The organism is Pedococcus sp. 2YAF34, from assembly GCF_052114585.1.
GTDB lineage: Bacteria > Actinomycetota > Actinomycetes > Actinomycetales > Dermatophilaceae > Pedococcus.
This window is the reverse complement of the sequence record NZ_JBFRFA010000032.1, coordinates 1-43,026: the sequence shown is the minus strand read 5'-3', so window position 1 is coordinate 43,026 and position 43,026 is coordinate 1. Positions and strand designations below refer to the sequence as shown.

At 73.0% G+C, this 43,026-nt stretch carries 39 protein-coding genes and 2 pseudogenes; 22 read left to right on the top strand and 19 right to left on the bottom strand.

Annotated elements, in window-relative coordinates; genetic code table 11:
* The first annotated feature begins 147 nt into the window (after window positions 1-147).
* The 11 genes from AB4Z02_RS15080 to AB4Z02_RS15030 all read left to right on the top strand — a co-directional run bounded on the left by AB4Z02_RS15080 (window position 148) and on the right by AB4Z02_RS15030 (window position 12,257).
* Window positions 148-846: a VOC family protein gene (locus AB4Z02_RS15080; protein WP_441971913.1), complete on the top strand. Its 699-nt coding sequence runs from the start codon at window positions 148-150 to the stop codon at window positions 844-846.
* A 75-nt stretch (window positions 847-921) separates the two neighbouring features.
* On the top strand, window positions 922-2,313 hold the full coding sequence (locus tag AB4Z02_RS15075; protein WP_056884236.1) for a sigma 54-interacting transcriptional regulator: 1,392 nt from the start codon (window positions 922-924) through the stop codon (window positions 2,311-2,313).
* Between the two features lie 2 nt (window positions 2,314-2,315).
* Entirely contained in the window at window positions 2,316-4,358 is a 2,043-nt protein-coding gene (locus tag AB4Z02_RS15070) for a vWA domain-containing protein (RefSeq protein WP_441971911.1), read from the top strand.
* A gap of 127 nt (window positions 4,359-4,485) precedes the next feature.
* Complete coding sequence (egtD, locus tag AB4Z02_RS15065) at window positions 4,486-5,481, top strand: L-histidine N(alpha)-methyltransferase (RefSeq protein ID WP_441971909.1); 996 nt, start codon at window positions 4,486-4,488, stop codon at window positions 5,479-5,481.
* Window positions 5,466-6,599 carry a DNA glycosylase AlkZ-like family protein gene (locus tag AB4Z02_RS15060; protein ID WP_441971907.1) on the top strand — a complete coding sequence of 378 codons (1,134 nt, stop codon included), beginning with the start codon at window positions 5,466-5,468 and terminating at the stop codon, window positions 6,597-6,599. Before egtD ends, AB4Z02_RS15060 begins: the two co-directional genes overlap by 16 nt.
* Before the next feature lie 7 nt (window positions 6,600-6,606).
* Complete coding sequence (locus AB4Z02_RS15055) at window positions 6,607-7,515, top strand: DUF429 domain-containing protein (RefSeq protein ID WP_441971905.1); 909 nt, start codon at window positions 6,607-6,609, stop codon at window positions 7,513-7,515.
* A 102-nt stretch (window positions 7,516-7,617) separates the two neighbouring features.
* Window positions 7,618-8,190: a dienelactone hydrolase family protein gene (locus AB4Z02_RS15050; RefSeq protein ID WP_441971903.1), complete on the top strand. Its 573-nt coding sequence runs from the start codon at window positions 7,618-7,620 to the stop codon at window positions 8,188-8,190.
* 25 nt (window positions 8,191-8,215) lie between these two features.
* A complete protein-coding gene (locus tag AB4Z02_RS15045) occupies window positions 8,216-9,073 on the top strand; it encodes a phosphotransferase family protein (RefSeq protein ID WP_441971901.1) in 858 nt (285 codons plus the stop codon).
* A gap of 232 nt (window positions 9,074-9,305) precedes the next feature.
* Window positions 9,306-11,030, top strand: a complete 1,725-nt coding sequence (locus AB4Z02_RS15040) for a CCXG family PEP-CTERM protein (protein ID WP_441971900.1) — start codon at window positions 9,306-9,308, stop codon at window positions 11,028-11,030.
* A 388-nt stretch (window positions 11,031-11,418) separates the two neighbouring features.
* Window positions 11,419-11,736, top strand: a complete 318-nt coding sequence (locus AB4Z02_RS15035; RefSeq protein ID WP_441971898.1) for an ArsR/SmtB family transcription factor — start codon at window positions 11,419-11,421, stop codon at window positions 11,734-11,736.
* The gene (locus tag AB4Z02_RS15030) at window positions 11,733-12,257 is read left to right on the top strand and encodes an SRPBCC domain-containing protein (protein ID WP_056884230.1); all 525 of its coding nucleotides are present in this window, start codon (window positions 11,733-11,735) and stop codon (window positions 12,255-12,257) included. Before AB4Z02_RS15035 ends, AB4Z02_RS15030 begins: the two co-directional genes overlap by 4 nt.
* Before the next feature lie 110 nt (window positions 12,258-12,367).
* Here AB4Z02_RS15030 and AB4Z02_RS15025 read toward each other — a convergent pair whose 3' ends face one another.
* Complete coding sequence (locus tag AB4Z02_RS15025; protein ID WP_441971897.1) at window positions 12,368-12,982, bottom strand: hypothetical protein; 615 nt, start codon at window positions 12,980-12,982, stop codon at window positions 12,368-12,370.
* 147 nt (window positions 12,983-13,129) lie between these two features.
* Between AB4Z02_RS15025 and AB4Z02_RS15020 the strand changes: the two genes are divergently transcribed.
* On the top strand, window positions 13,130-14,026 hold the full coding sequence (locus tag AB4Z02_RS15020) for a hypothetical protein (protein ID WP_441971896.1): 897 nt from the start codon (window positions 13,130-13,132) through the stop codon (window positions 14,024-14,026).
* 150 nt (window positions 14,027-14,176) lie between these two features.
* Entirely contained in the window at window positions 14,177-14,539 is a 363-nt protein-coding gene (locus tag AB4Z02_RS15015; protein ID WP_441971916.1) for a bleomycin resistance protein, read from the top strand.
* A gap of 31 nt (window positions 14,540-14,570) precedes the next feature.
* On the opposite strand, the gene dnaB is transcribed toward AB4Z02_RS15015, so the two are convergent.
* Window positions 14,571-15,932: a replicative DNA helicase gene (gene dnaB, locus AB4Z02_RS15010; protein WP_056884446.1), complete on the bottom strand. Its 1,362-nt coding sequence runs from the start codon at window positions 15,930-15,932 to the stop codon at window positions 14,571-14,573.
* 443 nt (window positions 15,933-16,375) lie between these two features.
* Between dnaB and AB4Z02_RS15005 the strand changes: the two genes are divergently transcribed.
* Window positions 16,376-16,648, top strand: a complete 273-nt coding sequence (locus AB4Z02_RS15005; protein ID WP_056884226.1) for a DUF2277 domain-containing protein — start codon at window positions 16,376-16,378, stop codon at window positions 16,646-16,648.
* 175 nt (window positions 16,649-16,823) lie between these two features.
* Here AB4Z02_RS15005 and AB4Z02_RS15000 read toward each other — a convergent pair whose 3' ends face one another.
* Window positions 16,824-17,189, bottom strand: coding sequence for a hypothetical protein (locus AB4Z02_RS15000; protein ID WP_441971894.1), 366 nt, complete (start codon window positions 17,187-17,189; stop codon window positions 16,824-16,826).
* Between the two features lie 80 nt (window positions 17,190-17,269).
* Here AB4Z02_RS15000 and AB4Z02_RS14995 point away from each other — a divergent pair, with 80 nt between their 5' ends.
* A complete protein-coding gene (locus AB4Z02_RS14995) occupies window positions 17,270-17,959 on the top strand; it encodes a DNA alkylation repair protein (protein WP_441971892.1) in 690 nt (229 codons plus the stop codon).
* A gap of 47 nt (window positions 17,960-18,006) precedes the next feature.
* Here AB4Z02_RS14995 and AB4Z02_RS14990 read toward each other — a convergent pair whose 3' ends face one another.
* A complete protein-coding gene (locus tag AB4Z02_RS14990; RefSeq protein ID WP_056884223.1) occupies window positions 18,007-18,807 on the bottom strand; it encodes a PIG-L family deacetylase in 801 nt (266 codons plus the stop codon).
* Between the two features lie 115 nt (window positions 18,808-18,922).
* Here AB4Z02_RS14990 and AB4Z02_RS14985 point away from each other — a divergent pair, with 115 nt between their 5' ends.
* From AB4Z02_RS14985 to AB4Z02_RS14975, 3 genes are read left to right on the top strand one after another with little or no spacing between them, the layout of a single operon-like run.
* A complete protein-coding gene (locus tag AB4Z02_RS14985; RefSeq protein WP_441971891.1) occupies window positions 18,923-21,526 on the top strand; it encodes a beta-glucosidase in 2,604 nt (867 codons plus the stop codon).
* Between the two features lie 11 nt (window positions 21,527-21,537).
* Window positions 21,538-22,218 (top strand): TetR/AcrR family transcriptional regulator, encoded by a 681-nt coding sequence (locus tag AB4Z02_RS14980; protein WP_441971889.1) that lies wholly within the window; start codon window positions 21,538-21,540, stop codon window positions 22,216-22,218.
* Between the two features lie 25 nt (window positions 22,219-22,243).
* Window positions 22,244-23,596: an MATE family efflux transporter gene (locus tag AB4Z02_RS14975; protein WP_441971887.1), complete on the top strand. Its 1,353-nt coding sequence runs from the start codon at window positions 22,244-22,246 to the stop codon at window positions 23,594-23,596.
* 84 nt (window positions 23,597-23,680) lie between these two features.
* On the opposite strand, the gene AB4Z02_RS14970 is transcribed toward AB4Z02_RS14975, so the two are convergent.
* Window positions 23,681-25,204: a gamma-glutamyltransferase gene (locus tag AB4Z02_RS14970; protein ID WP_441971885.1), complete on the bottom strand. Its 1,524-nt coding sequence runs from the start codon at window positions 25,202-25,204 to the stop codon at window positions 23,681-23,683.
* A gap of 93 nt (window positions 25,205-25,297) precedes the next feature.
* Here AB4Z02_RS14970 and AB4Z02_RS14965 point away from each other — a divergent pair, with 93 nt between their 5' ends.
* On the top strand, window positions 25,298-26,026 hold the full coding sequence (locus tag AB4Z02_RS14965) for a sulfite exporter TauE/SafE family protein (protein ID WP_441971883.1): 729 nt from the start codon (window positions 25,298-25,300) through the stop codon (window positions 26,024-26,026).
* 151 nt (window positions 26,027-26,177) lie between these two features.
* On the opposite strand, the gene AB4Z02_RS14960 is transcribed toward AB4Z02_RS14965, so the two are convergent.
* The 7 genes and pseudogenes from AB4Z02_RS14960 to AB4Z02_RS14930 all read right to left on the bottom strand — a co-directional run bounded on the left by AB4Z02_RS14960 (window position 26,178) and on the right by AB4Z02_RS14930 (window position 33,575).
* Window positions 26,178-26,636, bottom strand: coding sequence for a hypothetical protein (locus tag AB4Z02_RS14960; protein WP_441971882.1), 459 nt, complete (start codon window positions 26,634-26,636; stop codon window positions 26,178-26,180).
* 277 nt (window positions 26,637-26,913) lie between these two features.
* On the bottom strand, window positions 26,914-28,884 hold the full coding sequence (gene iolD / locus AB4Z02_RS14955) for a 3D-(3,5/4)-trihydroxycyclohexane-1,2-dione acylhydrolase (decyclizing) (RefSeq protein WP_441971880.1): 1,971 nt from the start codon (window positions 28,882-28,884) through the stop codon (window positions 26,914-26,916).
* The gene (gene iolB / locus AB4Z02_RS14950) at window positions 28,881-29,804 is read right to left on the bottom strand and encodes a 5-deoxy-glucuronate isomerase (protein WP_441971878.1); all 924 of its coding nucleotides are present in this window, start codon (window positions 29,802-29,804) and stop codon (window positions 28,881-28,883) included. The genes iolD and iolB overlap by 4 nt, the downstream gene beginning before the upstream one ends.
* Window positions 29,801-30,697 (bottom strand): Cgl0159 family (beta/alpha)8-fold protein, encoded by an 897-nt coding sequence (locus AB4Z02_RS14945; RefSeq protein ID WP_441971877.1) that lies wholly within the window; start codon window positions 30,695-30,697, stop codon window positions 29,801-29,803. The genes iolB and AB4Z02_RS14945 overlap by 4 nt, the downstream gene beginning before the upstream one ends.
* On the bottom strand, window positions 30,694-31,650 hold the full coding sequence (iolC, locus tag AB4Z02_RS14940; RefSeq protein ID WP_441971914.1) for a 5-dehydro-2-deoxygluconokinase: 957 nt from the start codon (window positions 31,648-31,650) through the stop codon (window positions 30,694-30,696). The genes AB4Z02_RS14945 and iolC overlap by 4 nt, the downstream gene beginning before the upstream one ends.
* Window positions 31,651-31,842: 192 nt before the next feature.
* Window positions 31,843-32,463, bottom strand: a pseudogene (locus tag AB4Z02_RS14935) (TIM barrel protein); the annotation flags it as partial.
* A gap of 107 nt (window positions 32,464-32,570) precedes the next feature.
* Window positions 32,571-33,575, bottom strand: coding sequence for a Gfo/Idh/MocA family protein (locus AB4Z02_RS14930; RefSeq protein ID WP_441971875.1), 1,005 nt, complete (start codon window positions 33,573-33,575; stop codon window positions 32,571-32,573).
* 97 nt (window positions 33,576-33,672) lie between these two features.
* Between AB4Z02_RS14930 and AB4Z02_RS14925 the strand changes: the two genes are divergently transcribed.
* On the top strand, window positions 33,673-34,422 hold the full coding sequence (locus AB4Z02_RS14925) for a GntR family transcriptional regulator (protein ID WP_441971874.1): 750 nt from the start codon (window positions 33,673-33,675) through the stop codon (window positions 34,420-34,422).
* A 79-nt stretch (window positions 34,423-34,501) separates the two neighbouring features.
* Here AB4Z02_RS14925 and AB4Z02_RS14920 read toward each other — a convergent pair whose 3' ends face one another.
* From AB4Z02_RS14920 to AB4Z02_RS14890, 7 genes are all read right to left on the bottom strand, one after another.
* The gene (locus AB4Z02_RS14920; protein ID WP_441971872.1) at window positions 34,502-36,166 is read right to left on the bottom strand and encodes a DUF3352 domain-containing protein; all 1,665 of its coding nucleotides are present in this window, start codon (window positions 36,164-36,166) and stop codon (window positions 34,502-34,504) included.
* A gap of 132 nt (window positions 36,167-36,298) precedes the next feature.
* A complete protein-coding gene (rplI, locus tag AB4Z02_RS14915; RefSeq protein WP_056884211.1) occupies window positions 36,299-36,745 on the bottom strand; it encodes a 50S ribosomal protein L9 in 447 nt (148 codons plus the stop codon).
* A gap of 24 nt (window positions 36,746-36,769) precedes the next feature.
* Window positions 36,770-37,006, bottom strand: a complete 237-nt coding sequence (gene rpsR / locus AB4Z02_RS14910) for a 30S ribosomal protein S18 (protein ID WP_056884210.1) — start codon at window positions 37,004-37,006, stop codon at window positions 36,770-36,772.
* Window positions 37,007-37,182: 176 nt separating this feature from the next.
* The gene (locus tag AB4Z02_RS14905) at window positions 37,183-37,761 is read right to left on the bottom strand and encodes a single-stranded DNA-binding protein (RefSeq protein ID WP_056884209.1); all 579 of its coding nucleotides are present in this window, start codon (window positions 37,759-37,761) and stop codon (window positions 37,183-37,185) included.
* A 68-nt stretch (window positions 37,762-37,829) separates the two neighbouring features.
* Window positions 37,830-38,117, bottom strand: coding sequence for a 30S ribosomal protein S6 (gene rpsF, locus AB4Z02_RS14900; RefSeq protein WP_056884208.1), 288 nt, complete (start codon window positions 38,115-38,117; stop codon window positions 37,830-37,832).
* 168 nt (window positions 38,118-38,285) lie between these two features.
* A complete protein-coding gene (locus tag AB4Z02_RS14895; RefSeq protein ID WP_441971869.1) occupies window positions 38,286-39,710 on the bottom strand; it encodes a glycosyltransferase 87 family protein in 1,425 nt (474 codons plus the stop codon).
* Window positions 39,707-41,944, bottom strand: a complete 2,238-nt coding sequence (locus AB4Z02_RS14890) for a transglycosylase domain-containing protein (protein ID WP_441971868.1) — start codon at window positions 41,942-41,944, stop codon at window positions 39,707-39,709. Before AB4Z02_RS14890 ends, AB4Z02_RS14895 begins: the two co-directional genes overlap by 4 nt.
* Window positions 41,945-42,268: 324 nt before the next feature.
* Between AB4Z02_RS14890 and AB4Z02_RS14885 the strand changes: the two genes are divergently transcribed.
* Together AB4Z02_RS14885 and AB4Z02_RS14880 are read left to right on the top strand one after the other, a co-directional pair.
* Window positions 42,269-42,886, top strand: coding sequence for a helix-turn-helix transcriptional regulator (locus tag AB4Z02_RS14885; protein ID WP_441971866.1), 618 nt, complete (start codon window positions 42,269-42,271; stop codon window positions 42,884-42,886).
* A gap of 3 nt (window positions 42,887-42,889) precedes the next feature.
* Window positions 42,890-43,026: pseudogene (locus tag AB4Z02_RS14880) on the top strand (inositol-3-phosphate synthase); the annotation flags it as partial.

Genomic DNA, 43,026 nt, shown 5'->3' with positions numbered 1-43,026 from the left:
GCTTCGTGGCAGGGCGCACTTCCATGGGCTGGGTACCCGGGTGAGCCGGGTAGGCGGGTGGGCTGGTGACGCGGGTGAGGCGGGGGACGCGGGTGAGGCGGGGACGCGGGGGTGGGCGGCGGCCGCCCGCGTCCCTAGGCTGGGCCGATGGCGCTCGCCCGGTTCCAGGACCTCTGCCTCGACGTGTCCGACGAAGGGCGCCAGGCCGCGTTCTGGTCGGCCGTCCTCGGCCTCACCGCCCGCGAGGGGCGCACCGACCCCGCCGTCCTCGAGGGCGCGACACCGCAGCAGAGCCTGTGGCTCAACACCGTGCCGGAGCCCAGGACGGTCAAGCACCGGGTCCACCTCGACGTCGACACCGAGTCGGTCGAGGCGCTGGAGGCTCTCGGCGCGACCGTGCTGGTCCCGGCCACCGACGAGCAGCGCTGGACCGTGATGGCCGACCCCGAGGGGGGCGAGTTCTGCGCGTTCGTCCGCACCCCCGACCGGCTGCGGCCCTACCACCTGTACGAGGTGGTGGTCGACTGCGCGGTCCCCGAGCAGGTGGCGCGCTGGTGGGGAGAGGTGCTGGGCCTCGCGGTGGGCAGCGACACCGAGCACGACTGGTGGTGGCTGGAGGCAGGTACGGACGCGCGGTCAGCTCCCGGGCTGCCGTTCGAGAGCCTGGTGTTCGTGCCCGTCCCCGAGCCGAAGCGTGGCAAGAACCGCCTCCACTGGGACGTCCAGGCCCCCTCGGTCGACGCGCTCGTCGCGGCCGGCGCCACGGTCCTCGGCACGCAGCCGCACTGGACGGTGATGGCAGACCCCGACGGCAACGAGTTCTGCGCCTTCCCGGTCGACGAGTAGCGGTCCGCGGCCCCTTCCCCGGCCCGGCAGTGCCCACGGGTGTCGGCCGTCGGTGGCCGGACGTAGCGTGGGGCAATGACCCAGACCGAACGTCCCGGCACCCTCGGCGAGCTCGTCGCCACCGGCTACGCCCACCGCAGCGTCAAGGCCGAGATCCGCGCCAACCTGCTGGCCCGGCTGCGTTCGGGTGAGACGGCGTTCCCGGGGATCGTCGGCTTCGACGACACGGTGCTGCCCGAGCTCGAGAGCGCCCTGCTGGCCGGGCACGACCTGGTGCTCCTCGGCGAGCGCGGGCAGGGCAAGACCCGCCTGATGCGCACCCTCGGGCAGCTGCTCGACGAGTGGTCGCCGGCCGTCGCGGGCTGCGAGATCCACGACGACCCGACGGCGCCGGTCTGCACCCGCTGCCTGAGCCTCAAGGCCGACCTGGGCGACGAGCTGCCGGTGGTGTGGCGGCACCGCGACGAGCGCTACACCGAGAAGCTGGCCACGCCGGATACCAGCGTGGGTGACCTGGTCGGCGACGTCGACCCGGTCAAGGTGGCGCAGGGCCGCACCCTCGGCGACCCGGAGACCGTGCACTACGGCCTGGTCCCCCGGGCCAACCGCGGCGTCTTCGGGCTCAACGAGCTGCCCGACCTCGCCGAGCGCATCCAGGTCGCGATGTTCAACGTCCTGGAGGAGCGCGACATCCAGATCCGCGGCTACTCGCTACGCCTGCCGCTCGACGTGCTGCTCGTCGCGACGGCCAACCCCGAGGACTACACCAACCGCGGCCGCATCATCACCCCGCTCAAGGACCGCTTCGGCGCCGAGATCCGCACGCACTACCAGGAGGAGGTCTCCGACGAGGTCCGCCTGATCCAGCAGGAGGCCCAGACGGTGGCCGACGTGCCGGAGCACCTCGTCGAGGTGCTGGCCCGCTTCACCCGCGGTCTGCGCGAGTCCTCCGCGGTCGACCAGCGGTCGGGGGTGTCGGCGCGGTTCTCGATCGCGGCGGCAGAGAGCGTGAGCGCGTCCGCGCTGCGTCGCGCCGCCCGGGCCGGCGAGGCCGAGGCGGTGGCCCGCATCTGCGACGTCCCCACGGTGGTGCCGACGCTGCTCGGCAAGGTGGAGTTCGAGATGGGCGAGGAGGGTCGCGAGCGCGACGTGCTCGACCACCTCCTGCGGCTCGCGACGGCAGAGACCTTCCGGGCGCGCCTGGCCGGCCTCGACCTGTCGGGGTTCACCGAGCGGTTCGCCGAGGGCGACGTCGTCGAGACCGGCGAGCTGGTGCCCGCAGCCGACCTGCTCGCGCAGATCGGGGCGACCCCGGGCCTGTCCAAGGTCCTCGACCGGCTCGGCCACGGCGACGACGCGGGGCCCGGTCAGGTCGCAGCGGCTGTCGAGTTCGTCCTCGAGGGCCTGCACCTCACCCGGCGCCTGGACAAGGACACCGTGGCCGGCCGCACGGTCTACGGGGCCTGACCGTGCCCTCCTCGGGCGCCCACGGGCGCGGGGACGGAGGCGGGCGGGGTACCGGGCGCGGCTCGGGCCCCGGCGCCGGTCACCACGGTGACCGCTTCCGGTACGGGCCGTGGCACGGGGGTGCCGACCCGCTCGCGCCGCCGTTCGACGTGCGCTCCGCGCTCGACCAGATCGGCCGCGACGTCCTCGCCGGGGGCTCCGCCCGCGAGGCGCTGCGCGACCTGCTGAGACAGGGCGTCGACGGACGCCGTGGCCTCGACGAGCTCGCCGACCGCATCCGCCGGGCCCGCGACGCCGCCCGACGGCGCGGTGACCTGTCCGGCACCCTCGACCAGGTGCGCGCCGCCCTCGACCAGGCCCTCGCCGCGGAGCACGACACCCTCGCCGGTGAGGACACCGACGACGCCCGGCTCGCCGAGATGGACCTCGCGACCCTGCCCGACGACGTCGCCGGACAGGTCCGCGCCCTCGCCTCCCACGAGTGGCACTCCCCCGAGGCCAAGTCGATCTACGACTCGATCGCCCAGATGCTGCAGCGCGAGGTCCTCGACGCCCAGTTCGCCGGCATGGCGCGGGCACTGTCGGACCCCGACCCGGAGGCGATGGCCGCGGTCCGCGACATGCTCGCCGACCTCAACCAGCTGCTCGCCGCGCACGCCCGGGGCGAGGACACGACCGACGCGTTCCGGCAGTTCATGGACAAGCACGGCGAGATGTTCCCCGAGGACCCGCAGGACGTCGACGAGCTCATCGACGCCCTCGCCCGGCGCCAGGCCGCGGCCGCGCGGATGATGGCCTCGCTCAGCCCCGAGCAGCGCGAGCAGCTGGCCCAGCTCATGAGCGACGCGCTCGCGGACGCCGACCTCGCCTCGGAGATGGCCCAGCTCGGCGACAACCTGCGCGCGCTGCGACCCGGCCTCGACCGCGGCAGCCCCGTCGGCATGCGGCCCGGCGGTGAGCCGATGGGCTACAGCGCCGCCGTCGAGGCGGTGGCCGAGCTCGCCGACCTCGAGTCGCTCATGGAGCAGGTCGGGCAGTCCTACGCCGGGTCGAGCCTGGACGACATCGACGTCGAACGCCTCGAGCAGCACCTCGGCGCCGACGTCGCCCGCGACCTCGAGGCCCTGCGGCAGCTCGAACGCGAGCTGGAGCGACAGGGCTACCTCAGCCAGGGCGACGACGGCCTCCGCCTGACCCCTCGGGCGGTCCGGCGCCTCGGCGAGACGGCGCTGAAGAAGGTGTTCGAAGGCCTGTCCGCGCAGGGACACGGCGACCACGACGACCGCCGCAGCGGCCACGCCGACGAGCCGACCGGCCTGACCCGCCCGTGGGAGTTCGGCGACGAGCAACCCCTCGACGTGCCCCGCACGGTCGGCAACGCCCTGCGCCGCGCCGGTATCCAGCCGGGCCGGGTCAGCCTCGACGTGTCCGACTTCGAGGTGGTCGAGACCGAGCGCCGCACCACCGCCGCGGTCGCCCTGTGCGTCGACATGTCGTTCTCGATGGTCAACGAGGGTCGCTGGGGGCCGATGAAGCAGACGGCGCTGGCGCTGTCGCACCTGGTGCAGACGCGGTTCCGGCAGGACGCCCTGGAGATCATCGGGTTCAACCTGGCCGCCCGCCGCCTGACCCCCGTGCAGCTCGCCGACGCCGAGCCGGAGTGGGTACAGGGCACCAACCTCCAGCACGCGCTGATGCTGGCGACCCGGCACCTGCGCCGGCACCCGCAGGCGCAGCCGGTCGTGCTCGTGGTCACCGACGGTGAGCCGACGGCGCACCTCGGGGACGACGGCGTACCGACCTTCCGGTGGCCCACGAGCAACGCCACCCTGCGCGCGACCGTCGCCCAGGTCGACGAGCTGCGACGGTCCGGCGCCGCCCTCAACGTGTTCATGCTCGGCGAGGACCCGGGGCTGGCGCGGTTCGTCGACGCCGTCGCCCGGCGCGCGGGTGGGCGCGTCTTCACCCCGAGCGTCGACCGGCTCGGCGAGTATGTCGTCAGTGACTACCTCCAGGCGCGCCGCGGCCGACGGGCCACCGGCTGAGGGGTGGCACCACCGAGGGATCGGGGCCTGCGCGTCCTCTCGGGAGGCCGATGTCGGTGGCCGTCGGTAGCGTCGGCCCAGCACGCCGACCCGGAGACCCGGGGGCGGGACGGACGAGAGCGAGCCGATGGCCCAGCGACACCGAGACCACCTGCCCGAGGACTTCAGCGAGCGCAGCCTCGCCCAGGACGTCCGCGCCGGGCTGACCAGCAGCCCGAAGACCCTGCCGCCGAAGTGGTTCTACGACAAGGTCGGCAGCGAGCTCTACGAGGAGATCACCCGGCTCCCCGAGTACTACCCGTTCGCCGCCGAGCGCGAGATCCTCCTCGACCACGCCGCGGAGATCGTCGGTGCCGCGTCCTGCCGCCACCTCGTCGAGCTCGGGTCGGGCTCCTCCGAGAAGACCCGCGCCCTCATCGAGGCGGTGCTGGCCACGACCCCTGAAGGCGAGCAGGCCGCCTACCGCGCGATCGACGTGAGCGACAGCGCGCTGCACGCCGCCGCCGACGACCTCGCCGCCCGCTACCCGACGCTCGCCCTCGAGACGGTGCGGGCCGACTTCGAGCACGGGCTGGCGCAGGCGTTGGCTGTCGACCGGGGCGAGGTGTCCGGTGGACGGCTGGTCGTGTTCCTCGGCGGCACCATCGGCAACCAGGCACCCGACCAGCGCGCGCACTTCCTCACCACCCTGAGGTCAGCCCTTCAGCCCGGCGACGCCTTCCTGCTGGGCGCCGACCTCGTGAAGTCGCCCGACGTGCTCGTGCCGGCCTACGACGACGCCGCAGGGGTGACGGCCGCCTTCAACCTCAACGTCCTCGAGGTGGTCAACGGCCGGCTCGGGGCCGACTTCGACGCAGCGGACTTCCGCCACGTCGCCGTGTGGGACGCCGAGCACGCCTGGATCGAGATGCGCCTGGAGGCGGTGCGCGACGTGCACGTGCGCATCGCCGACCTCGACCTGGAGGTCGACTTCGCGGCGAGTGAGCAGCTGCGCACCGAGATCTCGGCCAAGTTCACCCGGGAGCGCCTTCAGGCGGAGTTCGAGCAGGCCGGCTTCGCCGCGGCCGGGTGGTGGACCGACCGCGCGAACCGGTTCAGCGTCTCCCTGTGGACCCCGGCCTGACCGCTGTGCGCCGGACCAGCAGGGAGCAGACGGCAGTGCGGGAGATCAGCCGTGCGCAGGCCCGGCGCCTCGCCGTGCGCGCGCAGCTGCTGGACCTGCCGCGACCGGGTGACCTCATCGAGGTGGTGCAGCAGCTGGGCCTCGTGCAGGTCGATCCCGCGGCACCCATCGCCCCGAGCGCCGAGCTGGTGCTCTGGAGCCGGCTCGGGTCGGCCTACCGGTCGGCCGACCTGCAGCAGGCGCTCGAGAGCCGCACCCTGGTCGAGCTCGACGGGCGGATCCGTCCCATGGACGACGTGCCCCTCCACCTGGCCGACCACGAGGCGTGGCCGCCCTGGGCCGACGCCCGCGAGTGGCTCCGGGTCAACGAGCCGTTCCGCCGCGACGTCCTCGCCAGGCTGGAGGAGCACGGCCCGTTGCTGTCCCGCGACATCCCGGACACCAGCGTCGAACCGTGGCCGTCGTCCGGCTGGACCAACAACCGCAACGTCACCCAGATGCTGGAGTTCCTCGTGAGGAAGGCCGAGGTCGCCGTCAGTGGACGCCGGGGGCGCCAGCGGCTGTTCGACCTCGCCGAGCGCGTCTACCCGGACGCCCCCGCGGTGCCTCTCGAGGAGGCCGCCCGGCAGCGGGCGGCCCGCCGCCTCGCCTCCCTCGGCATCGCCCGTGTGGGCGGCACCTCACGGCCCGGTGAGCCGGTCCACGTCGGCGAGGTGGGGGTGCCGGTGGTGGTCGACGGTGTCGCCGGGCAGTGGCGGGTGGATCCCGAAGTGCTCGAGGGCGACGACGTCGACGAGTTCCGGGGTCGCGCCGCCCTGCTGTCGCCCTACGACCGGCTCGTCTACGACCGGTCGCGGGCGCAGGAGCTGTTCGGCTTCGAGTACGTCCTCGAGGTCTACAAACCCGCCTCGCAGCGGCGCTGGGGCTACTACGCCCTGCCGATCCTCTACGGCGACCGCCTGGTGGGGAAGCTCGACGCGAAGGCAGAGCGCAAGGAGGGCGTGTTCGAGGTGTATGCCGTGCACCAGGACGTGAGGTTCACCGAGGAGATGACCGCCGCCGTGGAGGCCGAGATCGACGCGCTCGCCGACTGGCTCGGCCTCGCGAGGCTCCGGTGAGGCCGTCATGACCGGGCCCGACGACGTCCGGCGGCTCGCCGACCGGCTGGTCGCGGAGGCGACCGACCTCCGCGACCGCCTCGCCGCCGGCGACCGTGGCGCCGACGCCGCGCTGGAGCGGGTGGACAGCGCGGTCCGCGAGCTCGGTGCCGCCCTCGCCACGGTCGGCGGCCGCGCCGAAGCAGCGGTCGACGACGGTCCTGTGCCGCTGCCGCCCGTGGAGGTGACCGTCCCCGTCCTGGGTGTCGACGCGTGCAAGGCCGGCTGGGTCGGGGCGATCCTCGAACCCGGGGCGCCGCGTCCCCGGGTGGCCGTCGCCTCGTCGATCTCCGGCCTGGTGGAGTCGGTCCGGCAGTCGCTGGGCATCGAGGTCGTCGGCATCGATATCCCCATCGGCCTGCCCGACGCCAGCACCCGCGAGGCCGACGCCCTAGCGCGCAGGGCGCTGGCGGGGAAGGCGTCCTCGGTGTTCACGACCCTGACGCGCGCTGCGTACGCCGAGGCAACCCGGGCCGAGGCCGACGTCGTGAACCGCGCCCTGGCCGGGCAGGGCGTCGGGGCGCAGGCCTTCGCCCTGCGCGCGAAGATCCTCGAGGTCGACGCCTGGGTCCGCAGCCGTCCCACGGTCGGCGTGCTGGAGGTGCACCCGGAGCTGAGCTTCGCGGTTATGGCCGGGGCTCCGCTGCTCTCCGGCAAGAAGACCGACGAGGGGCGGCGCGATCGGCTCGCCGCCCTCGCTGCGGCCGGGCTCGCCTCGCCATCGGTGCTGACCGGTCCCGGGTATGCTGCCGACGACGTCCTCGACGCGTGTGCCGCGGCGTGGACGGCCGCCCGTCACGCGGCAGGTGATGCGCGGCCGCTGCCCGACCCGCCGCAGACCTGGTCCGACGGCATCCCGGCCGCGATCTGGGCCTGACGGAAGCCCGGCGGTCCGAGCCGGGAGGTTGTCACCGGTCGGGGCTAGCGTGGGCGCAGCCGGGACGCCCCCGGCCCACACCGACGAGAGGGGAAGGTCGTCATGGCCGAGGTCGTGCTGTTCCACCACGCGCAGGGGCTGACGAAGGGGGTGACGGCACTCGCCGACGAGCTCCGCAGGCGGGGCCACACGATCCACACCCCCGACCTCTATGACGGCCAGACCTTCGACTCGCTGGACGAGGGTGTCGGGCACGCCCGCGAGGTCGGCTTCGAGACCATCGGCGCCAAGGGCGTCGAGGCGGCTCAGTCCCTGCCCGCGGAGGTCGTCTACGCCGGGATCTCGCTCGGGCTCGGCCCCGCCCAGCAGCTGGCCCAGACCCGTGGCGGGGCCCGCGGGGCCATCCTGCTCTGCGGGGCGCTGCCGGTCTCCGAGTTCAGCCCGACCTGGCCCGCCGGCCTGCCGGTCCAGGTGCACGCGATGGAGCACGACCCGGAGTTCGACAACGAGTGGGACAAGCCGGCGGCCGAGGCACTGGTCGCGGAGGCCGGCGGGGAGCTGTTCCTCTACCCCGGCGACCAGCACCTGTTCATGGACTCCTCGCTGCCGGCCTACGACGCCGAGGCCACCGCGCTGCTGCTCGACAGGCTGGACGCGTTCCTGGCAGGGCTCTGACGCGAGCGGTCCTAGGGTGTCGGCCGTGCCTGCTCCCGTCGCCCTGCCCTCCGCCGATCAGCTGCACCTGCTCGACCTCTGGCTGCCCGGCGCCGAGGTGGTGCACGACCACAGCTGGGGCCAGGTCGAGCGCGCGGTGCGCGAGGTGGTGCACGCGGGCCGGCGCTACATCGTCAAGGCCGGCGGCCCTGACGACCACCACATGGCCCGGGAGATCCGGGCGCACCAGAGCTGGCTGCAGCCGTGGACCTCGCTGGGTCGGGCGCCTCTGCTGGCTTTCGCCGACCTCCCCACCCGCCTGCTCGTCACCCACCACCTGTCTGGCCGGCTCGTCCTGGGCACCGAGCACGAGCACGCCGCGGCCACCTACCGCCAGGCCGGGGAGCTGCTGGCCCTCCTGCACCGTCAGGGCGGCACCACCGACGAGGGTCACGAGGCACGGGAGAACCGCAGGACCCTCGCCTGGCTCGACTCCCCGCACCGGATCGCCGGCGACGTCGTGGCGAGACTGCGCCGACTCGTCGCCTCGTGGCCGACCCCGTCCACGACCCTCGTGCCGACCCACGGTGACTGGCAGCCGCGCAACTGGCTCGTCGACGACGACGGCGTGGTCAGCATCATCGACTTCGGCCGCGCGGCACTGCGCCCGGCCATGACCGACCTGGCCCGTCTGCAGGTGCAGCAGTTCCGTGGCCGGCCTGACCTGGAACGCGCCTTCCTCGAGGGGTACGGCGCCGACCCCCGCGAGCCCGGGGCGTGGCACCGCACGCTCCTGCGGGAGGCGGTCAGCACCGCCGCGTGGGCGCACCAGGTCGGCGACGAGGAGTTCGAAGCCCAGGGGCTGCGCATGGTGGACGACGCCCTCGCGGCCATCTCGGCCTGAGCGACGCGCGCTGGTCCGGCTCTCGTCCGGCTCGAAGGGGACCCTGCGGGCACGACCAGTCGCGGCACCCGGTACCAAACGAGGGCACCGGGACGGAGCGGTGCGCTGATACCAGCCGTTCGGCCAGCAACTCTCATCCGTTCAGCACCGGCAAAGAGGACATATCCGCAGGTCAGGGGTGGCAACGTCACAGGCACTGGTCCAGCAGGGACCGCTCACACCGGGAGGACTTGTGGCTCTACGCCGCCCACTTCGCACCGCCATCTCACGACTCGGCACCCAGCAGACGGGGCGGTGGGCAGCGCGCGCCCGACGCGCAGTCGGTGTCGCCGCCCTCGGCTCGATCGCCCTCGGCGTCGGCGCGCTCGCACCGGCCGCCATGGCCGACACCGCACCGAGCGGGACGGTCGGCAAGCTCTCGTACACCTCGCACTACTGGCCCTCGTTCGTGTCCTCGCCGTCGGCGATGGCCGACGCCTGGCAGAGCGCGTCCCGCACGGCGTACTGGGGGTACTGCAACACCGGGGTGACGCCGGTCTCCGCCGACGGGCTCTCCAACCAGGCGTACTGCGGCACCAACTCCAACATCATCTCCCACCTGGTGGTGCCTTTCACGGCCGCGACGGACGGGTCCTGGACCTTCCAGTTCGGCCCGGACGCCGGCAACGGCAGCGAGCTGCTCGTCGACGGCGTCGTCGTCGTGGGCCACTGGTACGACACCTGGGCGGGGGGCAACCTGGACAACACCTCCGCGTCCCTCTCGTACACCGCCGACCTCACTGCCGGCGCGCACACCATCGAGGTGTATGCCGCCGAGCCGTGCTGCGACGGCGCGTGGGGCGCCCGCTACCAGGCAGTCGGTGCGTCGTCCTGGACCCCGCTGCAGACGAGCCCGCCGCAGGTGAGCGTCACCGGACTGCCCGGCAGCCGCACGCTCGAGTACGGCAGCGCCGACCCGGGCTGCCTCGTCACCGACGCGTTCGACGGCACCCTCTCGCCGGCGGCCATGATCTCGGCGACCAGCGGTCCGCGTGCCGCGGACGGCCTCGGCGCCCGCACGGCGACCTGCTCCTACACCGACAGCCGCGGCCTGACCGGCTCGCAGAGCGAGCAGTACACGGTGGTCGACACCACGGCACCGGCCATCACCGGCATCCCGGCGACCCGCACCGCAGAAGCGACCTCGGCCTCCGGGGCGAGCGTCGCCTGGGACGCGCCGTCCGCCACGGACGCGGTTGACGGCACCGTGCCCGTCACCTGCACCCCGGCCGCCGGCTCGACGTTCGCCGTGGGCGCCTCGACGGTGACCTGCGCGGCCACCGACGCGGAGGGCAACACCAGCTCTGCCTCGTTCGCCGTCGAGGTCGAGGACACCACCGCACCGGCCCTGGCGACGCCCACCACGGTGGCCGCCACCGCGACCGGGTCGTCCACGCCCGTCACCTTCGACGCACCGGTCACTGCGACCGACCTCGTCGACGGGGCGGTCGTCCCCGCGTGTGTCGACGACCGTGGCACCTCGCTCACGCCGGCCGGCGGCTCGTTCCGACCGGGCTCGACCACCGTCACCTGCACCGCGACGGACGCCCACGGCAATGCCGTCTCGAAGTCCTTCACGGTCGACGTCACCTACGGCTGGTCGGGCCTGCTCGCGCCGGTCGTGGACGGCGGCTCCTACAAGCTGGGCCGCAGCATCCCCGTGAAGTTCGCCCTGACCGGGTACTCCGCGGAAGTCACCGACGGCGCAGCGCGCCTCGTACTGACCAAGCTCGCCGTCACGGGCTCGACCAAGGACGCGACCGCCACCTCGACGGCCAACCTCGGCAACGCCTTCCGCTACGGCGACGGCCAGTACATCTACAACCTGGACACCCGTCCGCTGTCGGCCGGTGCCTGGCAGCTGCAGGTCGTCCTCGGTGACGGCGTGGCCCACACGACCACCATCGTGCTGAAGTAACCACGCTCCGCCGCCCTGCGGCGGTGGAACCAGCTGGGGTCACGGCGAGAGCCGTGGCCCCAGCTGTCGTAGGCCGCCCCGGAGCTTTCGGCCCATGGGCCGCATCCCCGCCCACCGCGCCATACCCAGCCCGCAACTTTCGGCCCATGGGCCGCATCCCCGCCCACCGCGCCGTACCCGACCCCGAACTTTCGGCCCATGGGCCGCATCCCCGCCCACCGCGCCGTACCCGACCCCGAACTTTCGGCCCATGGGCCGCATCCCCGCGCCCCGCGCCGTACCCAGCCCGCAACTTTCGGCACATGGGCCGCTTTCCTCCCCACGGCCCGCGCCCCACGGCCTGTGCGTACCCTTGCGGTTACGTACCCGCCCGGCTACGTTGACTCCCATGGACTCCGTACTCCAAGCCCTGGCCGACCCGAGCCGTCGGACCGTCCTGCGCATCCTGCGCGACCACTCGGCCACGGCCGGTGAGCTGGCGGACGCCCTGCCCATCGCGCGGCCCGGGGTGTCGCGCCACCTGCGGGTGCTGCGCGAGGCCGGGCTCGTCGACGTGCGGCAGGAGGCACAGCGGCGGATCTACAGCCTGCGTCCGGAGGGCCTCGTCGAGGTCGACGAGTGGCTGGAGGACTACCGCGCGTTGTGGCAGCACCGCCTCGACGCACTGCACACCGAGATCGCACGAGGGAAGAAGGGGACGTCATGAACATCATCGGAACGACACGAGCACTGGACGGGACGCGGGGGGCCGTGCGGGTCGAGGACGTCTACGACACGGGTATCGACGACCTGTGGGCGGCCTGCACGACGCCGGAGCGGCTGGCTCGCTGGATCGCCGAGGTCGACGGCGACCTGCGCGAGGGGGGCACGGTCCACGCGACCTTCACCAGCACCTGGAGCGGGCCGGCGGTGATCGAGGCCTGCGAGGCGCCGCACCACCTCCTGCTCACGACCGAGCCGGGCACGGAGGACGAGTCGCAGCTGGAGGCATGGCTCACCGCCGAGGGCGATCGCACCCGGCTCGTGGTCGAGGAACGCGGCCTGCCGGTCGGGTCGCTGCACTTCTACGGCGCGGGGTGGCAGGTCCACCTCGAGGACCTCGGGCGCTCGCTCGCCACGGACGGCCCCGTGCACGAGGGCGGTTGGTCGGCCGAGGCTCCCGCCGCCGCCTGGAAGGCGCGGTGGACCGAGCTCACCCCCGCGTACGAGGGCGCAACCGACGACTGACGCGCCCCGAGTGCGAGCCACGGGTGCCCGGCCACCCGCGCCCGGCCACCCACGCTGGGCCACGGGTGGCCGGGCCGGCCGAACCGGGCCCAGCCCAGCCCAGCCCATGGTCAGAACCCCTGGTCGACGATCCGCCACCGGTGCCGCGCGTCCGGCCGGGCGAGGACGAAACCCCAGGGCAGACGCGTGTGGTCGGGCACGGTCAGGTCGGTTCCGCGGATGACGACCAGGTCGACGGGCACCCGGACGACCTCGGTGCCGGCCGGGAGCACCGAGTCGAGCTCGTGGTAGGCCTCCACGGGCTGCATGTCGACCTCGTCGACGACCCATGTGGCGCGGAACCTGCTCAGTGTCCCCATGCGGGCGGGGTCCAGGATCGCGTTCATGGTGCCGACGTCGTGCGCGTTCGAGGCGTCGAGGTAGGCCGCGACCACGTCCTGGGCGTTGGCGCGGGCGGACGGCACCGGGACGTGAGAGCTCGGGGCGGTGGCTAGCCCAACGGCGGCCACCGCGAGCACGAGCCCGTCGACCACCAGCCCGGTGATGAGCCAGCGCGTCGCGCGCGGCCGTGGTCCCGGCACGGACCCGGGTGCGGCCAGGCGACGGCGGACCACCAGGCCCGCGACTCCGGCGACGGCACCCAGCGCCAGGACGAAGAGGGTGAGGGCAAGCAGCAGCACCCAGAGCAGCGTGGGGGTGAGGCGCAACATCTCTGCCGGGTTCACGGGCTCCTCACCGGCCCGCGGTGCGGGCAGCCGCGACCGCCCCATGCCCCGCCCCCGAGTGCTCGATAAGGCCCCCTGCGGTGCCTGCCTGCCGGCAGTCTGGCAGGACGGTGGGGAGGGTGGAGGCGACACGGCAGAATGCGCGCCATGACCGACGACGTCCAGGCCCGCGAGGCCCGCGAGCTGCTCCTCGCCCATGCCGACCGCACGCTCACCGGTCGCGTCGAGGATCCTGCCGTGCTCGCCGCCGTCGTGGGGATCGAGCGGCTCGTCGTGGCCACGGGCTCCACCGATGCCGCCACGCTGCGGGCGGCCGTCGAGGGCCGGCTCACCGAGTTCGGGCCCGGCTCGCACGTCGCCGACCTCGTGGGGCAGGCGGAGCGGCACGTCGTCGCCGGCCTGCTGCGACGGTCGACCGGGCAGTCGATCGACGCTGCCGTGGTCAACCCGGAGGCGGGCGCCTACCCCGTGACGACCGATGCCACGCTGGTGCGCGCGGCGGTGCGGGCGGCGCAGCGCTCGTTCGACGTCATGCCCTACTACGGCATCCGGTACGGCGAGCGCGGAGCGCGGTTCGCGAGCTCGGACTCCGCGTGGCTCATCTCGCTCGCACCGCTCGACGAGGAGCAGGCAGTGCGCCAGGTGGCTTGGTTGTCCCGGGTGCTCGCGGGGCGCGGCATGCCCTCCTGGCTGATGGAGCTGCACCTCGACGAGCTGGTGGCCGAGGTCCGTGCCGCGGTCGACGACGCGGCCGTCGGCGCCCTGCCCGCCGCGGCTGCGTCGCTGACCTCGGCGCGCCGCCGGCACGTGGACGACGACCTCCTCGCCCTCGCCGACACGTGGGCGCACGAGGTCGCAGGGGGCGGTCTGCCCGTGCCCCGGACCGGCGCGCTCGTCGCCGCTGCCACCGCAGACGTGCTGCTCGGCGTGACCAGGGACGACCACGTCCTCTTCGACTGGCTCACCGATCGCGAACGGGTCAGCGCCGAGATGGCCGCCGCGCTGCACGAGGTGCGTGACCGGGTACGCCGCCGCGTCGGCTGAGCACAGCGGGAGGCTGGGTACGCGCCACCGTCCGGCGAGCCCTCCCGCCGCGCCGTCACACCCGCCCAGCGGGCACTCGGTAGGGACCTTGGGCGCTTCCTCCACCCCACCGGGCAGGGGAAGACTGTGCCCGAGAGCAAGGGAGGACACGTGGGCAACCTGGCGACCCCGAACCTGCCGTCTCGCGACTTCGACGCGACGACGGCCTTCTACGCAGCGCTGGGCTTCGAGCCCGCGTACCGCGACGAGGGCTGGATGATCCTGTCCGGGCACGACCTCACGCTGGAGTTCTTCCCGTTCGCCGGCCTCGACCCGGCGACCAGCTCCTTCAGCTGCTGCCTGCGCCTCGACGACGTCGACGCCTTCTACGCCCGGTGCCGTGGGACCGGGGTCCCCGAGGCGGACCGAGGGTGGCCGCGCCTGCACCCGCCCCGGCTCGAACCCTCAGGGCTGCGCATCGGCTACCTCGTCGACCCCGACGGGACGCTCCTGCGCCTGATCCAGAACCCGTGAGCTCAGGGTCAGCCGGCCTCGGCCGCGTTGGTCAGAAGTTCTGGGCCATGTTGGCGAACCGGGCGTAGTGACCCTGGAACGCCAGCACCATGTCCTTGGTGGGGCCGTTGCGGTGCTTGGCGACGATGACGTCGACCTCACCCTCGCGGCCCTCGAGCTTGGGCTCGCGGTGGAGCAGGATGACCATGTCGGCGTCCTGCTCGATGGAACCCGACTCACGCAGGTCGGACATGGCGGGGCGCTTGTCTGCGCGCTGCTCCGAGCCACGGTTCAGCTGGCTGATCGCGATGACCGGGACCTCGAGCTCCTTGGCCAGCAGCTTGAGGGCACGGGAGAACTCCGAGACCTCCTGCTGGCGCGACTCGACCTTCTTGCCCGAGCTCATGAGCTGGAGGTAGTCGATGACGACGAGCTTGAGGTTGTGCTGCTGCTTGAGGCGCCGGCACTTGGCGCGGATCTCCATCAGCGACATGTTCGGGGAGTCGTCGATGAACAGCGGCGAGTCCGAGATCTGGCCCATGATGCGCGCCAGCTTCTTCCAGCCGGCGTCGCCGATGGTGCCCTTGCGCAGGTCCTGCAGCTGGATCTGCGCCTCGGCCGACAGGCAGCGCATGGTGATCTCGCTGCGACTCATCTCGAGGGAGAAGATGGCCGTGGCCTGCTTGTGCTTGATCGCCGCGGCGCGGGCGATGTCGAGGCCCATGGTCGACTTGCCGACGGCGGGACGCGCGGCCAGGACGATCATCTGACCGGGGTGCAGGCCGTGGGTCAGCTCGTCGAGCTCGATGAACCCGGTGGGCACACCGAGCATCTCGTTGGCGTCGCGGCCGGCAGCGACCTCGATCTCGTTGAGGGTGTCCTCGAGGACGTCACCAAGGGCGACGTAGTCCTCTCCACCGCGCTTGTCGGCGACGGCGTACACCTCGGCCTGGGCGGCGTTGACGATGTCCTCGACGTCGCCGTTGCCCTGCTGGTAGCCGAGCTGGACGATGCGGGTGCCGGCCTCCACCAGGCGGCGCAGGACGGCGCGCTCGGAGACGATCTCGGCGTAGTAGCCGGCGTTGGCCGCGGTGGGGACGGCCTGGATCAGGGTGTGCAGGTAGGCCTGGCCACCCACGCGCTGGAGGTCACCGCGCTTGGACAGCTCGTCGGACACGGTGATCGCGTCGGCGGGCTCACCGCGGCCGTAGAGGTCGAGGATCGCGTCGTAGATCAGCTCGTGCGCCGGGCGGTAGAAGTCGGTGCCACGCAGGCCCTCGACGCAGTCGGCGATGGCGTCCTTGGACAGCAGCATGCCGCCGAGCACGGACTGCTCCGCGTGGACGTCCTGGGGAGGCACCCGGTCCTCACCGGGCGGGCCGTCGCCTCCAGAACTGAACGCGCTGGTGCTCAGCTCCGCAAGAGACACTCTGCCAACTCCCTGCAACCGCGATCGAGGACGAACAACGCCGATGTGATTCGAGTACACCACCACCCGCCGACAACGGTGGGGACCCGGTCGGTCACCGCGCGGACGTCGACCCGTGTGGGGTGGGGCGACAGGCTGCGGGACCGGCTCGCGGAGGCGACCCGCCACACCGTAGGGGCGCTGCTCCCTCCCGCTCAAACGGCCCCTGTGGAGAGCGTGTGGACAACGTGTGCGCAACGCCCGGGCCACTTGTGCACAGTCGGGGGATAACCCTGTGGACGCGCGGCGACCAGCAGCAAACGCACCTCGCTGACCTGCACGGATGTCGTCCACCGGGTGTGGACCCGAAATAGTTCGGGCGTGTCCGTCCGACGAGCGCGCCTGTGAACCCCTGCGCTCTGTCGGTGGTGCGCCGTAGCCTTTCCAGCATGTGCCGAAACATCCGCCAGCTGCACAACTTCGAGCCTGCGGCCACGACCGAGGAGGTGCGGGCGGCAGCGCTCCAGTACGTCCGCAAGGTCAGCGGCAGCACGAAGCCGAGCCAGGCCAACCAGGAGGCGTTCGACGAGGCCGTCGCCGAGATCGCCCACGCGACGCAGCACCTGCTCGACCACCTCACCACCAGCGCCCCTCCCAAGGACCGCGAGGTGGAGGCGGAGAAGGCACGCGAGCGCGCCCGCACCCGGTACGGCGCCGCCTGACCGAAATCCCTTCGAGGCCGGCCACAACCGGCCAGCAGCATGTCCTCATCGACGTGTGATGAGTTCCACGACCGATCTCGGTCAGACCCTGTGAACCCGCCGACCGAAGGACCTCCCAGGACTGCCACCACCGACGACGTCGCCGTACCGCGCGACGGGCGCGGGGTCGCCCCGGTCAGGGGTTGGCGGCCTGCCGAGCAGCGTCGGCGCACTGCGTGACGGCGCCGGGGATGACGTCGTCGACCTTCTTCTTCTGCGCGTCGAGCACCGCGCCGAGCATCTTGCACAGGTCCCGGACGTCGGCCCCGGACACCGTCCCCGAGCCGTCCGTGCCGTTCTGGAGCTGGTTCACGACCTGGTTGGCGATCTCGTCTGTCTGGGGGTAGCTCGAGGTGTCGCGGTTGGCGCCGCACGACACGAAGAGGGTGAGCACCAGCACGACGTTGACCCAGGTCGGCAGCGTGACGGGGCGGCGCGTGCCGCCGACGGTCACCGGGACGGGCTTGGGCTCGGGCGGCCCGGCAGGCGGCGGTACGGACACGTGGTTCCCCCTCGTGGTCGGCGACCGCGGCTGACCGCGGCGTGGCGACATTCTGACGCCCGTTCGGCCATGCTGGCTCCGTGACACACCCCCTCGTCCGCGCGATCCGGCACACGGTCGAGGGCGCCGGGGACCCACAGCGCGCGCTGGCCCAGCAGGCCTACATGAAGTCGGCGATGCCGTACCGCGGCATCACCTCACCTGAGCTGCGCGCCCTGCTGCGCCCCCTTCTCGCCGACCCACGGCTGCGCCCCACCGACCGGGGCGACTGGGAGGCCGCGGTGCGCGAGCTCTGGGACGGCGCCACCCACCGCGAGGAGCGGTACGCCGCGATCGCCCTGACCGGCCACCGCACCTACCGGCCGTGGCAGGACGCCGAGACCCTCCCGCTCTACCGCCACCTCGTCGCCACGGGCGCTTGGTGGGACCTCGTCGACGAGGTGGCCAGCCGCCGGGTCGGCCCGATCCTGCTCGCCGACCCGGTCCACGTGGCACCGGTCGTGCGAGCTTGGGCCACCGACCACGACCTGTGGCTGCGCCGGACCGCCGTCCTCAGCCAGCTGACGTTCCGCGAGCCCACCGACACCGAGCTGCTGCGCGCGTGCATCGAGCCCAACCTCACCGACACCAGCTTCTGGCTGCGCAAGGCCATCGGCTGGGCCCTGCGCCAGTACGCACGCACGGAGCCGGAGATGGTGCGGGCGACGGTGCAGGAGTATGGCGACCGGCTCTCCCCGCTCAGCCGCCGCGAGGCCCTGAAGCACCTCTGAGCCGGTGCAGGGCGGCCGCCGGCACCGGGCGCGCCCCACGGACTCGTTCAGGCGCCGAAGGGCCAGCCCTCCTGCATACCGGGCTCGCGGCCGGGCTCGATGTAGTGCTCGAACCCGAAGAAGGCCGTGAAGAACTCCTCGGGCATCCCGAGCATGCCCTCGATGTCGGTGGCCTGGCTGCGGTGGGCCTCGAGCGCTGCCCGACGCTGGGCGAGGTAGCCGGTGACGTCGACCCGCCAGTGGATCTCGTCCTCCGGCGTGCCGAGCGGGTTGCCGTCGTCCATGGGGCGGTCAGGGTCGAAGCTGGTCTCCTGCTGACCGGCCGCCACGGCCTGCTCGTACCAGCGCCGCACCTGGTCGCGGTTCATCGTCGACTCCAGCAGGCGCGGGCGCCGGCCGGCGAGCTCGGCGGCCCGGTGCACGACGGCGTGGACGCGCACGTGGTCGGGGTGGCCGTAGCCGCCGTGCCAGTCGTAGCCCACCAGCACGTCGGCGTCCTCCTCGTCGAGCACCGCGGCCAGCCGGCCGGCAGCCTCGTCGAGGTCGGCGGAGTGGAAGGCGCCCGCGTGGGAGTTCTGCTCCCAGCCGGTCATGCCCGAGTCGCGGTAGCCCAGCCAGGCCACCCGTTGCACACCGAGCACCTCAGCCGACGCCTGCGCCTCGCGGCGGCGCCAGTCGGTGAGGGTCTCACCCTCCGGCAGGCCGGCAGCCGGGAGCTCGCCGTGCTCGCCGCCGGTCGCGAAGACCGTGACCACGCGGCTCCCCTCTGCGGCGGCGCGCGCCATGGCACCCGCGGTCTGGGAGGCCTCGTCGTCGGGGTGGGCGTGCAGGAACACGATCGTCGTCACGCGCCCATCCTGCCCCTCACCACGGACACCGGCGGCGGGACCCTCGACAACCCGCGCCGGGGATGTAATAGTTAATCGACTCTATTAATGCCCTCGTCCCGGAAGAGCACCCGCCATGACCACCACGTCCATCCCCGCCCCGGGACGCAGCCACGCCGAGCTCCTCGACCTCGTGGGCCGTCTCGACCTCGCCACCAAGGTGCGCCTGCTCACCGGCGCCACGTCGTTCACCCTCCACGGCGAGGAGTCGATCGGGCTCGAGCCGATGGCCTTCTCCGACGGCCCGACCGGCGTGCGCGGCCTGAAGTTCACCGGCGGCGACCACGTCGCGCTCTTCCCCAGCGCCACGGTCCTCGCCAGCGCCTGGAGCGAGGAGACCGCGCACGAGGTCGGCGAGATGCTCGCGGAGGAGGCCGAGCGCCAGCAGATCCACGTCGTCCTCGGCCCGACCATCAACCTGCACCGCACCCCCCTCGGCGGCCGTCTGTTCGAGGCGTACTCCGAGGACCCGCTGCTCACCGGCAGGCTGGCGGCTGCCTACGTGCGGGGTATGCAGGGCCGCGGCATCGGCGCGTGCCTCAAGCACCTGGTGGCCAACGAGTCCGAGACGCTGCGCAACTACATGAACTCCGTCGTGAGCGAGACGGCCCTGCGCGAGGTCTACCTGCTGCCCTTCGAGATCGCCGTACAGGACGCCGACGCCTGGTCGATCATGGCCGCCTACAACGACATCAACGGTGTCGCCGCGACCGAGCAGGACCACGTCAACAACGAGGTGGTGAAGGGCGAGTGGGGCTGGGACGGGCTGCTCATGTCCGACTGGTTCGCGACCAAGACCTCCGCGCCGGCCGCACTCGGCGGCCTCGACCTGGTGATGCCGGGCCCCGACGGCCCGTGGGGCGAGGCCCTGGTCGCCGACGTCGAGTCCGGCGCGGTCGAGGAGTCCGTCGTCGACGAGCACGTCGTCCGGCTGCTGCGCCTGGCCGAGCGGGTGGGCGCCCTGGGCAGCGACGAGCAGCGGCGCACCTGGCCCTCGGACTCCCTCGCCCCCGACGCCCCGGCCCGGCGCGAGCAGCTGCGGCGGCTCGCGACCGACGGCATGGTCGTCCTGCGCAACGACGGTGGCGTCCTTCCCCTGGCCGGCCACACCGGCGAGGCCGACAACACCGTCAGCGCCGCCGCCACGGTCGCGCTGATCGGCCGGCACGGCGTCGACACCATCTGCATGGGCGGCGGCTCTGCCACCGTCAACCCGCCCTACCAGGTGTCCATCGCCGACGGCCTGCGCGAGGCGCTCGGCGAGCGGCTCACCGTCGTCGACGGGGTCGAGGTCCGCGAGCGCCCGGTCGCCGCCGACCCCGCGTGGCTGCGGGACCCCGAGACCGGGGAGACCGGTGTGCGGGTGCTCCACCACGACGCCGACGGCGGCTTGCTCGGGGAGGCGCACAGTGACGGCACCAGCGTCAGCGTCGGCTGGGACGACGACTTCCCGCGCCCGGCGGCCAGGGTCACCATCGCGGCCCGCGTCACCGAGGCGGGCCGGGCGCAGCTGGGCGCCGTGGGCGTCGGCGCCTGGACCATCGCGGTCGACGGTGAGCAGGTCGCGGCCAGCACCCTCGTGGCCGAGGGCTACGACCCCGGCGAGGCGATGCTCAAGCCTCCTGGGTTCACCGAGGACGTCGAGCTCGCCGAGGGCGCGCTAGTCGAGGCGACCGTGACCCTCGTCCGCTCCGAGCCGCGGCCCGCGCCCAACGGTGAGGTCAACCAGCTCTCGCACCTCATCGCGTCCGGCATGGGGGTGAAGTCCCTCGTCGCGCGCCCCGTACCGGCCTCGGCCGACGACACCATCGCCGCGGCGGTCGAGGCGGCCCGGACCGCCGACGTCGCGGTCGTGGCGGTCGGCCTCACCGAGGAGCAGGAGACCGAGGCGACCGACAAGTCGACCTTGGCGCTGACCGGCGAGCAGGACGCGATGGTCTCGGCCGTGGCGTCCGCGGCGAAGCGCACCGTGGTCGTCGTCAACGCGTCCACCCCCGTGCTCATGCCGTGGTTCGACCAGGTCGACGCCGTGCTCGTCGTCGGCCTGCCCGGGCAGGAAGGCGGCCACGCGGTGGCCGACGCCCTGCTCGGGGTGCGCGAGCCCGCCGGCCGCCTGGTCACCTCGTGGCCGGCCGCCGACGGCGCCGCCCCCGCCTGGGACGTGGTGCCCGACGGGCTCACCCTGGAGTACGGCGACGGGACCTTCGTGGGATACCGCGGGTACGCCGCCGGGCACGCCCCCGCCCCGGCCCACTGGCTCGGCGCCGGCGACGGGTACGGCGCGTGGACCTACCGGTCGGCCCGCCTGGTCGACGGCGGGTCCGGTGCCGCTGGCTCGGGTGACGGCGCGTCGGCGGCTGGCTCCACAGCGGTTGGCTCCGCTGCGCCCTCCGTCGAGGTCACCGTGGCCAACGGCTCCGAGCACGACAGCCGTGAGGTCGTGCAGGTCTACCTGCGCCCGGACGAGGACGACCAGCCGGTCCGGCTCGTCGGCTTCGCAGGGGTACGGGTCCCCGCCGGCGGCGAGGGCACCGTCACCGTCGCGACCGACGCCCGGCTGTGGCGTCACTGGGACGAGGAGGCGAACGCCTGGGGTGAGCCGCTGACCGGCGGCACCCTGCTCGTCGCCCGCGGACTCGGCGACGTGCGCGCCGAGCTGCCGCTGACGCCGTCGCGGTGACCTCCGGCGACGTGACCTCTGGCGACGGGGCCACCGGCGATGTGACCTCCGGTGCGGCGAAGGCGTCCGAGGGCGGCCCGCGGCGCGGGCGCGGGCGGCCCCCGGGCTCGGCGAGCCGGCTGACGCGCGAGCGCATCGTCGAGGCGGCAGCGGAGCTCTTCGCCGAGCGAGGGTTCCACGCGACCGCCATGACGAGCATCGCCGAGGCTGCGGGGCTGAGCCAGACCGGCCTGCTGCACCACTTCCCCGCCAAGGAGGAGCTTCTCGCCGCAGTCCTCGAGCACCGAGACCTGCGCGACCTGCAGACGCTGGCCGCCGGGCGGGACCACCCGCCCCGGGGCTGGGAAGTGTGGGACGACATGGTCACCCTCGTCGGCCTCAACAGCGAGCGCGAGGGACTGGTGCGGCTGTTCACCAGCCTGGCCGGTGAGGCCGTCGAGCCGGGGCACCCCGGCCACGAGTGGCTGCGGGCCCACCACCGGTCGGCCGTCACGTCGCTGGCCGAAGCCCTGCGTGAGGCGGCCCGCGACGGCTCGGCCGACCAGGCCGTCCCCGCCGACCAGCTCGCCCGCCAGGCCGTCGCCCTCATGGACGGCCTGCAGGTGCAGTGGCTGATGGACCCCTTGGCCGTCGACATGGCCGACGACTTCGCCACCTGGGTCGGCACCGTCCGCGACCGCTGGGGCCGCTGAGCCACCCCGCCGGTACCGTGGCGCGGTGCGCAGCGCCGGAGGGGCAGGGTCCACCCAGGGCCGGGAGGTCCTGCGGCTCGCCGTCCCCGCGTTCCTCGCCCTCGTGGCCGAGCCCCTCTTCCTGCTCGCCGACTCCGCGATCATCGGCCACCTCGGCACCGCCCAGCTCGCCGGCCTCGGCGTGGCCAGCGCCACCCTCATCACCGCCGCGAACATCTTCGTCTTCCTCGCCTACGGCACCACCTCCATCGTCGCCCGCCAGGTCGGGGCCGGCAGCGAGCGCGGTGCCCTGGGCGCAGGAGTCGACGGCACGTGGCTGGCCATCGGCCTCGGCGCCGTGACTGCCGTGGCGGTCGGGCTCTCGGCCGAGCCGCTGTGCCGCCTCTTCGGCGCGTCCGAGGCAGCGCTCGGGTACGCCGCGACCTACCTGCGCATCTCCGCCCTCGGCATCCCCGCGATGCTCGTGGCCCTCGCGGCCACCGGGGTGCTCCGGGGGCTGCAGGACACCCGGACGCCCCTGGTCGCGTCCGTCCTTGGTTTCACGTCGAACATCGTCCTCAACCTCGTCCTCGTCTACGGGCTCGGCTGGGGCATCGCCGGGTCCGCGTGGGGGACCGTCATCGCCCAGACCGGTATGGCGACCGGGCTCGTCGTCGTCCTCGTCCGGCACGCCCGCCGGGCCGGTGCGACCCTGCACCCGCACCCCGGCCGGGTGCTCCGCGCGGCACTCACCGGCATACCCCTGCTCGTGCGCACGCTCGCCCTGCGGGCGGTCCTGCTGCTCACCACGTGGGTCGCGGCCGGGCTCGGCGACGTGCCGCTCGCGGCCTACCAGGTGTCCGCGACGGTGTGGAGCTTCCTCGCGTTCGCGCTCGACGCGCTGGCCATCGCAGCCCAGGCGCTCACGGGTCGGGCGCTGGGCGCCGGCGACGTGGCGGGCGCCCGGTCGGCCACCGCGCTCATGGTGCGCTGGGGGCTGTGGGGCGGGGCGGCGTTGGGGGTGCTGGTCCTCGCGGTGCACCGGGTGCTGCCACTGGCGTTCACCGAGGACCCGGCGGTGCGGTCGGCCCTCGCGGCGGCGCTGGTGGTCGTCGCCCTGGGCCAGCCGCTCTCGGGATATGTGTTCGTCGTCGACGGCGTGCTCATCGGCGCCGGCGACGGACGGTGGCTGGCGAAGGCCATGGCGGCGACGTTCGTCCTCTACGCCCCGCTCGCCATCGCCGTGCACGTCGCGGGTGACCGGCTGCTGGCCCACGGTGCACCCTGGGCCGTCGCGGTGCTGTGGGCCGTGTTCACCGTGTTCATGGCGATCCGTGGGCTGTTCTTCCACCGGCGGGTGCGCAGCGACGCCTGGGCCGTGACCGGCGCCTCCCGCTGACGCCTGGTTCGAGGTATCCCGCTGCCGGGCTCCGGGCCTCGAACACCTCGAACCAGCTGCCCGACGCGAACGACGCGGTGGCGGTCAGCCGATGCGGGTGGCGGCCTCGCGGCGGGGGTCGCCCGCGGCGAGCAGGGTGCCGTCCGGCTCGCGCGCGGCGACCCCGACCCCGCCGAAGTACATCGACAGCGGCCCGTGGCTGTAGGACGGCAGGCCGCTGTCGGCCACCGCGGCGAGGATGCCCGGGTCGTCCTCGTGGTCGACGCGGGTGGTGCCGTCGTCGAGGATCCGCACGTGCACGCGCGGCGCGTCCACCGCGTCCTGCAGCGACGCACCCTCGAGGCAGTGCCGCCCGAGGACCTGCATGAGTGCCGTGGTGATCCGGTCGGCGCCGGGGCTGCCGATCGCGAGCGCACCACCCGCGTCGGACCGCGCGACCGACGGCGCCATGTTGGAGGCCAGGCGCGTGCCGGGCGCGAGGGCGTGCAGGCCGAGGCGGTTGAGCTCGGGCTCGCCGAGGCAGTTGTTGAGCATCATGCCGGTGCCGGGGACCGTGGCCCCCGAGCCGTACCCGCTCGACGCCGTGATGGTGCAGACCGTGCCGTCGCTGTCGACCGCCGCGACGTTCGCCGTCGACGACGAGGTCGGCAGACCCGCCAGCCCGTGCCGCTCGACCAGCTCGAGCAGGGCGTAGCCGTCCTCCTCGAGGTCGGTCGACAGGTCGTGCACGCCGTGGCGGTAGGACAGCACGTGCCGCTGCACCTCGATGATGCGCGCCCAGCTCCAGCCCGAGCCGCCGAGCTCACGCAGCATCACGGCCAGCATCGGGCCGCCCACCGATGGCGGGGCGTTGGTGGCGACGTCCCACTGGCCGAGGCGCAGCCGCAGCGGGGCCCGCACGACAGCGCGGTATGCCGCGAGGTCCGCGGCCGTGACGAGCCCACCGCGCTCGGCGCTGTCCGCGGCGATGCGCGCGGCCAGGTCGCCCGTGTAGAGCGAGCGGGCGCCCTCCTCGACGACCTGCTCCAGGGTGCGGGCCAGGTCGGGATTGGTCGTGAGCTCGCCCGCCGCCAGGGGCGACCCGTCTGCGTGCTTGACCAGCGGGGCGGTGTTCGGGTCCCACGCGAAGACGCTGTCACCGGTGATGGCGAGGTAGCTCGCCGCCGCGGCCCCGAGCGTGAACCCGTCGTCGGCCGCCGCGATGCTCGGGGCGAGGACCTCGCGCCACGGCGCGCTGCCGTGCCGGTCGTGGGCCACCCCGAGCGCGGCGAAGGCCCCCGGCGTCGCCACCGAGCCGTGCCCCGCGTACAGGGTGACCCCGCCCCCGTACGTCGTGGTGATCTCGCGGAGCCCGGTGCCGAAACGCTCCACGGGCAGCCCTCGCCCGGGCATCTCGACGTTGCCGTCGATGACCTCGGGGTCGCCGCCGGCCGGCCACACGGTGACGAACGCGCCCCCGAGCATGGAGACGATGCCCGGCTCGGTCGTCATCGACGCGACGATGGCGGCGATCGCCGCGTCGACCGCGTTGCCCCCGGCACTGGCGGCGTGCAACCCCGCTTCCGCCGAGACCGGTCCCGTCCCCACGACCGCGACCCGCCTGACCATGCGCCCGATTGTGCCTCGCCTGCAGCGTCGGTGCGCGTTGTGGTCACGTGGACGCGCCCGGCACGGCCGCACCGCCGCGGATAGGGTCCGAGCGTGATCGAGGCGCTGCTGCTGGTGGTCGCCGCCCTGGTGATCGGCTACTCCAAGACCTCCATCGGCGGGCTGTCGAGCATCTCCATCGCCATCTTCGCCAACCTCATGCCGGCCAGGGAGTCGACCGCCGCGATCCTGCTGCTGCTCATCACCGGCGACCTGGTCGCGGTGTGGCACTACCGCCAGCATGCCGACTGGTCGCTGCTGCGCCGCCTCGTGCCCAGCGTCCTGCCCGGCCTCGCGCTGGGGGCGGCGTTCCTGGCCGTCGTCGACGACACCGTGCTGCGCCGCTCGATCGGGGTGCTGCTGCTCTTGATGGCGGCGCTGCAGCTCGTGCTTCAGTGGCGCTCGCCCGACACCTCCGTGGTCGCCCGCTCACGGCCGGCGGCGCTCGGCACCGGACTGGCGGCGGGTTTCACGACCATGACGGCGAACGCCGCCGGGGCCGTCATGACGCTCTACCTCGTGGCGCGGGGCGTCGAGAAACGGCGGTTCCTCGGCACCGGGGCGCTGTTCTTCTTCGGGGTCAACCTGTGCAAGGTCCCGTTCAGCGCCGGGCTCGGACTGTTCACCGCGGGCACCTTCCAGCGGACCGTCCTGCTCGTGCCGTTCGTCCTGCTCGGGACCTGGGCGGGGCTGCACACGGCGCGACGGCTGAGCCAGGCCAGGTTCGACCAGGCCGTGCTCGCCGCCACCGTCGTCTCCGCGGTGGCCCTCGTCGCCCGCTGACCTCGGTGCCGGGTGGACACCCGCCGTACGAGCGCACCCGTCGCCCCCTACGCAGGTCGCCACGGCGGCGCACCGGCACTGTGCCCAGCGAAGTGCGCTCTGCCCACGAAGTGTCGTGGGCAGAGCGCATCTTCGTGGGCAGGGTCAGCCGTCAGCCAGTGATGTCGCCGATGCTGGCCCGGTCCGACTCGTGCCAGGTGCCGTGCGAGCCACCGTCGTAGACGAAGTCGAACGACCGCACGTGGAGGGCCTGCACCTGGTCCTGGAAGAAGAGGTAGACCCGGCTGCGGTGCAGGGCGCAGAAACCCGTCTGGTCGCAGCCGACGTCGAAGTCGCCGACGTCACCCGACACCGGGACTCGCGGCACGAACTTGCCGGTGAAGACCGCCCCGTCGAACCCGTGGACCGTGCCGTTGACCCCCGCGCTGATCGTGCCAGTCAGGTTGGGGCTGACGCCGGCGAAGCTCGTGAAGGTGCCGTCGAGGTCGCGCCGGATGCAGAAATGGCTCGTGCCGACCTGCCACACCTGGATCCGGACGACGACATCGGTCAGCGCCCAGACGTGACCGTCGGGACCCACGTCCCCGAGGTGGTGCAGTGTCTCAGTCACGTCGGCAACCCTCGACTTGCTGTCGGGGGCACACACCGGCGACGTGTCCGCCGCCACCGACGCAGCAGGGGCCAGCACCAGTCCGACGACGGTGAGCAGCAAGACACCCACCCCGGCCGCCAGGCGTCGAAGCAGCAGCGACATCTCCGCACCTCGCCTTCACCCGCACCACGTTCGGCGAGCGGTGCGGGCCCACGACCAATATCCGCGCGCCAGCCGCAGACCGTCAAGCGCGGGCCACGGCCCGGCCGGCGCGGGGCCCGGCAGGTGGGGGACCTCAGCCGTCCTGGGGACCGACCAGGGGGCGCTGCCGCTGCTTGTGGTCGACGTACTCGGCGTGGGCCTGCCGCGTCGAGTCCAGCTCGGCGACCTGGGCCACCGGCACGTCCCACCAACTGCCGCTGTCGGGCGCGTGCACCGTGGGGTCGGTCTCGACGTGGATGACCACCGGGCCGCCGTCGGCCGGTGCCGCCTTGGCCTCCTTGACCGCCTGCTCCAGCTCGGCCCGCGAGTGCACGTCGATGACGTGGGCACCGAGGCTGCGGGCGTTGGCGGCCAGGTCCACCGGCAGCCGTGGCCCCTCCAACCGACCGGAACCCGTGTCGCGGAAGCGGTAGCTCGTGCCGAAACGCTGCGAGCCCAGCGACTCCGACAGCGACCCGATCGAGTGGAACCCGTGGTTCTGCACGAGGACGACGACGACCTTGACCCGCTCCTGCACCGCCGTCACGAGCTCGGTCGGCATCATCAGGTAGCCGCCGTCTCCGACCATGGCGAAGACGTCGCGGCTCGGGTCCGCGAGACGGATCCCGATGGAGGCAGGGACCTCGTATCCCATGCAGGAGTAGCCGTACTCGACGTGGTAGCCCTTGCGGTCGCGGACCCGCCACAGCTTGTGCAGGTCGCCCGGCATGGAGCCGGCCGCGCACAGGACGACGTCGCGCGGGTCGGTGAGCTCGTTGACCACACCGAGCACCTCGGCCTGGGTGAGCAGGCCCGGCGCCAACGCCCCGGTCACCTCTGCCGCGGGGTGGTATGCCGCCTCGACGCGCGCGTCCCACTCGCGCCAGAGCGCCGCCTGGCGGTCGCGGTGGGCCGGCTCGACGGCATACCCCTCCAGGGCGGACGTCAGCGCGGTCAGGGCCTCACGCGCATCGGCCACCACGGGCAGACCCGCCTGCTTCCCCGCGTCGAACCGCGCGACGTTGATGTTGACGAACCGGACTCCCTTGTCCTGGAAGGCCGTTCGCGACGCCGTGGTGAAGTCGCTCCACCGGGTGCCGACACCGACGACGACATCGGCCTCGGCCGCCAGCGCGTTGGCAGCAGTGGTTCCGGTCGACCCGACGGCGCCCATGAGCTGCGGGTGCCCGTGCGGCAGCGACCCCTTGCCAGCCTGCGTCTCCCCGACCGGGACACCGGTGGCGTCGCAGAAGGCGCCCAGCGCCCCCTCCGCGCCCGAGTAGTGCACACCTCCACCGGCCACGACGAACGGTCTTGCGGCAGAACGGATCAGCGCTGCGGCGTCGGCGATGTCCACCGCCTCGGGCACCGGACGGGCCACCCGCCACACCCGTTCGGCGAAGAGCTCGACCGGCCAGTCGAAGGCCTCGGCCTGCACGTCCTGCGGCAGCGCGATCGTCACGGCGCCGGTCGCGGCCGGGTCGGTGAGCACCCGCATGGCCGCCAGCAGGGCCGACGGCAGCTGCTCGGGACGCTGCACGCGGTCGAAGAAGGCCGACACCGGCCGGAAGGCGTCGTTGACGGTGACGTCGGCGGCGTACGGCTGCTCGAGCTCCTGCAGCACCGGCGCCGACACCCGCGTCGCGAACGTGCCGGAAGGCAACAGCAGCACCGGGATCCGGTTGATGGTGGCGAGCGCCGCACCGGTGAGCATGTTGGTCGAACCGGGTCCCACCGACGCGGTGCAGGCCCAGGTCTGCAGGCGGTCCTTCTGCCGCGCGAAGCCCACCGCCGTGTGGACCATGGCCTGCTCGTTGCGGACGAGGACGTAGGGCAGGTGCTCGTCGTGGGCGGCCGAGCCGTCGCCGAGCTCACCCTGCAGCAGCGCCTGCCCGATCCCGGCGACGTTGCCGTGGCCGAAGATGCCGAGGCAGCCGGCGAACAGCTTCTGCCGGTCACCGTCGCGCTCGGTCCACTGCTGGGCGAGGAACCGCACCAGCGCCTGCGCCACCGTGAGCCGTACGGTGCCGTCGGCGTCCGCCGTCGATCCGTCGTGCGACGTCATCGGTTGCCTCCCAGGGGAAGTCGGGGGTCGACGGCTTGGCCCTCCCACGTCGCGCGCACCCAGCCGTGGGCCGGGTCGTCGCAGATCAGCCAAGCGCGCTCGGCCCCGGGACCAGCCATGACGTTGAGGTAGTAGAGGTCGTAGCCGGGGGGCGCCATCGACGGCCCGTGCCACCCGTGCGGCACGAGCACGACGTCGCCGCTGCGCACCTCGGCGAGCACGTCGATCGGTCGGTCGGCGGTGCCGTAGACCCGTTGGTAGCCCACGGGATCCGGGTTCGGGTCCGCCGAGGACTGCGGGGACCCTTCGGTCACCTGGACCTCGAAGTAGTAGATCTCCTCGAGCTCGGTCTCCACGCCCGGCCGCTCCTCGTCGTGCTTGTGCGGCGGGTAGGAGCTCCAGTTGCCCGCAGGCGTCACCACCTCGCAGGCGATCAGCGAGTCGGCCTCGAGCACCCCGGGGATGCCGAAGTTCCGCACCTCCCGGCTCGCCGCGCCGGCCCCCCGCAGCTCGACCGGCACCTCGGCGGCGGCGAGGTGCCGGAAGGAGGGAGTCGGCGGCAGGTCCCCCGCCGTCGTGACCGCTGAGCACACGGCCACCCGCGCCGGGCCGCCGGTGGCGGTGAGGGACAGGTCTCGGCCGCTCGCGACGTACGTCACGTCCGTGGGTCCTGCGAACACCGAGTCGCGCCCGGCGAGCTCGGCCCGGTCGGCGCCCGACTCGACGAGGACGGAACCCGACAGCGGGACGACGAGGTGCTCACGGTCGGGTGCGCTGACCTCGCGGCGCTGACCGTCGCCGAGCGCCACGACGGACAGGCCGGTGTGGCGCCAGCCCGGGGTCTCGGCGTCGACCACGAGGTCCCAGCCGTCGCGGGCCGCCGAACCCCGCGGGAGCACCCAGCGCGCGTCGTCGCTCACGAGGCGCCACCGTGCACGAGGTCGGCCGCGATGTCCACCGCTGCGGCGACGTCGCCGTCGGCCGGGTAGAGCAGCGCACGCCCGACCACGAGCCCGCGTACGGCGGGGAGCTCCAGCGCCCGCCCCCACGAGGCGTAGGTGTCGCGCGGGTCGCCGTCCGGGTCGCCCCCCAGCAGCAGGGTGGGCAGCGTCGTCGCCTCCATGACCCGGGGCAGGTCGTCGACGACCGGCAGCTTGAGCCAGGTGTGGGCGCTCGACGCGCCCAGCGCCGACGCCACGCCGATCGAGGTGATGACCGAGTCGGGGTCGAGCAGGTTGACGACCCGCCCGTCACGGCGCTGGGACAGGAACGGCTCCACCATCGCCATGAGGCCGTGCTCGGCCAGCTCGGTCACCGCCTGCGCGCTCGCCTCGAGGGTGGCGACGGTGCCCGGGTCGTCGAAGCAGATCCGGGTGAGCATCTTGCCGCCGTCGAGGCCGTTCGCGGCGAGGTCGCGGGCGCGGTAGGCGGTGAACCGGTCGTCGAGCTCGAACGTGGCCCCCTGCAGGCCGCCCCGGTTCATCGACCCGATGGCGACCTTCCCCTCGAGGGCACCGAGGAGGAGCAGGTCGTCGAGGACGTCAGGGGTCCCGAGGACGCCGTCGACACCGGGGCGCGACAGGGCGGTCACGAGCCGCCCGAGCAGGTCGACCCGGCTGGCCATGGCCCGCGGCTGGTCACGCACGCCGAGGGCGGCCCGCGCGGGGTGGTCGGCCGCCACGAGCAGGAGCCGCCCGTCGTCGCGGACCAGCGGCCGCAGGCACCGGTTCTCCCAGGCGTCGCGGATCCGGGCAGGCTCGCGGGCGCGGATCTCGGTGAGCTCGGCGACCGACACGCGACCGGTGGTGGTCATGCCCGGCTCACGGCGAGCAGGGCGAGGACCTCTTGCTCGGTCGGCATGGCGGTGGAGCACTCCAGCTTCGAGGCGACGACCGCGCCGGCGACGTTGGCGAACTCCAGGGTCCGGCGCAGGTCCCAGCCGCTGAGCAGGCCGTGGCAGAGGGCACCCCCGAACGCGTCCCCCGCGCCGAGGCCGTTGACGACCTCCACGGGGAACGCCGGCACCTCGACCCGCTCCTCGCGCGTCGCCGCCAGCACGCCCTTCGGCCCCTGCTTGACGACGGCGAGGGACACGCCCCGGTCGAGCAGGGCGTCCGCGGCACGGTGGGGCTCGACCTCGCCGACCGCCACCTCGCACTCCTCACGGTTGCCCACCGCGACGGTGACGTGCTCGAGGGCGGCAGCCACCTGGGCGCTGGCCTCCTCGGGGTGCGGCCAGAACATGGGCCGGTAGTCGAGGTCGAGGACGGTGTGGGCCGCTCGCCCGCGGGCCGCCCACGCGGCGAAGTGGGCCGCCCGGCTGGGCTCCTGCGACAGGCCGGTCACCGTGGCCCACAGGATCCGCGCGTCCCGGATCGCCTCGAGCGGGAGCTCGTCCGCCTCGATCATCAGGTCGGGGGCGATGGGGTAGCGGTAGAACCACAGCGGGAAGTCGTCCGGCGGGTGCACCTCGCAGAACGTCACCGGGGTGGGTGGTCCGTCGACCGCGGTCACGAAGCGGTCGTCCACGCCGAGCTCGCGCAGCGCCCGGTGCACGTAGCGGCCGAACGGGTCGTCCCCCGTGCGGGTGATGAGGGCCGTGCGCAGCCCGTACCGCGCCGCGGCGACGGACACGTTGGTGGCGCTGCCCCCGAGGAACTTCTGGAACGTCTCGACGTCCTCCAGCCCCACCCCGTGCTGGAGCGGGTAGATGTCGACCCCGGTGCGGCCGATCGCCACGAGGTCGTACGGCGCGACCGGCGCCACCGGCGCCACCGCGAGCAGGTGGGCCAGGCTCGTCCGCACGGACTCCAGCGGCCCGCCCGACCCGGGCGCGTTCTCGCCGGAGCCACCCGCGCCGGAGCCAACCGCGCCGGGGTCGCTCGTCAGGATGGTGTCCTGCTCGAGGACGTACCAGCCGGCATACCCGTGACCCTCCAGGGAGCCGACGATGGCGGCGACGTCGACGTCGCCCTGGCCCAGTGGGACGTACATCCCGTCGCGCACCGCCTCGGTGTAGGTCGCCTCGCCCGACTGCACCTGTCGGGCCCGGTCGAGGCGGACGTCCTTGAGGTGGACGTGGGCGATGCGCTCGGGGTGCTCGACCGCCAGGGCTACCGGGTCGCCGCCGCCGATGAGCAGGTGGCCGGTGTCGAGGCAGAGGGCGATTCGGCTGCCGGCGAGCACCCGCGCGGTCTCCTCCCCGGTCTCGACCATGGTGCCGACGTGCGGGTGCAGGGTCGCGGTGAGCCCGTGGCTGCGCGCCGCGTCGTCGAGCCGGTCGAGGTTGGCGAGGAGCGTCGCCCACGCCGCGTGGTCGAGCACCGGGCGCGCGTCGTACCCCTCACGCCCCGAGGCCGCGGCGAGCACCACCACCGACGCGCCGGCCTCCGCGAGCGCCGCCATCGCCTCCTGCGCCTCGGGCAGCGGGTCGTGCCCGGGGTCGTGCACGACCACCGGCACGAACTGCGCCACGGCCGAGAGCCCGTGCGCGGCGAGCACCCGCGAGCGCTCGGCGGCGTCGTCGGGGAGGAACCCGTCGGGCCCGAACTCCGTCGCGCGCAGCCCCACGGCCTGCATCTGGGCGAGGACCGTCTCCGGGTCGTACTGCCAGCCCCACCCGGGCACCTCGCACACGCCCCACGAGATCGGCGCCCCCGCCACGCGCTCCGCCAACGGCCGCGCCGTCACAGCGAGTCCACCTCGTCCAGCCGCACGACGCGGCCCTCGCGGCGCGAGATGTCGCAGGCCTCGGCGACCCGGAACGCCTCGAGGGCGTCGGCCACGGTGCACGGCGACGGGCGCAGCCCCCGGACGACGTCGGCGAAGGCGGTGAGCTCGGCGCGGTACGCCGGCAGGAACCGGTCCATGAACGAGTGGTGCACCGGCCCGGGCGGGAAGGTGACCCCGGGCTCGGCCGAGGTGAGGGCCAGCGAGTCGTCGAGGCCGACGGCGATGCTGCCGGTGCTGCCGACGACCTCCAGCCGCACGTCGTGCCCGGCGCCGTTGTAGCGCGTGGACGAGACCTGGGCGAGCGTGCCGTCGTCGAGGGTGAGCACCGCGGCCGCGGTGTCGACGTCACCCGCCTGGCCGAAGAACGCCTCACCGCGGTTGGAGCCGGTCGCGAAGACCGAGACGACCTCGCGGCCGGTGACGAACCGGATGATGTCGAAGTCGTGGACGTTGCAGTCGCGGAAGATGCCGCCGCTGGTGGGGATGTATGCCGCGTGGGGCGGGGCCTCGTCGCCGGTGACCGCCCGCAGCGTGTGCACGAACCCGAGGTCACCGCTGCGGACCACCTCGGCGGCCCGCCGGTAGCCGGCGTCGAAGCGGCGCTGGAACCCCACGTGCACGGGCACGTCGACACTGGCGGCCAGCTTGGCCAGCTCGATGCTCTCGGCGAGAGTGCCGGCGACCGGCTTCTCGCAGAAGGTCGGCACGCCGGCCTCGAGACCGGCCCGCAGCAGGGAGGCGTGGGCGTTGGTGGCCGCGGCCACGACGAACCCGTCGACCCCCTCGGCGAGCATCGCCCGGGGGCTGTCGGCCCACCCCACGCCGAGCCGTGCCGCGACCCCGCGGCCGACCTCGGCGTTGGCGTCGGTGACGACGAGCTCGTCCACGGCGTCGAGCGCCCTGAGGGTCTCGGTGTGGAAGGCGCCGATCCGTCCGACGCCCGCAAGGCCGATGCGCATGGTGGCCAGCGTGGCAACCGCGGACCACCCTGTCAACCAAATGTCCTGACATTCTCATGTCATCGCCTCAGAACGCTCTGCCGCTACCCTGTCGCCCATGGCCAGGCAGCTCGGGGTGCAGATCGAGGTGCAGATCGACCGCACCTCCCCCGTGCCGCTCTACCACCAGCTCGCGCAGCAGCTGGCCGCCGCCGTGACGGCCGGTCGGCTCCAGCCGGGCGACCCGTTCGAGAACGAGGTGGCCCTCGGCGAACGCCTCGGGCTGTCGCGCCCGACCGTGCGCCGCGCGTTCCAGGACCTGGTCGCCCAGGGCCTGCTCGTGCGCCGCCGCGGGCTCGGCACCACGGTCGCCAACCGCAAGGTGCACCGCCGGGCCGAGCTCACCAGCCTGTGGGACGACCTCACCCGCTCCGGTGACGCGCCCACCACCCGGGTGCTCTCGCTCGAGGTGGTGCGCGACGAGCACGCGGCGGCTGCCCTCGACCTGCCGCCCGAGGCCGAGCTGCTGCACGTCGTCCGGCTGCGGACCGCCGACGCGACCCCCCTGGCCGTCATGCGCAACTGGCTGCCGACGACCTTCGGCGACCTCACCCGCGAGCAGCTCGAGCACGAGGGCCTGTACGCCGTGCTGCGCGCGCGCGGCGTGCGACCCGTCGTGGCCCACCAGGTCATCGGGGCGCGGATGCCGACCGCCGCCGAGCGCCGGCACCTGCAGATCCGTGGCACCGAGCCGGTGCTGACCATGACCCGCAGCGCCTTCGACGCAGCCGGCAACGCGGTCGAGTACGGCGACCACTGCTACAAGGCGTCGAGCTACAGCATCGAGGTCATGGTCGACGAACGCTGAGGCCCGCCGTCCCCGGGCGGGGAGGCGGGCCTCGCGGTCCTGCCCTCGGCTGGGTAGCCGTGCGTCCCGGCCGGGGGGACTACTTGGTCGTGAGCCGCACCGAGAAGTCGGCGCTGTTGCCCTCACCGGAGGCGGTGAACCCGAGCGCCGCCAGGTTCGCGATGTCGGCGGCTTCCTGCTTGGACGAGGGTGACTCGTCCTTGAACGCCGCGACCAGCCCGGAGATGTCGACGTACCCGGCCACCCGGGCCTTGTCGACGTCACGGACGGAGTCCTTGAACCCGGGCATCTCGCCGAGGCCCTTGCCGGTCGACACCTCGGTGGCGTAGTCGTCGGTGAGCGCCAGCACGGACCGTCCCTGACCCGGGCGGAACGCCAGCTCGTCGGGGGAGGTCAGGCCCGACCCGGCCGTGGCGATCTTCTGCAGCACGGCCTGGTCGCCGTTGCCGACGATGGCGACCTTCGGCGCACCGTCCGAGCCCATCCCGCCGAACGCCACGGTGAACTGGCTGCCCAGGGCGGCGGCGAGGTCGTCCGGCACCGAGATGCCGAGCATGTCCTCGACCTGCTTGAGACCGTCGTCGAACTCCTTGGTGCCGAGCGTCGCGCGCAGGCTCTTCTCGACCTCCGGCCACCCCGCCTTGAGCTGGTCGCCCGCGTTGGCGACGCTGATCGCGGCCAGGGTGTCGTCCGGGAGCCCGCTGAGCGCGGCGCCGACCCGCTGGGTGCCCATGAACTGGGTCTTCGCGCCGTTGACGTGGCCGGCGAGCTCGAGGTTGGGCCCGTCGAACCGCAGCGCGACCGCGGTCCGGCCGCTGCCGGTCGGGTTGGCCGCGCCGGAGGGCAGGACCCCCGCGGCGCCGCCCAGCGTCGCCATCAGGGGGGTCGCCTTGTCGGAGTCGAACCACGCGGCCGCGACGCCGTCCTCACCGAGGGCATCCATGTCCTGGCGGAAGGTGGGGGCGTCGGCGAGCGACCCCTTCTCGGTCGCCGTGACGACGGCGTCGAGCGCGGCCCCGTCCTTGCCCTCGGTGCACACGGCGTAGTCCTCCAGCACGCGGCAGGCGCCGCCGAGGCCGGACGCGACCGACGGGAGGCTCTTCTTCGCCGCACCGGCGTCGGTGACCGCCAGGGCGAGGACCGGGGTCGGCTCGTCCTTGGCGGTGGCGCCCGGGACGAGCGCGATGCCGAGGCGCCGGCCCAGCCAGGGCTCCACGTCCTTGGCGTAGTCGACGTCCTTGAGGTTGCCGTCCTTCTGCAGGGCCTCGAAGGCCACCTTGCGCAGGTCGGAGTCCTCCGACACCTGGCCCTTGACCTTCGGGAAGCTGCGCAGGAAGCGGACGGCGTCGATCTTCTGGCCGGCCGACGGGTCGAGGTCGACCTTGGCGAACGCCACGGCCGTCGACGGCAGCACCGACTCGGGCTGCGCGCCGCCACCGCTCAGCGCGGAGTACGCGAAGGCGCCACCGCTGCCGAGCACGACGATCCCGAGCAGGCCGCCCACCAAGGCGACCGTCCGCCCACGACGGCGGGCCGGGGCCGGACCGCCGAGCAGCGGCGCGTCGTCGTCCTCGGGCGGGCGGCCGTGAGAACCGTGGTCCCCTGCGGCGTGCGCGGCGAGGGCCTCCTGGGAGGGGTATCCCGCGGCGTACTGGGACTGGTAGGCCGACGGCCGGTAGGGCTCGGCGGGCTGGTCCCCCTCCGACCGCTCAGGACGGCTCGGCTCGAACAACGATCCGGACATGCTTCTCCCCCGTGTGGTCTGGCGCCTGGTGCAGCCGCCCCCCGGCAGCTGTGGCGACTGTGCGGCTGCCGACTATACGAAAGGCCCGGTCCCCCCTGCGGGGGAACCGGGCCTTTCGAGCCGAACGGACGATCAGCCGGCGACCACGTCGAGCTTCAGGGTGGCCTGAACCTCGGGGTGCAGGCGCACGAGCGCCTCGTGGGTGCCGACCGACTTGATCGGGGTGGTGATCTCGATCTTGCGGCGGTCGAGCTCCGGGCCGCCTGCGGCCTTGACCGCGGAGGCGACGTCGGCGGTGGAGACGGCGCCGAAGAGGCGGCCGCCGGTGCCGGCGTGCGCGACGACCTTGACGGCCTTGTTCTCGAGGTTGCCCTTGATGGACTTGGCCTCGTCGAGGGTCTTCACGGCGCGGACCTCACGGCCCTTGTTGATCGCGTCGACCTCCTTCTGCCCACCCTTGGTCCACGCGGTGGCCAGGCCACGGCGGAACAGGAAGTTGCGGGCGTACCCGTCCTTGACGTCGACGACGTCGCCGGGGTTGCCGAGGCTGGAGACCTCGTGCGTGAGGATGACCTTCATGTCAGTTCCTTCCTGGTCCCCGGCTCAGCGGGACGAGCTGGAGTAGGGCAGCAGCGCCATCTCGCGGGCGTTCTTGACCGCGGTGGCGATGAGCCGCTGCTCCTGGACGGACACACCGGTCACCCGACGCGCGCGGATCTTGCCGCGGTCGGAGATGAACTTGCGCAGCAGCGCGGTGTCCTTGTAGTCGATGTTCTCGACCTTCGCCGCCTTCAGCGGGTTGGCCTTCTTCTTGGGCTTGCGCACAACGGGCTTGGCCATCGTGGTGCTCTCCTTCTGCGAAGTGTCTTCGCGGATGAGCCCTGGTCTCCCAGGGATGGTGTTCTTCGAGTGTGTCCTGCCTGGCCGGTGTCAGCCGGCTCGGCAGTGGTGGGTACGGCGTGCGGGGGCGTTCGGTCCGAACGCGACCCGACGGCGTACCGGTGGGACCGGTCCGGTCAGAAGGGGGGCTCGTCGTAGGACGGCGCGCCGCCGCCCCAACCGCCACCCTGCTGGCCGCCACCCTGCGGGGAGCCCTGCGAACCACCCTGGCCGCCGGCGGAGGGCCCGGTCGCCCAGGGGTCCTCCTGCTGGCCGCCGCCATAACCTCCACCAGCGGCGCCGCCACCACCCTGCTGGCCGCCGCCGGAGAAGCCTCCGCCGCCGGTGCCGCGCTGGGTGCGGTTGACCTTTGCCGTCGCGTAGCGCAGGGACGGGCCGACCTCGTCGACCTCCATCTCGACGACGGTGCGCTTCTCGCCCTCCTTGGTCTCGTACGAACGAGACTTCAGGCGGCCGGAGACGATGACCCGGGTGCCCCGCTGGAGGGACTCGGCCACGTTCTCGGCAGCGTCGCGCCACACCGAGCAGCGCATGAACAGGGTCTCCCCGTCCTTCCACTCGTTGGACTGCCGGTCGAACTGCCGCGGCGTGGAGGCCACGGTGAAGTTCGCGACGGCAGCACCCGAGGGGGTGAAGCGCAGCTCGGGGTCGCCGGTGATGTTGCCGATGACCGTGATGATGGTGTCGCCAGCCATGAAGCGTGTCCCCTGTTCGGTAGGTCAGGTCTGGTGGAACGGGTGGTGCAGGTGCAGAGTCTGGCTGCTCAGGCGCCGGGGCGCAGGAGCTTGGTGCGCATGACCGACTCGTTGAGGCCGAGCTGGCGGTCGAGCTCCTTGGCCGTGGCCGGCTCCGCGGTGAAGTTGACGACGGCGTAGATGCCCTCGGCCTTCTTCTTGATCTCGAAAGCCAGGCGACGACGGCCCCAGATGTCGACGTTGTCGACGGTGCCCTTGTCCTTGGTGATGACGGTGAGGAACTTGTCGAGCGACGGAGCGACCGTGCGGTCGTCCAGCTCGGGGTCGAGGATGACCATGAGTTCGTACTGACGCATGCTGATAACCCGCCTCCTTTGGTCTATGGCGGTCACGGTCTCTCCGTGACAGGAGGGTTGCAGTGCGAACCCCTGGGGCGCACCGGTGGGCGAGCCTCGGGGGAACTGGACAAGGGTACCGGGCGCGGGCGACAACGCCGAATCACTTGTCCACAGGCTCCCGGGGCCTCAGGCCAGGCGGACGATCAGCCGGTCCGGCGCCCCGGCGAACTCCCCGTCGACCTCGTCGACCTCGTCGAGGTCCCCCACCGCGGTCCTTGCTGGATCCGACGGGTCCTGGTCCGCCGCATCCAGCAAAGGCCCAGGCTCGCTGGGGGTCGGGGCGGGCAGCGGCTCGGGGGCTCGACGGGAGGCGGTGCGCCAGACCCGCCACACGAGGTAGCCGACCGAGGCAACGCGCAGGAGCAGGAACGCGGCGTACCAGCCGGCGGGCAGGCCGCGGTCGGGCTTGGACAGGCCAGCGACGTAGAGCCACACCGCGAGGAAGTGCAGCGCCTCGGCACCGGCCCACACGAGGTGGTCGCGCCAGCGGACGCCGCACAGGGCGACCAGGGGCACCAGCCACAGCGACGCCTGCACGGGGAACGACTTGCCGGCGAGCAGCGAGAGCCCGACCAGGACCAGGACCACCTCGGCCACGGTGGGGCGGCGGTCGGTGCCGAGCGCGAACAGCGTGCCCGCCACCACGGCCACGGCGAGGCCGACCACGGTGACCAGGGTGGTCGGGCCGGTGGGCAGCGGGTGGCCGAGCAGCTGCGGCACCATCCACACCGAGCCGAGGCCGGCGGCGCTGTCCCACCACACCTGCGTCGAGCGCAGGATCGCCGAGGGGTGGCCGACGAGGAAGGGCAGCATGACGATCGCGACGGCCCCCGCAGCGGCGAGCAGGGTGCGGCGCACGGCCGCGAGCCGGCCGCTGCGCACGCCGAGGACGACCAGTGCCAGCAGGATCAGCAGGGGGTAGGTCCGCGCCACCACCGCGAGGCCGAGCAGCACGCCGGCCACGACGGGTCGGCGACGCGCCCACGCCCACAGGCCCGCGCTGGCCAGCGCCACCCCGAACAGGTCCGGGGACACCAAGGCGGCGAGGAGCAGGACCGGGCTGAGCGCCACGTGCGCGGCGTCGGCCGCGTGGTACGGGCGTGAGGCCGCCGTGAGGTAGACGGTCGCGACGACGAGGGCTGCACCGAGCAGCGCCCACAGCGCGAAGTACCACCGCGTCTGGTCGAGCAGCGAGCCGTCCGGCACGAGGCCCCCGAGCCAGGCCATGACGGCACCGGTGAGCACCGGGTGGTCGGCCCGTGCACCGTCACCGCCGACGTACGACGCGAGGCCTGAGCCGAGGTTGCCGAGCTGGTACTGCGCCGGCAGGTCGGAGAAGCAGGCGTGCCAGAACTGGTCGGAGCCGTTCCAGCCCTTCTGGACGCAGTGGGCACGCTCGACGACGGACAGCGCCGTCGTCGCCGCCCCCGCGACCAGCAGCGGCACGACCGTCGCGAGCCACGAGGTCGCCCGCGCCGAGGCATGGCGGCCGAGCGGCCCGCCGACGACCGCCAGCGAGCTGCTCGGCAGCACGTCCCGCTGGCGCGTCACTGCGTCGTGGGGGAGCTCTGCGCCGTGGGCGTGCCCTGCGCCCCCGTGCCGCCGGGCACCGGGATCGTCACCGTCGTCGACGGGGACGGCGGTGGGTTCGTCCTGGTCCTCGTCGGCGAGGGCTTCGTCGTCTTCGTCGTCGACGGCGTGGTCGTCGTGCTGGTGGTGGTGGTCGTCGTGGTCGTCGTCGTGGTGCTCGTCGTGGACGACGTGCTCGGCGGCGGCGGGGGCGGGGTGTACACCTGGTCGTCGCCGACGCCGGCGCGCGCCGGGAAGTCGAGCACCTTCTGGCCGTCGAGGGCGTCCTTCATGAAGTCGGTCCAGATCCGCACCGGGACGGTGCCACCGGTCAGCTCGACGCCGTTGACGTCGTTCATCGACAGCTCGGCGCCGTTCTTGCCGGTGCTGTAGATGCCGACCGCCGTCGCCAGCTGCGGGGTGAACCCGTCGAACCACGCGGCCTTGTTGTCGGTGGTCGTACCGGTCTTGCCCGCCGCGGGGCGGCCGAGGTTCTGGGCGAACTCCGCGGTGCCGTTCTTGATCGGCTGCTGCATCGCATCGGTCACGTCGGCGATGACCTCGGGGTCGAAGGCGGCCTTCTTGGCCGGCTTGGCCTTGTAGTTGAGCTCGCCGGGACCGCCCTTGACGGTCCGGATGAAGTACGGCGTCACCCGCTGGCCCTTCGCGGCGATCGTGGCGTAGGCGTTGGCCATGTCGATGATCTTGACGTGCGACGTGCCCAGGACGTTGGCGTAGTTGGTGCCGAGACCCTTGGCCGGCAGGCCGGCGGCGACGGCGGCGTCACGCGTCGCCTTGGGGCCGACCTTGATGTTGAGCTGCGCGTAGACGGTGTTGACCGAGTGGCCCGTCGCGGTGCGTAGGTCGATGTTGCCGAACTGCTCACCCGGGAAGGGACCGAAGTTGCGCACCCCACCGCGCCGCAGGAAGTCGGTCGAAGCACCCGAGTCCTCGAACTCCTTGAAGTACTGCGGCGACCGGCCGTCGAACTTCGTCTTCGTGCTGATCGGGTCCTTCGCCGACACCGCGGCCAGCAGGGTGAAGATCTTGAACGTCGACCCGGCCTGCATGGTGGCCTGGGTCGCGGTGTTGAACTGCTCCTTGCGGTAGTCCGCGCCGCCGTACATCGCCACGACCGCACCGTCTCCGGGCTTGATCGAGGTGAGCCCGACGCGCAGGGTGCTCGCGTCCTTGCCGGTCGGCATCCGGTCCCGGACCGCGGCGACCGCGGCGTCCTGGGCCTTCTTGTCGATCGTCGTGACGATCTTGTAGCCGCCACGGTCGATGTCGGCGTCCGAGAGCTTGAGCTTGCCCTTGAGCTCGTCCTTGACGGCCTGGGTGATGAAGCCGTTGGGGCCGCTCGCGGCCTTCCGGGGCTTGTAGGTCACGACCTTGGGGAAGGTCGCCTGGGCGCGGTCGGCGGCCGAGATCCAGCCCTCGGTCTTCATGCCGTCCATGACGTAGGTCCAGCGGTCCCTGGCGTTCTGCTCCTGCTGCTTGCCCAGGCCAGGGTCGTAGAACGACGGACCGCGGATCACCGAGGCGAGCAGGGCGCCCTCGGACGGCGTGAGCTTGGAGACGTCCTTGTTGAAGTAGGCCTTGGACGCGGTCTGGATGCCGTAGGCGCCGCGGCCGTAGTAGATGGTGTTGAGGTAGTCCTCGAGGATCTGGTCCTTGGACTTCTGCTTCGCGATCTTGATGGAGATGATGATCTCCTTGCCCTTGCGCGACAGCGTCTGGTCCTGGCTCAGGAAGTAGTTCTTGACGTACTGCTGCGTGATCGTCGACCCGCCCTGGGTGGCCCCGCCGCGCAGCCCCACCCAGACCGCGCGGGCGATACCGCTCGGGCTGATGCCGGAGTTGCGGTAGAAGCTGCGGTCCTCGGCCGCGAGGTGGGCACGCCGGACGGCGACGGGCACCTGCGAGAGCTTGACCGACTCGCGGTTGACCTCGCTGATCCGGTCGATCTCGGTCTTGCCGTCGGCGTAGTAGATGACCGAGGCCTGCGCGCTCGCGAGGTCGTTGGGCTCCGGCGCCTTGATCAGGGCGTAGGCGACGAAGAAGCCCGCGATCGCCAGGACGAACCCGGCCAGCGCCACGATGCCGAGCCGCTTGGCCCACAGCTTCTTGCGGCTCTGCGGGGGCTTCGGGCCCCCGACACGACGGTCTCCGCCCGCCTTCGCCTGGGCGCGCGTCTTGGGACGTGAGGAGCTCATGGGGCCTTCCGATCGGCAGACAGCAGGTGTCGGGCCACTGCGTCCAGCAGTGGCCCGGTCCCCGACAACTGAGGCTCAGTATGACGGCTGACCTGTGGATTGCCTCATCGGAGCGGGTCCGCCGCTCAGGAACGAGGAGGCCCCCCGGCCCTCCCGGCGCCGTCGGCGATGCGTCGTACCGGTGTATCGACTCGATATATCCGCGGCATGTATGGTGACCTGACAAAGCCCGAGATTGTCACCCCGCCCCCCGGGCGGCCACGACGCCCGGGCACCCCGCCCGAGCCCACGACCGCGCACCACGACCGACCCGAGGAGGACGCCATGGCCGCACGCCGTACCGAGCTCCTCGAGTTCGCGGTCCTCGGGCTCCTGCACGAGGCACCCCAGCACGGCTACGAGCTGCGCAAGCGGCTCAACGCCGCGCTCGGGCCCTTCCGGGCGCTGTCCTACGGCACCCTGTACCCCTGCCTGCGGGGGCTGCTCGAGCGCCACTGGATCGTCGAGTCGGACGCGGCGGACGCCGCCGCGGCGACCGCCGGGACCAAGCGCGCGCGGATCGTCTACGAGCTCACGGCCGAGGGCAAGGAGCGGTTCCAGGACCTGCTGCGCGAGGCGGGTCCGACGGCGTGGGAGGACGACACGTTCGACGTGCACTTCGCCTTCTTCGCCCGCACCGAGGCCGAGGTACGGCTGCGGATCCTCGAGGGGCGCCGCAGCCGGCTCGAGGAGCGGCTGGCCAACATCAGGGCCGCCTCGGCGAAGAACCGCGAGCGCTTCGACAGCTACACCGCCGAGCTCGAGCGGCACGGCCTGGACTCCGCCGAGCGCGAGGTCCGCTGGCTCAACGAGCTCATCACGGCCGAGCGCAACACCCCCTCGGCCACCACCGCCACACCCCCGAACGACCAACCGATCACCCCGATCAACCACAAGGAGTAACCCATGGGATCCGTGCGTGTCGCCATCGTCGGCGTCGGCAACTGCGCCAGCTCGCTGGTGCAGGGAGTCGAGTACTACAAGGACGCTGACCCCTCGGGCACCGTCCCGGGTCTGATGCACGTGCAGCTCGGTGACTACCA

Excerpts from the sequence above, each read along its gene's own strand:
- AB4Z02_RS15080 (WP_441971913.1), top strand. The coding sequence starts at position 148 with ATGGCGCTCGCCCGGTTCCAGGACCTCTGCCTCGACGTGTCCGACGAA.
- AB4Z02_RS15075 (WP_056884236.1), top strand. The coding sequence starts at position 922 with ATGACCCAGACCGAACGTCCCGGCACCCTCGGCGAGCTCGTCGCCACC.
- egtD (WP_441971909.1), top strand. The coding sequence starts at position 4,486 with ATGGCCCAGCGACACCGAGACCACCTGCCCGAGGACTTCAGCGAGCGC.
- AB4Z02_RS15055 (WP_441971905.1), top strand. The coding sequence starts at position 6,607 with ATGACCGGGCCCGACGACGTCCGGCGGCTCGCCGACCGGCTGGTCGCG.
- AB4Z02_RS15050 (WP_441971903.1), top strand. The coding sequence starts at position 7,618 with ATGGCCGAGGTCGTGCTGTTCCACCACGCGCAGGGGCTGACGAAGGGG.
- AB4Z02_RS15035 (WP_441971898.1), top strand. The coding sequence starts at position 11,419 with ATGGACTCCGTACTCCAAGCCCTGGCCGACCCGAGCCGTCGGACCGTC.
- AB4Z02_RS15030 (WP_056884230.1), top strand. The coding sequence starts at position 11,733 with ATGAACATCATCGGAACGACACGAGCACTGGACGGGACGCGGGGGGCC.
- AB4Z02_RS15020 (WP_441971896.1), top strand. The coding sequence starts at position 13,130 with ATGACCGACGACGTCCAGGCCCGCGAGGCCCGCGAGCTGCTCCTCGCC.
- AB4Z02_RS15005 (WP_056884226.1), top strand. The coding sequence starts at position 16,376 with ATGTGCCGAAACATCCGCCAGCTGCACAACTTCGAGCCTGCGGCCACG.
- AB4Z02_RS14985 (WP_441971891.1), top strand. The coding sequence starts at position 18,923 with ATGACCACCACGTCCATCCCCGCCCCGGGACGCAGCCACGCCGAGCTC.
- AB4Z02_RS14970 (WP_441971885.1), bottom strand. The coding sequence starts at position 25,204 with ATGGTCAGGCGGGTCGCGGTCGTGGGGACGGGACCGGTCTCGGCGGAA.
- iolD (WP_441971880.1), bottom strand. The coding sequence starts at position 28,884 with ATGACGTCGCACGACGGATCGACGGCGGACGCCGACGGCACCGTACGG.
- AB4Z02_RS14945 (WP_441971877.1), bottom strand. The coding sequence starts at position 30,697 with ATGACCACCACCGGTCGCGTGTCGGTCGCCGAGCTCACCGAGATCCGC.
- AB4Z02_RS14930 (WP_441971875.1), bottom strand. The coding sequence starts at position 33,575 with ATGCGCATCGGCCTTGCGGGCGTCGGACGGATCGGCGCCTTCCACACC.
- AB4Z02_RS14925 (WP_441971874.1), top strand. The coding sequence starts at position 33,673 with ATGGCCAGGCAGCTCGGGGTGCAGATCGAGGTGCAGATCGACCGCACC.
- AB4Z02_RS14920 (WP_441971872.1), bottom strand. The coding sequence starts at position 36,166 with ATGTCCGGATCGTTGTTCGAGCCGAGCCGTCCTGAGCGGTCGGAGGGG.
- rplI (WP_056884211.1), bottom strand. The coding sequence starts at position 36,745 with ATGAAGGTCATCCTCACGCACGAGGTCTCCAGCCTCGGCAACCCCGGC.
- rpsR (WP_056884210.1), bottom strand. The coding sequence starts at position 37,006 with ATGGCCAAGCCCGTTGTGCGCAAGCCCAAGAAGAAGGCCAACCCGCTG.
- AB4Z02_RS14905 (WP_056884209.1), bottom strand. The coding sequence starts at position 37,761 with ATGGCTGGCGACACCATCATCACGGTCATCGGCAACATCACCGGCGAC.
- rpsF (WP_056884208.1), bottom strand. The coding sequence starts at position 38,117 with ATGCGTCAGTACGAACTCATGGTCATCCTCGACCCCGAGCTGGACGAC.
- AB4Z02_RS14890 (WP_441971868.1), bottom strand. The coding sequence starts at position 41,944 with ATGAGCTCCTCACGTCCCAAGACGCGCGCCCAGGCGAAGGCGGGCGGA.
- AB4Z02_RS14885 (WP_441971866.1), top strand. The coding sequence starts at position 42,269 with ATGGCCGCACGCCGTACCGAGCTCCTCGAGTTCGCGGTCCTCGGGCTC.